Raw genomic sequence first — 57,671 nt, 5'->3', positions numbered from 1 at the left:
TTCAAAATATTCTCCTAAAATCGGAACACCCATTAAGTGGTCAATCGGTATATCAAAGAATCCTTGAATTTGCGGCGCATGCAGGTCAAGTGCAATCACACGAGTCGCACCGGCTGTTTCAAGCAGGTTAGCGAAAAGTTTAGCTGTGATTGGCTCACGGGATCTTGCTTTTCTGTCTTGACGCGCATAACCGTAATAAGGAATAACAATGTTAATCGTTTTTGCAGAAGCGCGTTTTAACGCATCTACCATAATCAGCAGTTCCATAATATGCTCGTTAACGGGGTCACTTGTAGACTGGATGATGTAACAATCACATCCGCGAATACTTTCTTCGATATTAATTTGGACTTCCCCGTCACTAAATCTTGTGACAGAACATTTCCCTAATTGAACTCCAACTATATCTGCGATTTCTTTTGCAAGCTCTGGATTCGAATTCAAAGAAAAAATCTTTAAATTCTTATCTCCGTATTGATTAGACATGGATAAACCTCCGAATTTAGGATTATTTTTTATGAATATTTTTCACATAATCGTCTTTATTTACTTGTCTCGCTCTGGCAATAGCAAGTGCTTTTCCAGGTACATCTTCCGTAACAGTTGAACCTGCCGCCACATAAGCGCCTTCTCCGACTGTGACAGGGGCAACCAAGTTGGAATTGCAGCCGATAAACGCGCCATCTTCAATTTTTGTCAAATACTTATTCTTTCCATCATAATTGACAGTAATTGAACCGCAGCCCAGGTTTACATCAGTGCCTACCTCAGCATCGCCGACATAGCTTAGATGAGATGCCTTGCTTCGGTCTCCGAATTGAGTCTTTTTAATTTCTACAAAATTCCCGATCTTCACTTCATTCCCGATGACAGAATCAGGTCTGATGTGAGCAAAAGGTCCTATGTTTACATCATTCCCCACTTTACTGTGATTGACTACCGATTGTTTAATAACCGTACGGCTGCCAATGGCACTATTCATAATCTCCGTATGAGGGCCAATAATCGTATCTTCTCCGATTTGCACCTCACCTTTAATCACAGTTCCAGGGTAAATCACAGTATCGCTTCCGATAACAGCGTCAGGAGAAATATACGTATTCATCGGGTCGATCAACGTCACGCCATTTTGCATATGCCGTTTATTAATGCGCTCTTTCATAAATTGTTCTGCCTGAGAAAGAGCAACTCTATCATTAACTCCGAGCGTTTCTTGGAAATTACCAGTCTGGTAAGCGGCAACAGTTTCGCCTTCATTTTTAAGAATCTCTATGACATCCGGCAAATAATACTCGCCTTGGGCATTATCATTAGACACCTGATCAATAGCCCGAAATAGCGCTTCATTGTCAAAACAATACGTACCGGTGTTGATCTCAGTTACAAGACGTTCTTCTTCAGAGGCGTCCTTATGCTCAACGATTTTTTGAACCGCTCCGTTTTCGCTGCGAATAATGCGGCCGTATCCGGTTGGATCTTCTGCAACCGCAGTTAAAATCGTAGCTTTCGCTTCTCTTTGTGTATGTTCTTTCAGCATCTGTTCCATCGTCTCTGCTGTCAAAAGCGGCGTATCTCCGCAAATGACAATTGTGACGCCTTTTTCGTCAGCAAGAAATGGCTGTGCCTGTTTTACAGCATGAGCAGTGCCAAGCTGTTCTGCTTGAAGCGCGTACTCGCTTTTATCACCAAGCTGCTTTTTCACTTCTTCCGCACCATGTCCGACAATCGTGACAAGCTTTGATAAAGATAATTTTAAGGCTTCGTCCACGACGTGCTCTACCATAGGCTTACCGCAAACTGGATGAAGGACTTTATAAAGCTTCGATTTCATTCTCGTTCCTTGTCCAGCCGCTAAAACAACTGCAAACCGCTTATCCATTTATTGGCCTCCAATATCCCTTTTATCCATAGAAAAATATATCCTAAATATCTTCTGATTTCAAGGAGACTTCATGAAGTGCAAGAATTTTCTATTGAGTGCAACTAAGTTTGAAAAATCAGAATTAAAAAAGGACCGCCGGCAAAAGGCTTATGTCAGCCCTTTCAGCAGTCCTTGCTTTTTGGTTATTTTTTAAGAAGCTCCAGCTTCTTCGAATTCTAATGCTTCAGTGTCACCCAGACGATGATACTCATTTAACACGGCATCTTGAATCTTTCCTCGCGTGCTTGAATTAATAGGATGAGCAATATCGCGGAACTCTCCATCAGGGGTGCGTTTACTCGGCATCGCAACGAAAAGACCATTGTTTCCATCAATCACACGAATATCATGTACAACAAATTCGTGATCCAGCGTGATGGATGCAATCGCTCTCATGCGACCATCGGTATTCACGCGGCGTAATCTTACGTCAGTAACTTCCACAGTAGTTCACCACCTTTTCCCTATATAAAAGCATTAGTGTATCAATTCCACGATTTTTTCTGAAATCCTGCTCGTTTTTAAAATATTTTTTGAAAAAATAGGATATAGTTACACAATTAGGTCATAAAGCTTTCATTTCGGGCATAAGGTAAATAAAAAAGTGATCCCGGGCTCTCCCAGAATCACTTTTCTTATTATTTCACCAGTGCAATAACTTCAATCTCGACTAACGCATCCTTCGGGAGTCTCGCGACTTCAACACAAGATCTCGCCGGTTTGTGAGTGTCAAAGTATTGTCCGTACACGTCGTTTACTTCCGCAAACTGTTCCATATCCGCGATAAATACAGTTGCTTTGACAACTGTTTCAAAAGAAGCACCCGCTTCTTCCAGAACCGCCTTTAAATTGCTGAATACTTGATGAGTCTGCTCCTTAATATCGCCGTTCACCATTTCGCCTGAAGGAGTCAAAGGGATTTGGCCTGAGCTGTAAAACATATTGTTGACGATAATCCCTTGTGAATAAGGCCCAATTGCCGCTGGGGCATGTTTTGTGTGGACTGCTTTTGTCATGATTCTGTCTCTCCATTCTTTAAAAGATTGTCTTTAAAAAAACGCAGAAAATTGCCATTCTGAATTTCAATGGACTTCTCTTTCATGTTGATGGTTGAAAGAGTAAGAAGTGACATATATTCGTCAACAAGACGTTCATCTACTCCTTCGGCTTCAACTAAGACGCCGATTCCCGCCACATTTGCGTTAAACTCATCCAACAGGTTAATCATACCATTAATGGTGCCGCCTGCTTTCATAAAGTCATCAATAATGAGTACGTTTGAACCCGTTTTCATGCTTCTTTTCGCAAGTGACATTGTTTGAATGCGGTTTGAGGAGCCTGAAACGTAATTAATGCTGACTGTGGAGCCCTCTGTTACCTTATTGTCTTTACGAACGATCACAACAGGCACATTCAAATAGCTTGCAGCTGCATACGCAAGAGGGATGCCTTTCGTGGCAACGGTCATGACAACATCAATTTCGCGTTCTGCAAACACGGAAGCAAACAGCTTCCCTACCTTGGAGAGTACAGATGGCTTTCCTAAGATATCCGTTAAATATACATAACCGCCCGGAAGGATACGCTCAGGATTTGCCAGCGACTGTCCAAGTGTCTGCACAAACTCTTCAGCTTCAGCCTGCTTCATTTTCGGAATATATTTAACGCCTCCGGCAGCTCCGGGAACAGTAAGCAAAGTACCAATCCCCTGCTGTTCAAAGGTTTGTTTAATAATTGTTAAATCTTCACTGATCGATGATTTTGCAGATTCATACCGCTCAGAGAAAAAGGTTAGCGGTATTAACTCGTGCGGATGGGTTAACAAATAATTTGTTAAGTCCACCAATCTGCCGCTGCGACGAAACTTCATGAACTTACCCCCAAAATCCGAATATTTTAAGATCAATATAACTTAACATACGGATTTAATCAAGAGCGTTCTGTTCGCCGATCATTCTCACCGCATAAACTTGATCGCAGAAGCCTCTTAACCCGTTATAAATTCTCTGCACCTTCGACTCATACTGAACCAGTCCAAATACTGTCGGGCCGCTCCCGCTCATTAACACGGCATCTGCACCAAAGCGTTTCATCTGGTTTTTAATCATCGCAACTTCAGGATGCATGTCGAGTGTAACAGATTCAAGCACATTGCCTAAACGGCTGCACATCTTCTGAAAACTCTTCTCTTCTATCGCCTCGATCATGCCTTGTACATCGGGATGCTCTATACCATCCAGTTTCAGCGCTCTGTACACTTCAGCAGTTGAAACACCGATTGTCGGCTTCGCTAAAATGACCCAGCAGTGCGGAGGCGTGCTTATATGTTTAATTTTCTCGCCGCGCCCTGTTGCTAATGCAGTTCCGCCATAGACACAAAATGAAACGTCAGAGCCAATTTCCGCTCCAAGCTCAGCAAGCGTTTCCGCGGACAGATTTAAATTCCACAGTCTGTTCAGCCCTCTGAGTGTCGCCGCCGCATCACTGCTTCCGCCGGCAAGACCGGCAGCCACCGGAATTACCTTCGTAATCATGATGGAAACTCCCTTTTTCACGTTGTATCTGTCCTTGATCAGCTTGGCAGCCTGATAAGCTAAGTTTCTTTGGTCATCAGGCACAAATCGGTTGTGGGAGGAAACCCTCACTTCATCCTCTGCAAGCTCCGTCAATTCAATTCGATCAGCTAAATCAATTGTCGTCATGATCATTTCGACTTCATGATAGCCATCCGGGCGTTTTCGGGTGACGTCAAGTGACAGATTGATCTTAGCTGGCGCTTTTTCTAAAATACGCATAGCTTTCACCTACTTCTCCATCTAAACATAAGTATGAACATTGTATCACATTTGAAGTACAGGATGAACATATCCATATTCAGCCCATTATGTATTTATATCCAAAATAAAAAAACCAGGGAACAGCACGTCCCCCGGGTCACATCCTTATCGGTTATTCTGATTCTGAGCCATTTGCTGTTCGGCGATTTCTATAGCGCGCTTTACCATGTTACCGGCATCGCGAGCCCGAATTTCGCCCCAGCCGCCATTTTTTACTGTGTCATAAAAACCAAGGTCTTTAGCAAGCTCATATTTAAACTCATCTGACATAACTCCACGACGTCTGCCCAAACGAAACAACCCCTTTTTTAGAAGTGATAGCCATTCGTGCACGTCACGATAATATGTGACTGTTTTATCTTTTGTTAAATCAGATGGAACTTTCGTTAAAATTATTGGAAACCAAAAAAGGGCAAAACAAAAAGCAGTAAACAAAAGGTTCACTGCCCGTTAAAATGCCACTGAGCTTGCGGCGTCATCATTAAATGTCAGCTCAACAGTCTCAGTCAAAATATCAGCATAACTGTATGAAACTCTTTCAAACGAGTTCTCGTCTTGATCTAGTTGTATCACAAAAACAGAAGGGTACGTCTCAGCTAAAATGCCCGAACGCTCAATCGTTTTTCGGCGGCCACCGTTTGCTTTTAACGTCAGCCTTTTACCTAAATTCCCATCAAGCGATCTTTTAATATCGGACAACGTCTTCGCCATTGCATCCACCTCACTACATTTATTGTACAACACGAGCCCATTTTTGTCAAATAAAATTTAAATTATATCAACGTTAATAAGACGTTGTCAATAAAATTATTTTGACAAAATTCTATGATTCCTCAATTATGTTCCGCAAGTTTCGGTAAATTATGTATCATTATGTAAAATAAAAAACCCGCATAGCTCTCCTATGCAGGTTTTCAACTGTTAATTGGACTTATAAGGCATACCAATTCTCAGAACTCCTCTTGTTTCAATACCTCCAAGCCCTTTCTCTCTTGTCAGCGTATTACGGAGCACTTCCCATACATTAATCCGTTCCATAAACGGCGTAAAGCTGATCTTCGCGACGATATATACCGGATCAAGCGCATGAATATTGACTCTTGACGGTGAACTTGCAAAATTCGCACCCGCTCTGATGAGTGATTCAAAATGGGATTGGCAGGCCCCCGCAAAAATAACAAGCTGATCTAAGTGAGGGATCTTTTTTCGGGCTGTTTGAACAGTTTCAACAAAGTGCTTAGAATGTCTGTACGCATTCAAATCATCAATGCCGCCCTTTTGCTTCGAATACGCATCATGCCCTGTGATCACCAGGATATCAGGTCGATATTTGTCGAGCAATTCTTCAATAGAAGCAGACATTTTCTTTTCATGGCAATGGATGCCATAGACCGGCACTCCAATTTTTTTATAGACATTCAGGCATTTTTTCAGATATGCTTCGTCACCATCCAGATGAAGCACTTTGCCCGGCATATGGAAATAATGCTCCTGATGCTGATATTGGCTTGTCGCATAGTACTCCTGCTTTTCTCTGAGCAGCTTATAATCTTGGCGGAGTAATTCGAGCGACTCATTCATTCTGCTCTCATCTTTCTTTTTCCGCATCATCTGCTCATCCTTTTTCACTGCCACCAGATCAGAAAAATCCGAATCAGCAATCAGCCTGACTTCATCTCCATGCAAAATGGCAATTGAATTTCCTTTGCTTGTTTGCTCTATTCCTATAATTCGAAACAAAACATCCATCTGATAGGATTTTCTGGCTACCATATCCCCTATTTGAAATTGCACGTTCCTCACTCCACACATAGACTAAGCCTCATCATGAAAGAAAGAGCCTTGAGAAAGCGCCTTTTTTCGCTGAGTCCAAGTTTTTCTTATCATTGAATGAAAGGTCCTTCTCTAGCCTATGTAGCGGCAGTCCATGTGGTGCGCAAAACAAAAAGCCCTTTTAGAAAAGGGCTTTATACAATCCGTTAGACAGCGCTGCGAACTCCTCAATAGACAGGGATTCACCTCGGCGCTTACCGTCAATATTTGTTTCTTCGAGCACTTGTTCAATCGTTGATTTTTGCGCCTTTCCTTCAGGCAGATTGTTAACTAAGTTATTGAGCAGCGTTTTACGGCGCTGTGCAAAGCTTGCCTTGATGAGCTGAAAGAAAAAGGATTCGTTTTCCACGTCCACTGCCGGGCCGTCTCGGAGAATCAGACGGATGACTGCGGAATCGACATTAGGCTGAGGAACAAATACGGTTTTCGGGACGATCATCACCGTTTTGGCTTCTGTATAAAACTGCACCGCGATTGAAAGCGAGCCGTACTCCTTAGATGAAGGATCAGCCGCCATGCGCTCAGCCACTTCTTTTTGCAGCATGACCACAATCCCTTTCAGCGGAAGATGTTCTTCAAGCAGTTTCATGATAATCGGTGTTGTTACGTAATAAGGAAGGTTGGCAACTACCATGATCTCATCACAATCTTGAAATTGTTCTTCAATGACCAATTTGACATCAGCCTTTAACACGTCATGATGAATGACAGTAACATTGTCGTAAGGTGACAGCGTATCCTTCAGAATCGGCAATAATCGCTGATCAATCTCAAATGCCACGACCTTTTTCGCCCGCTTGGCAAGCTGTTCGGTTAAAGCCCCGATTCCCGGGCCGATTTCAATGACACCTGTTTTCTCCGTCACTTCCGCGTGATCGACAATTCTGTTTAAAATGTTCGTATCAATTAAGAAATTCTGTCCTAAGCTCTTTTTAAAAGAAAAACCGTATTTCTTCAGTATCTCTTTCGTTCTAATCGGTGTCGCAATATCTTTATTCATTCTGTTCCTCCCGCATAACGGTATCGAGCGCACTCATAAAATCACTTTTTTTAATTTGAAACATTTGCAGCCGTTTTTGAAGCTGTTTGCCATTTGTATAGCCGATTTTCAACAGATCACCCAGTCGTTCCCGGCGGCGTTTGGCCGCAGGTCCGCCTATTAGTCCGGCATGAATCAAATCCTCAGCTGAAATGTCACTCGGCTGCGCTTCCATCTCCTCATGCACATTTTCTAAACATGCCCTAATGCTTTCAACCGATGCATGCTCCACACCAATTCCCCGCTTGTTTTTAGGTTTGGCAAGATGTTTTGGCAAAAATGCATGCTTACAGCCGGGTACAGCCTCTGAGATGGTTTTGCGAATCTTCTCTCCCGGAAAGTCCGGATCCGTTAAAATAATGACGCCTCTGGTCTTCTGGGCCAAACGGATTTGGTCAATCACATGATCATCGATGGCTGAACCATTTGTTTCAATTGTGTCTGCATCAACAGCCAATTTGATGCGGGTCGTATCGTCACGCCCCTCGACCACAATGATCTCTTTAATTTTCATTATTTCCTCCAAGACAAAATAAAAACTTTTGTATATTCATGAAACTTTTTCTTATGTCGAGCGTCTAATAAGCAGAAAATGCACTTTGTCTATTATAACGAAAAAAACAGAGGGCGCAAAACCCTCTGAATACATAAGTATATATTAATTTAAGATTTTAATTTTGACTGTTTTATTTCCCCATCGGTACGCCGATGATTTCTCTGGGAAAAAGACGTCTATCTTGTTCCCTTTAATCGCTGAACCGGTATCTGCAGCAATGGCATATCCATAGCCTTCCACGTGGACTTTGGAGCCTAGCGGAATGACATTTGGATCCACAGCGATGACTTTGGCATTCGGATTATTTTTTAAATTGACGCCTGTCGCTGTATGTCCTGAACAACCGCTGCAGCTTGCCGTATAAGCCGTAGATGATACAGTCATGACTTTGCCTGTTGATTCATTGCTGCGGGACACAACTGTTTTTGAATCACCTGAAGCACTGACCGTTTCAACTTTTGGACTGCTTTGCTTTGTGCCGACAGCAATCACTTTATCTTTGCTTTGTTCAGCTGTTTCTTCTTTTACAAGCTCTCTGGACACTTCTTTACCGTTTTCTTTAACGACTTCGAAATGTTTTTTTAGCTTGCCTTCTTTTCCTTTTTGGACGACCTTTTCTTTCCCTTTTTCAAGAGAAGCGTCTTCTTGCTTTTTCACATCGAACGCAATCTTCTCTTCAACTACATCGGTGACCTTTTCGATACGAGTAATTGTAATATCAGCCTTTCCTTTCGTCAGCTTTGCATCTAACGCAGGCTTGATTTTATCTTCGTCTTTTATGTTCATCTTTTGCTGTTTTAAAAAGTCAGCGACCGTAGTCGAAGTCGTCCAGATCTTCTTTTGTTTCCCTGCATCATTCACAGTAACCTGAAATGCGGGCTCTATGTTAATCTTCATGTCTTTCGAAATATCTGTATCTATTGCGGGATCAATTTGATCTTGTTCTTTCACATCAACATCTTGTTCGTCCAGTAATGCACCGACCGTTTTTGCTGTTGACCATAATGTCTTTTCTTCCCCGTTTATTGTAAGCTTCACAGGTTTTGCAGCCTCATACACAACGTCCATGTCTGCTGTTATCTTTGTCTGTTTAGCAGGTGTGATCTTGTCTTCGTCTCTTGTCTTTATATCAAGCGTCTCCAAAAGATCACCGACTGTATTTGCATGTGTGCGTATATGTTTCTTTTTGCCATTGATAGAAACTGAGACTGATTGTTTCGTCAGCTCATGAGCCGCGTACGCAGTCCCGCTTCCTGCCAAAAGCAAACAAGCAGCAACCAGAATGACTTTGCTTTTGCTAAGCTTTACGGAAAACAGCTTTTTCATTTTTTGTGTGATGAAAAACGCCTCCTTCTCCTCGGAGAGATTATATAGAGTATCTAAAAGGCTGTCAACCCTCCCTTCTCTTTCTCCCAAAAGCTCAGTGTCTTCTTCATTATCCTGAAATACACTGAGAAACGGAAGAAAGACTTGTCGACAAACCTATCCTATGAGGAGAAGAAAGCATGTAGAACTTTTATAGAAAAACGCTGTAAGGGACAAGCTCTTACAAAACCCGCTAGCGTTTTTTGTCAGTTTATACGGAAAAGTCTTTTCGCATTTTCAGTCGTGATTGACGCAATCTCTTCAAAGGTCATTTCTTTTAATTCGGCGATTTGTTCTGCCACATATTTCACATAGCTTGGCTCATTTCTTTTCCCGCGGAAAGGGTGCGGTGTGAGAAACGGGCAGTCCGTTTCAATCAGCAGCCGGTTATTGGGAATTTCCTTCACTACTTCCTTCGGTTTCTTCGCATTTTTAAATGTCACCGGTCCCCCAAATGATAAATAAAAATTCATTTTCATGCATTCTCTTGCCACTTCCGCACTTCCTGTAAAGCAGTGCATGATTCCGCCCACAGCTTCTGCGCCTTCCTCTTTCAAAATGGTCACGACATCCTCCGTTGCATCACGGTTATGAATGATAATAGGCAAATTGACCTCTTTCGCTAAGGCGATTTGTTTTCTAAACACCTCTTTTTGAATATCTTTAGGTGATTTATCCCAATGATAATCCAGTCCCATTTCCCCTATCGCTACCACTTTCTCATGAGCAGAAAGCTCTTTAATCCACGCTAAGTCTTCCTCTGTCATGTCAATAGCGTCAACAGGGTGCCAGCCAATGGCTGCATAAATAAAATCATATTCCTCAATCATTTCCATCGCACGGGTAATCGTCGGACGGTCAAAACCAACTACGACAATTCGTTCAACTTTTTCAGCTTTTGCCCGTTCAATAACCTCTTCAAGATCAGTATCATATTGTTCTGCATTTAAATGCGCGTGTGTGTCAAACAACATAAGTGAAAAACTCCTTTCTTGTCGAAATACAAAAGGTGTTCGACGAATTGTTACACGTGAAACACCTTTTGTTTTATCATTATTTAATTCTTGTGCCTTTTGGTAACGACTGATCGATAGACACGACCTTTAAAACGCCGTCTGCTTCTCCTGCAAGGATCATACCTTGAGAAAGCTCTCCTCTGAGTTTAACCGGTTTTAGATTTGTTACACAAACGAGTTTTTTTCCAACAAGCTCTTCAGGCGTATAATGCTTCGCAATGCCGGATACCACTTGGCGCTTTTCAAAACCAAGATCGAGCTGCAGCTTCAATAAACGGTCTGCTTTTTTCACTGGCTCTGCCTCAATGACCTCAGCTACGCGAAGCTCTACATCCATGAATTGATCAATCGTAATTTCAGGTAAACGATCGACCTCTTGCGGCTCTTCTTCTTTTGTTTCTTCTTTCGATGGTGCTGAACCTTGCATTTTCCCTTTGATGTAAGCAATTTCTTCTTCTGCCTCTAAACGAGGGAACAATGGATCACCTTTTTGTACTTTTGTATCTTTCAGCTGGCCGAAAGCTGTAATGCTGTCCCAAGCTTTTAAAGATTCATCAGTAATACCTAGCTGCTCGAACATTTTTTCAGGTGTTTTTGTTAAGAATGGCTGAAGCAGTACCGCTGAAATACGCAATGATTCAGCGAGGTGATACATAACTGATCGCAATTCTTCTTCTTTTGCCGGATCTTTCGCAAGCACCCATGGAGCTGTCTCATCAATGTATTTGTTTGTGCGGCTGATGAGCTGCCATAAAGTCGAAAGTGCTACCGAGAACTCCATATTTTCCATTGCTTTCTCATAAGCTTTCACTGTTTCTTCAGCAACAGAAGTGAGCGTTTGATCAAATTCCGTAACAGCACCTTTGTAAGAACCGATTTGACCGTCAAAATACTTATTAATCATCGCAACAGTACGATTCAATAGATTTCCTAAATCATTCGCTAAATCATAGTTAATCCGCTCAACAAATCCTTCCGGCGTGAATACACCGTCAGATCCGAACGGCACTTCGCGAAGCAGGTAATAGCGAAGCTCGTCTAAACCATAGCGCTCAATTAATGTAACCGGATCTACAACGTTTCCTTTTGATTTCGACATTTTTCCGTCTTTCATCAAAAGCCAGCCATGCGCGAATACTTGCTTTGGCAGCGGAAGATCCAGCGCCATCAGCATAATTGGCCAGTAAATAGTATGGAATCGTACAATCTCCTTACCGACTAAATGAACATCGGCAGGCCAATATTTTTGATAAAGCTCATCATTTTCTGTATCATAACCGAGTGCCGTTAAATAGTTAAATAGTGCGTCAATCCAAACATATACAACATGCTTTGGATTTTCCGGCACCTTCACGCCCCAATCAAAAGTGGTACGTGATACTGCCAAATCCTCAAGTCCAGGTTTGATAAAGTTATTAATCATTTCGTTTTTGCGTGATTCTGGCTGAATGAATGTCGGGTTTTCTTCATAGTATTTCAGAAGACGATCCGCGTATTTCCCCATGCGGAAGAAATAAGATTCCTCTTTGATCAATTCAACTGGGTGACCGCTGTCAGGGCTTTTTCCTCCGATGACCTCTCCCTTTTCATTCCGCTCAATATCAACGAGCTGAGTTTCCGTGTAGAACGTTTCATCAGGGATGCTGTACCAGCCTTCATACTCATCAAGATAGATGTCCCCGTTATCAAGAAGCTTTTGAAACACCTTTTCAATGACAACTTTATGCCGTTTTTCTGTCGTGCGGATAAAGTCGTCGTTTGAGATTTCAAGCTGCTTCCACAGTTTTTGAATATCTGCCGCTGCGCGATCCACATACTCCTGAGGTGTAATGTTTTCCTGTTCAGCTTTTTGCTGGATCTTTTGTCCATGCTCGTCCGTTCCCGTTAAATAGCGAACATCGAACCCTTTTAATCTTTTGTAACGTGCCATTGCATCTCCCGCGACTGTCGTATATGCATGGCCGATATGTAATTTTCCGCTCGGATAATAAATCGGTGTTGTAATGTAAAATGTATTGTTTTCTTGCGGCATCTTGAAACCTCCTAATCAGAATGTCAAAAAGCTCCCGCCCAAAGGACGAGAGCGGCGATAAGTGCAAATCATATATGAATATTATTTATATTTATCCTTTATCTATGATACCATCTTAGCCTTTAAGATCAAGAATATATACATACGCCCTGAAAAAGAATAATTAAAATTAAAAATCTTTAATGAAAATAAAAAAAGTCTGTTCGTGTCGAATTTTGTCGTATATAATCAAATGAAATAAAAAACTTTGGTTCGAAAGTCTTGATTTAAAAGGATTTTTAGTAGGATAATAGCTTTATTAAATATTTATAAAATGCTGTTATTTCGGTAGTTTCTAAGACATTACTGACTATAAGAACTAATTCTTACAATCAATAGTAAACAAAATGATTGACGATTATTGGAAACCTTGTTATGCTATGAAGGTAAGGATTTTGTCGAATAATGACGAAGAAAAATATAATTTAAACAAATAAGTATCTCTTGGGAGGAGAATGTTTATGAAATCTACTGGTATTGTACGTAAAGTTGATGAATTAGGACGTGTAGTTATTCCTATCGAACTGCGTCGTACTCTTGGAATCGCAGAAAAAGATGCTCTTGAAATCTATGTTGATGATGAAAAAATCATCCTTAAAAAATATAAACCAAACATGACTTGCCAAGTAACTGGTGAAGTTTCTGATGATAACCTTAAACTTGCAGGCGGTAAATTGGTTCTTAGTAAAGAAGGCGCTGAGCAAATCATCAGCGAAATCCAAAATCAGCTTCAAAACCTTAAATAATCATTTCTTGTACAAAAAACGTTCTTGTTATGACACAAGAACGTTTTTTTATTGCTTAATATGGTAAGCATCGTACACTTCACGCTTTGGTACATTGCGATCGACTGCTGCTTTTTTAATGGCTTCTTTAGACGTAGCGCCTTTCGAGATGTAATGCTCGACATGTTCTTTCAAAGTGAGGGTTTCCCACCATTGTTCTTCCTCATCTACCTCTTCATTATTACTTCCTTCTACGACAAGACAAAACTCGCCGCGTATCTGATCCTCGTTTGCCCAACCAATGACCTCAGATATGGTTCCTCGGATAAACTCTTCATATTTCTTAGTGAGTTCACGTGTTACAGCAATTTCCCGATCTCCTAATATCTCTGCCATCGCTGACAAGGTTTCCTTCAATCTGTGAGGCGCCTCATAAAAAATGATCGTTTCCCGCCGTTTTTTAAGGGCTTCAAGCTCCTTCTTCTTTTCTTTTTTCTGTCTGTTGAGAAAACCGTAAAAGAAAAAAGGCTGCGGTACAATACCTGAAGCAATAAGAGCTGTTAATGCAGCATTTGCTCCCGGCAACGGAACAACATAACCGCCTATATCCGTAAAATCCTTTACAATTTCCGCTCCGGGATCAGAAATCGTCGGCAGACCGGCATCACTGACAAGAGCAATGTTTTTTCCCGATTTCAGCCATTCAATAATTTTGTGCCCACTGCTTTCTTTATTGTGTTCGTGATAGCTGACGAGCGGTGTTTCAATTTCATATACATGACAAAGCTTTTTCGTTTGCCTCGTATCTTCCGCAGCAATCGCATCCACTGATTTCAGCGTGTCGATCGCCCGGAATGTCATGTCCTCTAGATTTCCGATTGGGGTTGGGACCAAGTAAAGAATTCCCATGTCCGACTTTCCATTAAAGCTCATTTGGCGCCTTAACATATACAGCCTCCTTGCTGTTCCGCTTTTCTTCTATATAAAGCTCTTTTTTCTTTCGAGTTAGTTTTTTGAAATAATATTCCGCCTGCATAGCTTCCCGCTTTGTTGAAAAGCTCTCGGCAAAAATTAATTCAACCGGACGTCTTACTTTTGTGTACTTTGCGCCCTTTCCATCATTGTGTGTTTTCACTCGTTTATGCAGATCGTTGGTATACCCGGCATACCAGCTATTGTCCTTACATTTCACGACGTAGAAGAAATGGTTATTTGTCTCCATATAAAATGGTCCTGATTTCTTTTGTATATTCATTTTGTTCATCATAAACGAATAAAGGAGGAAGAATTTTTAAATCCGGGCGCCCGCCTTTGATACCTTCAACCAAAATGGTATTGGCTTCTTTCCCTTGCTTCGGATAGACAAATTGTACACGTTTTGGCTCGATTTGATAAGCCTTCATCAGTTCAAAAATCTCTAGAAGCCTTCCCGGCCGGTGAACAAGAGCTGCTTTTCCCCCTTGCTTGAGCAGCTTGCTGCTGACTGAAATGACATCCTCCAGTGTGCAGTGGATTTCATGTCTTGCAATTCGGAGATGCTCATTCATGTTTTGTTCAGTTTGTTTCGGTGTTTTAAAATACGGCGGATTGCAGGTGACAACATCATATCGATTATGTCCAAGTTTCTCCGGCATGTTTTTCAGGTCATCATGTATGATCTGAATCTGATCCTGCAGCTTATTATACTCCACGCTGCGAACAGCCATATCATGCAGCCTTTCTTGTATTTCGACTCCCAGAATGTCTGCTTTTGATCTTGTACTGAGCAGCAGCGGCACAATACCATTGCCGGTGCATAAATCAACGATTTTCCCTTTTTGAATCGGAACGTACGCAAATTTGGACAGAAGCACAGCGTCCAACGAAAAAGCAAACACTGTTGGGCTTTGTATGATTTTCATGTCCTCTGCCAGCAAATAGTCTAATCTTTCATCATCATGTAATGAAACCATCTTCTTATCCTTTCAGTACCTTTGAAAAAGGCTCCCGTCTTATGCGGAAGCCTTTTCCCTATTTTTTATTTAAGAATGACAGACAGAAAAGACAATCCTCTTTTCGAACACTTCCATAGTGGACATTGCAGATATGAAATCCTTCTTGATACAGACGTGCCAGATTATCATATCCTTCCCCTATATCAGTTTGCTCTGTCTTCTGTGTTTTTGATTCTTTTTTATCAGCTTTGAACTTTTCAATCTGCTGCGTCGTATCGTCCAGCCGTTTGCGCAAATGCTTGTTTTCAAGCTGTAAATGATGATTTTCCTCAATCATCTCACCGATATGCTGCTTCAAATCCCCCAGCTGCCGGTACAGTGAACCAATTTGTTCTTCTAAGTTAATGACTGTATCAAATAACTCTTTTTTATCCAAGGTTCCACACCTCGTTAATCTGTGGTTTGTGCGGATACGACGCCCTCTTCCAAGAGCTCTTCCCAAGTATATTCTATCACTTTTTCACGGTTTATCAGTTCCACCTGAAGCACCCGTTCCAGAATATTTAGTCCGACGACCTTCGCGGGACCGTTTGCTGTCGTAATCATTTCTCCTATATCCGGAAGCTGTTCTTTTGCCGTCTCATACTCATCGTTCTCATATTTTAGACAGCACATCAATCGTCCGCAAAGACCCGAAATCTTCGTAGGATTTAAAGACAAGTTCTGATCCTTGGCCATTTTAATGGAAACGGGTTCAAAATCTCCAAGAAACGTTGAACAGCAAAGCATTCTTCCGCAAGGACCGATTCCTCCGAGCATTTTTGCCTCATCCCTCACTCCGATTTGGCGCAGCTCAATTCTTGTCTTAAAGATAGAAGCCAAATCCTTTACAAGCTCTCTAAAGTCGACTCGGCCGTCAGCAGTGAAGTAAAAAATGACTTTATTGCGATCAAACGTGAATTCAACATCGACCAGCTTCATATCCAAGCCATGCTCAATCACTTTCTTTTGGCAGATATCAAATGCTGATAGTGCTTCCTGTTTATTTTCTTCTACAATGAGAAGATCGCGCTCGTCAGCCACACGTATCACTTTTCGAAGGGGAAGCACCACATCATGCTCATCCACCTGTTTATTTGCAATCACGACCTGGCCGTACTCAACGCCTCTGACAGTTTCTACAATTACGCAGCTGTCATGTTCTATATGAAATCCATTCGGATCAAAATAATATATTTTACCCGCTTTCTTAAAGCGGACACCAATTACATTGTACAAGCTTATCCCTCCTGCAACATTAACACCAAGTGCTCCATTAATCCTTGTACATTCACATTGGAATGAAGCCGTTTCTTTGCTTCTAAAACAGCAAGTATCTGATTCGTAACGCTTTGTTGTGTTGATTGTAGCGCATGCTGTTTTATTGATTGGAATAAGTCTTGATAAATCAATTTATCTTCATTTCCTATTTGGATGGACAACACATCACGATATATCAATAAGAGCATATCAAGACCCATTTCTTGATGGGTTTTTTCTTTGAAAAAGGGCATCCATTGATCTTGAATAAAGAAAAAAGCATGTCCTTTCCGCTGGTGTAGGACTTCATACAATTTTATCACTTTCGCTCTAGACTCTGCAAACTCATCATTTCGACTTAATTCGACTGCTTCTGCTACATTATTGGTCATGTTGGCCAGAAGCCTTGCCATATGAGGCGAGACGTCCTGTTCGATCAGTCTATCTTTAATTGCTTTCGGCTGCAAAGGCTGAAAAGGAAGGGTTTGGCATCTTGAAATGATGGTATCCAATAACCTTTGGGGCTGCTCAGTGATGAGGACGGCCATTGTGTCTTTGTTCGGTTCTTCTAAAAATTTCAGCAGGCTGTTCGCCGCATTTGCTGTCATTTGATCTGCGTGCGAAATAATATACAGCTTTTTATGCGATTCAAGTCCTGTCTTAGAAAACTCTTCTTGGAGCGCTTGAATTTGCGCCTTTTTGATTGATAAGCCATCAGGCTGAACAAGATGGAGATCAGGATGGTTCCCTGACTCTATCCGTTTACAGTTTCGGCAGCTCTCACAAGGCTCCGCGCCATCCTCCAGACAAAAGAAGCTTTTTGCAAGAAGCAGCGCGGCATCAAGCTTGCCTGTTCCTTTTTTTCCCTCAAACAAATAAGCGTGTGATAGTCTGTCCTTCTCAATACTATTATATAAAAGCTTCATCACTCTGGGCTGAAGCTCGTTCATTTCCTTCCAGGATATTGCCATTGTATCACTCTCTATGTGTAAAGGTTAATTAATAAACCTTTTATTTCGCCAATACGCTCCAGCAAATCAATTGCCGGTTTTTCCTGATCCATCATCTCTTCCGTAAGCTGTATCAATTTGTCATCTATTTCTTTCACAAGTCCCAGCGTTCTGCTGTTCCCGTAAAGGTCAAAGCTTTTCGATGTTTCATGTGAAAGGCCGCTGTCCACAGCTTCTTTGACAAAACGTTTCACAAGTCCTTTAAATCTCGCTAAGTCTTTAAAATTCCGAGATTTCGTTAGCCTTTTTCCGAATGCCTCTATATCAGATAATAGCCTGGTAAGCTGATCAAGCTTCATTTTGCTGCTTTGGTTTTCCATTGATGTTTTAAACGATGCCGTGATCTCAGATGTTTTCACAGAGGGAATCTGCTTATTATCTATAAATGTACGTATATCTTTATTAATTTTCACAGTTTCAGATCCTTAAAATTGATGAAATTCATCGACTGGAAGGACAAATACTGTCGCTCCGCCAACTTCAACTTCGACTGGATAAGGGACATAGGAATCAGCATTTCCGCCCATTGGAGATACAGGGGCAATCATCTGATCACGTTTCTGCCCGTTTTCTTTAATGAGACTCAACGCTTTATTGACGCGTATATCCTCGACACCGATCATAAACGTTGTATTGCCTGATTTAAGAAATCCTCCTGTCGTCGCAAGCTTTGTGACTCTGAAGTTGTGATCCGTTAAGGTTTTCAAAAGTCTGTTGCTGTCCTGATCTTGTACAACTGCCACTATCAATTTCATCTGTGAAGGCCTCCTTTAGATTGGAAACAACGTGATCTCGTTTACATTATTATATCAACTATTGGGAAACAGGTCACAATTGAATTTTTTTCAACGCTTCATCGATCACCTTTAGAACATCCTGAACGACGAGGTCTTTGGATTGCCCGGCATCAACTGAATGAAATCTTTCTGGAAATCGCTTCATCAGCTCTTGATAACCTTCTTGTACTTTTGTATGAAAGTCCAGTTTTTCTAAATCGAGCCTGTTTTTCTCCCGTGAGCCGTTTGCGTAAATACGCTTCAGTCCTTCTTCCGGATCAATTGAAAAATAAACCGTTACATGGGGCATCATATCTCCAATGGCAAATTCATTAATGGACAGAACCTCATCAATTCCAAGTCCTCTTGCATATCCTTGATACGCAAGAGAACTGTCTATGAATCTGTCGCAAAGAACGATAAACCCCTGTTCTAAAGCAGGTTTTACTTTTTCAACTAAATGCTGGCGTCTTGCAGCCGCATATAAGAGAGCTTCTGTTTTTGGGTCCATTAATGTATTGTTCTCATTCAGAATAACCTCTCGAATTTGTTCTGCAATATCTATTCCGCCTGGCTCTCGAGTTGCCATAACCTGAAGGCCTTCTGCTGTCAGTATGTTTTTGATCTCCTGCAGAACAGTCGTTTTTCCTGCACCTTCAGGACCTTCGAATGTAATAAATAAACCGCTCATGATTTCTCCTCTTCTATATAAACAAGTAGTTGTTTCTCTTTGATTTTCATATTCCCTTGAACATGCGTTTTCATGCTGATCAAGCGGCTGAGTTTTTGCACACTTTCTTTTGTTATTCTTTCTCCCGCCATAATCATCGGGATACCCGGAGGATAAGGGATGATATCTTCTGCATTCAGCCGGCCGGCTGCTTCCTCAAAGCTCACATATTCTTTCTTAAACGAATGTAAGACCTTTTTTGGATAAGGCAAGACAGTAACAGGCTGCACACCCCATTCTGCAGAAACAAACGTCTGATCCGGAGGCGTTTTCTCAATCTCTTCATCGATGCTTCTAATGGTTTCAGCATTTATTCTCCGTTTTCCTCCTAATGGGAGAACGAGCAGTACTTGATTTTCATCAGCAAGCTCAGTGAATATGTTGGCACGCTCTAATATGCTTTGCAGCGTATAGCCAGAATGCCCGCGTTTTGAACGAATTGTGAGCTTCAGCGGGTCCGTGATGATCAGTGGATTAGCAGGGTTAACAGCTTCTGCATTTGTAAGTGAATCAAACGTTTGTTTAAGTGTTTGTATCCGCTGCAGAATGTCAGAAAGCTTTTGTTCTTCTATAATATGCTGTACATAAGCGCGGGCAATATCTAACGAAGCCATAATCGGATAAGACGGGCTGCTGCTTTGTAATCGGTTTAAATACTCTGCCACCCGATCCCTGTTAATCCTGCAGCTGGTGTTGAGATGCAAATAAGAACCCATCGTCATGGCAGGCAACGTTTTGTGGGCCGACTGAACAACAATATCTGCCCCCATTTTTAAAGCTGAGACCGGAAAAGGCTCACCTAAAATAAAATGTGCGCCATGCGCTTCATCGACCAAAACAGGAATCCCGTAATGATGGGCTTCAGTAATGATCTCAGTCAAATCAGCACTATGTCCGTAATATGTCGGATTGGTCAGTACCAAGCCTTTCGCATCTGGATATGCTTCCAGGGCCTCTTTAATTGTTCCAAGCGGAACATGCGTAGGCACATGCATCGCTGAATCAACGTCAGGTGCAAGATAAACCGGCTCAGCACCGGCCAAATCAACAGCATGAAATACAGATTTATGACAGTTTCTTTGAACCAGAATTGTATCACCAGGTTCACAAACAGATAAAATCATCGCTAAGTTTCCGACAGTCGTACCATTTACCAGAAAAAAACTTTCCGCCGATCCATATAATTGACTGACAAGCTCCTGAGCTTCCTTAATCACCCCGGAAGGATGATGGAGATCATCCAGTCCTGCCAGTTCAGTTACATCAATGGTGAGAAGCGGATCGAATATTGACTTAGCGTCATCAAAAAAGACATCTCCATTGTGATGTCCCGGAACATGAAATGAATGAGAATTTCTTCTCGCATGTTGAATTAATGCTTTATATAAAGGTGTGTTCATGAAAACAATCCTTTGAATGTGTCTTCTTACACCTTATTATATCGTGCCTCTGACAGAACTTAAAGCCAGACTTACTGGTAACTATCTTTCCTTTATTGTAAGCAGCTTTTGCTTCAGGTCGCCTTCCATCATCATGAGCTCTTCTTCTGCCTGACGGCGTTTGATTCGTCCTTCTTCTTGTATAGTCAGTGTTTCTTCAAGCGTGCTTATTAAGCTTTCCTGCACCTTCTTCAAGGTATCTATATCAACAAGGCCTCTTTCATTTGCCCGTGCAGTTTCAATTGTATTGGTTTTTAAAAGCTCCGCATTTTTCAGCAAAAGCTCATTGGTTGTATCAGATACTTTCTGTTGTGCATCCACTGCATTGCGCTGCCTTAAAAGCGTCAGCGCAATGGCAACTTGATTTTTCCATAACGGAATCGCTGTCACAATGGATGACTGAATCTTTTCAGCTAACGCTTGGTTTGTATTTTGAATCAGCCTGATTTGCGGTGCACTTTGAATTGTAATTTGCCTGCTCAGCAACAAATCATGCACCCTTTTATCTAACCGGTCAGCAAATTGAATTAAATCATTCACCTCTTGAACGGCCATTTGGTTATGATCACTCGATTCAGCCTGTTGCTTCAGTTCAGGAATTGTTTTCGTTTTTAATTCCTCCAGCTTCAGTTCTCCTGCAGCAATATAAACATTCAGCGCGGCAAAATATTCTTTATTTTTTTCATATAACTGCTCTAACAGCTTGTTGTCACTGATTAAAGCATTTTTAGAGTGCTCCAGCTTCAAGCTGATTCTGTCTATCTGCACACTGGTCTTTTGGTATTTAGACAGCACCTCTTGAAGAGAACTTGATACTCTTCCAAACATGCGTGCCAAAATACCCTTTTTCTTAGATTGGAGATCATCAGGATTTACTTGCTCCAGCTTTTTCATCAGCTCTCCAAGTATTTCGCCAATCTCCCCGACATCCTTCTTTTGAACATGATTAATCATATCATGAGAAAAGTTCAGCAGTTTAGATTGAGCTTGTGAACCGTATAAGACAATGCTTTGCATATTTTTATGATCAATCTGTCCAGCAAGCTGAATTGCTTTTTCCTTGTTTTCCTCAGGAAGAACATCAACAAGCCGTACTTGCTCTTTCTCTGCTTTTACAGCCTCCGAACCTGGTATCTCTATGTTACCACCAAAAGGATCTGCCAATAATTCATCTATATGAAGGTCGCTTTGGTCTCGGTTCATCGCTCTTACCCTCTTCCCTTATTTCTTTAATGAATGTTTTGCTGCGTCTAATTCAAACTGCAACTCGTCAATTTCATCATCCATTGCCTGAGTTAAATCTTCCTCTAAACGCTTGGTCAATTCAGTAAGAGTGATGCGTGTCTCACTTAACGACATCGACAGTTCTTTGCTTTTTTTTGGGTGAGATGATAGAAAAGCATACTTCTCTGTCAATTCAACAACCGAATCGAGAGTTTGATAAAAAAATCGTTCTGCCTGATAAAACCGCTTTGGCTCTTTTTTGGTGAGGAGATAAATCCTTCTCACAATCCTTAGCATTTCTGCATTTTGCTTAAACATTTGAATGCTTTTAGCCTGAAACAAGGCTTTCCTAAGACGGATCATTTTCTGCCTTGCTTCCTCTAAGTTTTTCTTAATGTAAGCATACTCTCTTCCTGTCAATTCATGCTTTTTAAGAAATAACCGTCTTGCATTCCAGATGCCAGCTATATATACGGCTGCTCCAGAAGCAAGCCCATAAACAATAGATAAAAAAAGCGACTGGTTTAAACCAAAAAAGCTCAATATTCCAATGAAAACAAAAGTCGCACTGCTAGTTAAACTCCACATCAAAAAGTGAAAAAATCTCTGCATGAGATAATCGACTCCTGTGTCTATACTCAGTTTTAATATTATTATCTACTACGTTCAATCCTTAAACAAGTTTCATCTTCTTTTTATTATTAAGAGTACAAAAAAAGACCTTTTCAGGTCTATGAATATAATGGCGGTGTATGAATGCTCTTTAGTTTTTTTACATAAAACGCATAGTCAGGATCAGAAGTTGATGTAGAAATTACTTTTCTCTCACAATCTAAGCATATGAATTTCGTATAAAGATGAATGCCTCTATTCTTCTCTAGATCACAAATCACACATGTATGATTAAGTTTAACTGTTTCGTCCATCTTCTCCACCTCCGTACAATTAGCCTCCCCTTAAAACGGATATTGTATACACTATTTAGATCTTTTCGAAACTTGAAATCAGTATATGGGCTGTATAAGCCCTCGGTGTTTGTATTTGTTTGATTTTCTCGATCTTGAGTAAACAAAAAACCCAGCTCAATGAGCTGGGTTTAAGCTTGCTTGGCGGCGTCCTACTCTCACAGGGGGAAACCCCCGACTACCATCGGCGCTGAAGAGCTTAACTTCCGTGTTCGGTATGGGAACGGGTGTGACCTCTTCGCTATCGCCACCAAACAAATTGAGAGTGTTCTCTCAAAACTAGATAACAGGTGTGACATCATTCAAAATATGGTTAAGTCCTCGATCGATTAGTATCTGTCAGCTCCATGTGTCGCCACACTTCCACCTCAGACCTATCAACCTGATCATCTTTCAGGGATCTTACTTCCTTGCGGAATGGGAAATCTCATCTTGAGGGGGGCTTCATGCTTAGATGCTTTCAGCACTTATCCCGTCCGCACATAGCTACCCAGCGATGCCCTTGGCAGAACAACTGGTACACCAGCGGTGCGTCCATCCCGGTCCTCTCGTACTAAGGACAGCTCCTCTCAAATTTCCTGCGCCCGCGACGGATAGGGACCGAACTGTCTCACGACGTTCTGAACCCAGCTCGCGTACCGCTTTAATGGGCGAACAGCCCAACCCTTGGGACCGACTACAGCCCCAGGATGCGATGAGCCGACATCGAGGTGCCAAACCTCCCCGTCGATGTGGACTCTTGGGGAGATAAGCCTGTTATCCCCGGGGTAGCTTTTATCCGTTGAGCGATGGTACCTTCCATGCGGAACCACCGGATCACTAAGCCCGACTTTCGTCCCTGCTCGACTTGTAGGTCTCGCAGTCAAGCTCCCTTGTGCCTTTACACTCTGCGAATGATTTCCAACCATTCTGAGGGAACCTTTGGGCGCCTCCGTTACCTTTTAGGAGGCGACCGCCCCAGTCAAACTGCCCACCTGACACTGTCTCCCCGCCCGATAAGGGCGGCGGGTTAGAAGGTCAATACAGCCAGGGTAGTATCCCACCGATGCCTCCACCGAAGCTGGCGCTCCGGTTTCCAAGGCTCCTACCTATCCTGTACAAGCTGTACCAACATTCAATATCAGGCTGCAGTAAAGCTCCACGGGGTCTTTCCGTCCTGTCGCGGGTAACCTGCATCTTCACAGGTACTATAATTTCACCGAGTCTCTCGTTGAGACAGTGCCCAGATCGTTGCGCCTTTCGTGCGGGTCGGAACTTACCCGACAAGGAATTTCGCTACCTTAGGACCGTTATAGTTACGGTACGCCGTTTACTGGGGCTTCAATTCGCACCTTCGCTTACGCTAAGCGCTCCTCTTAACCTTCCAGCACCGGGCAGGCGTCAGCCCCTATACTTCGCCTTACGGCTTCGCAGAGACCTGTGTTTTTGCTAAACAGTCGCCTGGGCCTATTCACTGCGGCTCTCTCGGGCTTGCACCCTAACAGAGCACCCCTTCTCCCGAAGTTACGGGGTCATTTTGCCGAGTTCCTTAACGAGAGTTCTCTCGATCACCTTAGGATTCTCTCCTCGCCTACCTGTGTCGGTTTGCGGTACGGGCACCTCTCACCTCGCTAGAGGCTTTTCTTGGCAGTGTGGAATCAGGAACTTCGCTACTATATTTCGCTCGCCATCACAGCTCAGCCTTATGGGAAACGGATTTGCCTATTTCCCAGCCTAACTGCTTGGACGCGGATATCCAATACCGCGCTTACCCTATCCTCCTGCGTCCCCCCATTGCTCAAATGGTGAGGAGGTGGTACAGGAATATCAACCTGTTGTCCATCGCCTACGCCTTTCGGCCTCGGCTTAGGTCCCGACTAACCCTGAGCGGACGAGCCTTCCTCAGGAAACCTTAGGCATTCGGTGGAGGGGATTCTCACCCCTCTTTCGCTACTCATACCGGCATTCTCACTTCTAAGCGCTCCACCAGTCCTTCCGGTCTGGCTTCACAGCCCTTAGAACGCTCTCCTACCACTGTTCGAAGAACAGTCCGCAGCTTCGGTGATACGTTTAGCCCCGGTACATTTTCGGCGCAGAGTCACTCGACCAGTGAGCTATTACGCACTCTTTAAATGGTGGCTGCTTCTAAGCCAACATCCTGGTTGTCTAAGCAACTCCACATCCTTTTCCACTTAACGTATACTTTGGGACCTTAGCTGGCGGTCTGGGCTGTTTCCCTTTCGACTACGGATCTTATCACTCGCAGTCTGACTCCCAAGGATAAGTCATTGGCATTCGGAGTTTGACTGAATTCGGTAACCCGGTAGGGGCCCCTAGTCCAATCAGTGCTCTACCTCCAAGACTCTTACCTTGAGGCTAGCCCTAAAGCTATTTCGGAGAGAACCAGCTATCTCCAGGTTCGATTGGCATTTCACCCCTACCCACACCTCATCCCCGCACTTTTCAACGTGCGTGGGTTCGGGCCTCCATTCAGTGTTACCTGAACTTCACCCTGGACATGGGTAGATCACCTGGTTTCGGGTCTACGACCACGTACTCATGCGCCCTATTCAGACTCGCTTTCGCTGCGGCTCCGCATCTTCTGCTTAACCTTGCACGGGATCGTAACTCGCCGGTTCATTCTACAAAAGGCACGCCATCACCCGTTAACGGGCTCTGACTACTTGTAGGCACACGGTTTCAGGATCTCTTTCACTCCCCTTCCGGGGTGCTTTTCACCTTTCCCTCACGGTACTGGTTCACTATCGGTCACTAGGGAGTATTTAGCCTTGGGAGATGGTCCTCCCGGATTCCGACGGAATTTCACGTGTTCCGCCGTACTCAGGATCCACTCAGGAGAGAACGAAGTTTTGACTACAGGGCTGTTACCTCCTATGGCGGCCTTTCCAGACCTCTTCATCTACCTCGTTCCTTTGTAACTCCGTACAGAGTGTCCTACAACCCCAAGAGGCAAGCCTCTTGGTTTGGGCTAATCCCGTTTCGCTCGCCGCTACTCAGGGAATCGCATTTGCTTTCTCTTCCTCCGGGTACTTAGATGTTTCAGTTCCCCGGGTCTGCCTTCTCATATCCTATGAATTCAGATATGGATACCACTCCATTACGAGTGGTGGGTTTCCCCATTCGGAAATCTCCGGATCAAAGCTTGCTTACAGCTCCCCGAAGCATATCGGTGTTCGTCCCGTCCTTCATCGGCTCCTAGTGCCAAGGCATCCACCGTGCGCCCTTTCTAACTTAACCGTTAAAAAGAATCACTATGTGATATCTTGTGTTACTAATTGAATGTGATGTCTACTGTTATCTAGTTTTCAAAGAACACGTTGGTGGAGCCTAGCGGGATCGAACCGCTGACCTCCTGCGTGCAAAGCAGGCGCTCTCCCAGCTGAGCTAAGGCCCCGTTATATAAGATGGTGGGCCTGAGTGGACTCGAACCACCGACCTCACGCTTATCAGGCGTGCGCTCTAACCAGCTGAGCTACAGGCCCATCTTAACTTATTCAAGGAACAAAGTTCCTTCAAAACTAAACAAGACAGGGAACGTTCTGCTTATAAGACCCAAGGTCTTATATTCCGTATAATATCCTTAGAAAGGAGGTGATCCAGCCGCACCTTCCGATACGGCTACCTTGTTACGACTTCACCCCAATCATCTGTCCCACCTTCGGCGGCTGGCTCCTAAAAGGTTACCTCACCGACTTCGGGTGTTACAAACTCTCGTGGTGTGACGGGCGGTGTGTACAAGGCCCGGGAACGTATTCACCGCGGCATGCTGATCCGCGATTACTAGCGATTCCAGCTTCACGCAGTCGAGTTGCAGACTGCGATCCGAACTGAGAACAGATTTGTGGGATTGGCTTAACCTCGCGGTTTCGCTGCCCTTTGTTCTGTCCATTGTAGCACGTGTGTAGCCCAGGTCATAAGGGGCATGATGATTTGACGTCATCCCCACCTTCCTCCGGTTTGTCACCGGCAGTCACCTTAGAGTGCCCAACTGAATGCTGGCAACTAAGATCAAGGGTTGCGCTCGTTGCGGGACTTAACCCAACATCTCACGACACGAGCTGACGACAACCATGCACCACCTGTCACTCTGCCCCCGAAGGGGACGTCCTATCTCTAGGATTGTCAGAGGATGTCAAGACCTGGTAAGGTTCTTCGCGTTGCTTCGAATTAAACCACATGCTCCACCGCTTGTGCGGGCCCCCGTCAATTCCTTTGAGTTTCAGTCTTGCGACCGTACTCCCCAGGCGGAGTGCTTAATGCGTTAGCTGCAGCACTAAGGGGCGGAAACCCCCTAACACTTAGCACTCATCGTTTACGGCGTGGACTACCAGGGTATCTAATCCTGTTCGCTCCCCACGCTTTCGCTCCTCAGCGTCAGTTACAGACCAGAGAGTCGCCTTCGCCACTGGTGTTCCTCCACATCTCTACGCATTTCACCGCTACACGTGGAATTCCACTCTCCTCTTCTGCACTCAAGTTCCCCAGTTTCCAATGACCCTCCCCGGTTGAGCCGGGGGCTTTCACATCAGACTTAAGAAACCGCCTGCGAGCCCTTTACGCCCAATAATTCCGGACAACGCTTGCCACCTACGTATTACCGCGGCTGCTGGCACGTAGTTAGCCGTGGCTTTCTGGTTAGGTACCGTCAAGGTACCGCCCTATTCGAACGGTACTTGTTCTTCCCTAACAACAGAGCTTTACGATCCGAAAACCTTCATCACTCACGCGGCGTTGCTCCGTCAGACTTTCGTCCATTGCGGAAGATTCCCTACTGCTGCCTCCCGTAGGAGTCTGGTAGTGTCTCAGTCCCAGTGTGGCCGATCACCCTCTCAGGTCGGCTACGCATCGTTGCCTTGGTGAGCCATTACCTCACCAACTAGCTAATGCGCCGCGGGTCCATCTGTAAGTGGTAGCCGAAGCCACCTTTTATGTTTGAACCATGCGGTTCAAACAACCATCCGGTATTAGCCCCGGTTTCCCGGAGTTATCCCAGTCTTACAGGCAGGTTACCCACGTGTTACTCACCCGTCCGCCGCTAACATCAGGGAGCAAGCTCCCATCTGTCCGCTCGACTTGCATGTATTAGGCACGCCGCCAGCGTTCGTCCTGAGCCAGGATCAAACTCTCCGATAAAGTAGTTTGACTGACTACGCACATTGCTGTGCGATTTATAAAAATGAATTAACAGGTACGTTTTGTCTTGTTTAGTTTTCAAAGAACTTTGTTTACCGCTCGTTTAAGCGACTTTATTATCATAACATTTACCGCCGCTACTGTCAACAACTTTTTAGCATTTTCTTTTCAAAAAAGCTGTTCGTCATCAGCGACGTATATTAGAATAACACCTTCAGTTGTCTAAGTCAATACATAATATCAATTAAATGATAAATTGCTTAATGACGACTAACGCAGCTATTCCGGGTATTCCTAAAATTCCGCTGATAGCTGTTGTAACCAGATTAATCGGCACATGAATGCCAAGACTGCCGCCAAACATATTTACACAAACCAGCAGCAAAGCACCTGCCACAAATTTAACAGCTGTGATGCCAATCCACTTTAAAGGCTTCGCAGCTGAACCTGATAAAAAAAGAAGAATAACCAGTCCTAAAATAATCCCAATAATAAAAATAGGCTCCATGAATCTTCTCATCTCCTTCGCTTGTTCTAGTACAAGCTTATGAGAAGATCCAGGAGTTTAGACCACTTACTTCCACCGGCTGATTTTTAAATTTCGCTGCTTCGCTTCCCTTAAGTAAAAAAAATACTTCGCTTCAGCTACTTTCAGTTCGTATAACACTTCAGCAGACGGTTCTAAGCTTTTTTCAACCAGCTTTTTTTGCCTGTTCCACTCTTCCTTTTGCTTAAAAAGCTGCTCGGTTAGTTTTTCATCAAACTCTCTTCTTAATGTTTTCTTGCGAAGAAAACCCATGGATCGCTTTTTCCTCCTTACAATTCACGTCTTCCTTCAAGTGCTTTAGAAAGAGTGACCTCATCAGCATATTCCAAATCACCGCCGACGGGCAGTCCGTGGGCAATACGGGAGAGCTTAATACCAGACGGCTTGAGGAGCCTTGATATATACATCGCCGTTGCTTCCCCTTCTATATTAGGGTTTGTCGCGAGGATCACTTCTGTCACTTGATCATCCTGTAATCGTTTTAACAATTCTGGTATTTTAATATCCTCCGGTCCGATGCCGTCCATTGGAGAAATAGCGCCGTGAAGAACGTGATACTGTCCGTTGTATTCCTTCATTTTCTCCATAGCGATAACATCCTTAGGGTCTTGCACAACACAGATAACTGACTTATCCCTGCGCGTATCTTCACATATATAGCAAGGGTCCTGATCTGTAATATGCCCGCAAACTGAACAATATGTCAGATTGCGTTTCGCATTTACTAATGCTTTCGCAAAATCTAATACTACATCTTCTTTCATACCTAGAACAAAAAAAGCCAGACGAACCGCTGTTTTCGGTCCGATCCCTGGCAATTTCATAAAGCTGTCAATCAGCTTTGATATTGGTTCAGGATATTGCATGTTCTTTTATCCCCCTAGAATAAACCTGGCATGTTCATTCCCTTTGTAAATTGACCCATTGTTTCGTTTGTGATTTCGTCAACTTTTTTCAAAGCTTCATTCGTTGCAGCAAGCACTAAATCTTGAAGCATATCAATATCTTCAGGATCAACGACTTCTTCTTTGATGATAACATCCAGGATTTCTTTTTGGCCGTTTGCTTTTACTGTTACCATACCGCCGCCTGCAGTTCCTTCAACAACCTTTTCTGCAAGCTCTTCTTGAGCCTTCGCCATGTCCTTTTGCATTTTTTGCATTTGTTTCATCATTTTTTGCATATTACCCATTCCGCCACGCATAGCATTCACTCTCTTTCATTTTGTTAGTCTTTTATTTCAATTAGATCCGCTCCAACAAGCTTTTTCGCTTCGGCAATAAGCGGGTCTTCTTCAGCCGGTTCATTTGATCCTTCATTTTCCTGCTGATGATCTTCTAAAAATTCTTCTCTTATTTTACCCCATTGTGCTTCTGGAACGCCAATCAAATCCATTCTTTTTCCGAGCATCGATTCTAAAATCTGCTCTAGATTAGTCCGGACTCCGTTGTTATCCTCAGCGACCATTTTACAATGAATTTCATATTTGAATTTCAGAACAAATGCCGCCGATCCGGCAGCCACAGGTTCACTGTCATTCAGCAAAGCGGCATGTGATACTTTGTTTTGCTGTTTGAGATGAGCAAGAAGCTTGCCCCAACTGTTTCTGAGCAGATCAAGATCCGGTCTTGTGGCTTCCTTCAAAATCTCATGAATTCTGCCTACTGGCGCTTTGTAATTGGATTTCCCGCCCTTTGGCACACGCGGCGCTTCTTTTTTCGGGCTTTCCGCAGCTGCTTTTATGCCCGTTGTTTTGAGCCGCTCTACTTCCTGTTCGAGCTGCTGGATTTTTTTCATCAGCATATCCACTTCCGGGAGATCAGCAGCAGATTGATGTGAGGTTTGGCAAATCTTCACAACGGCCACTTCGAAAAAGATACGCGGATGATTTGTCCATTTCATTTCCTGATGGCTCTTGTTCAGAATATCAATCATTTCATATAGGGCCTGAGCCGGAATTTGTTCACTTAGTTCCCGGAACGTTTCATCGACTTTTACTTTCTCAAGCACTCCCTCTAAGCCAGGGGCTGTTTTGTACAGCAGCATGTCCCTGAAATAGAAAATCATATCTTCTATCAGCTTAGCTGGATCTTTTCCTTGCTGAAGCAATTCATTTAATGTTTCCAGTGCGTCAGAAACGTTTTTATCATGCAGGGATTTTGCAAGCTTCCCGATATATAATTGAGAAACAGCACCCGTAATTAAAAGCGCATCTTCGACTTTCAGGATATCGCCGCTGAATGATATGGCCTGATCAAGGAGGCTCAGGGCATCCCTCATCCCTCCGTCTGCAGCACTCGCGATGATATCCAGCGATCCTTCCTCCACTTGCAGCTGTTCAGCATCAACAATTTTATTCATGCGCCCTACAATCGCTTGGGAGGTAATTCGTTTAAAGTCAAAACGCTGACATCTAGAGATAATGGTTAAAGGAATTTTGTGCGGTTCAGTTGTTGCTAATATGAAGATACAATGCTCAGGCGGCTCTTCTAATGTTTTTAGTAATGCATTAAAAGCGCCGATAGAAAGCATATGCACCTCATCTATGATATATACCTTATATGTGACGGCCGATGGGGCAAACTTCACTTTATCGCGAATGTCACGAATCTCATCAACACCGTTATTAGAAGCGGCGTCAATTTCTATGACATCGGATATTGACCCGTTTGTTATCCCTTTACAGGCCGCACATTCGTTGCATGGCTCATCAACAGGAGCATGTTCACAGTTGACAGCCTTGGCAAATATTTTGGCTGCACTGGTTTTTCCGGTTCCTCTTGGCCCGGAAAACAGATAGGCGTGAGAAAACTTTTTTTGCAAAAGGGCATTTTGCAGCGTTTTTGTAATGTGTTCTTGTCCGACCACATCTTCAAAGCGCTGAGGCCTGAATACTCGATATAAAGCTTGGTAACTCACGGGTTTGCCCTCCTCCGTTATTCATCATTCCCATTATACATGAACCTTGTTTCGATTCCAAAAGCTCTTTTTACATAACAAAAAACTCACCTAATGTTAGGTGAGTCTGAAAATTTGATGATTGATTTACCGTGCACCTTCTGTCGATTCGCTACCCTAAGCGTTACTTAAGCAGTTAGCTCGGCCCAGGCAACCCTGCGGCACATGAGAGGTTTCACTTAATGCTGCTTCCTTCCGGACCTGACATGGTTCATGAATTCCCATTGCGCAGGACCCAAACGTCAACACCACTTACTTAAGGCAGGCCTTAAAGTAAACGAACCTCGAGAAGGGATTCGGCCCTGCTAGAGCGGATTGCAGGTACAGGGCACCGCTACCTCCCCGCTTAGCACGGCAAAATAAATATCAAATTTTATGTTGCATCTATTACGATGCACACTTAAGTATATCTGTTTCCCCTAAAAATTGCAACCGTACTATTCAGACAAGTTTTTCCTGGCGGCTTTCTTCTTTTTTCTTAGTTCTCTGAAAAACGCACTGAGCATTCCGCCGCATTCTTCCTCAAGTACACCGCTCACCACTTCAGCCTGATGATTAAAGCGTTCCTCCTGAAGAAGGTTCATTAGCGTGCCTGAACAGCCGCCTTTCGGATCAAATGCGCCAAAAACCACTTTTTCCACTCGAGAAAGTACGACTGCACCAGCACACATTGGACAAGGCTCAAGCGTCACATAAAGAGTCGCACCTTCCAGCCGCCATGTTCTGAGTGCCTTACACGCTTCATCAATTACAAGCATTTCTGCATGGGCAATAGATCGCTGTTCAGTCTCTCTTAAATTATGTGCACGCGCTATAATTTCATCATTAACGACAAGCACCGCACCTATTGGCACTTCACCTTTCTCTTCAGCCTTTTTCGCTTCTTTAATTGCTTCTTTCATATAAAGTTCATCTTGTGTCATAAGGATAAGCTCTCTTTTCAAAGTTTTTTCATTGCCTAAAAAGGCTACATATTAACTATAACTGAAACGGAAAGGAGACTGTCGATTGTCCAAAGCAGATACAGCCCTTCTCATTGTAGACATGATCAATAATTTTGAATTCGATATGGGAGAAGCCCTCGCTAAAAAAACAGAAAAAATCGTTCCTCATATTTTATCATTAAAGGAGCACGCGAGACAAAATGAATGGCCGATTATTTACATCAATGATCATTATGGACTTTGGCAAGCTGACATTAAAAACATTCAGCAAGAATGCACAAATGAAAGAAGCAAGGATATCATCACAAAGATAGCTCCGGAAGATGCTGATTATTTTTTAATCAAACCAAAACATTCCGCTTTCTACGAAACTGCACTTCACACCCTTCTTACTGAGTTGCAGGTGAGACATATTATCTTAACAGGTATAGCCGGCAATATATGTGTGCTGTTTACCGCTAATGACGCTTATATGAGGGAATACAGCATCACGATTCCTAAGGACTGTATAGCGTCAAACAGTGACGAAGATAACGAATTCGCCTTAACTATGATGGAGAATGTTCTTTTCGCAGAAATTACGACGGAAGAACAAATTACAGAAAAATAAACATGATCAGCGCTTTTCTTTCATACATTGATAGCGATATGAAAGGAGGCGTTTTTCATTCAAATTTATGTGGTAAAACAAGGCGACACTCTTTCTGCTATCGCTTCACAATACAGAACAACCGTAAGTGAGATCACTGAAACGAATGAAATACCGAATCCCGACAGCCTTGTTGTCGGACAAACCATTGTCATTCCAATAGCTGGCCAGTTCTATGATGTGAAGCGAGGTGATACCCTGACATCTATCGCCCGGCAGTTCAATACAACGGCAGCCGAGCTCGCAAGGGTTAACCGCATCCAGTTAAATACCGTGCTTCAGATTGGTTTCCGTTTATACATCCCACCAGCTCCTAAACGAGACATCGAATCAAATGCTTATTTGGAGCCCCGAGGAAATCAAGTCAGCGAAAATCTCCAGCAGGCGGCCAGAGAAGCGTCACCCTACTTAACGTACCTTGGCGCATTCAGCTTCCAGGCACAGCGGAACGGAACCTTAGTCGCACCGCCTTTAACGAATTTAAGGAGCATTACAGAAAGTCAAAATACAACATTGATGATGATTATCACGAACCTAGAAAACCAAGCATTCAGCGATGAACTTGGCCGGATCCTTTTGAACGACGAAACTGTAAAAAGACGGCTTCTAAATGAAATAGTCGAGAATGCCAGACGATATGGCTTCCGTGACATTCATTTCGACTTTGAATATTTGCGGCCCCAGGATAGAGAGGCTTATAATCAATTCCTCCGCGAAGCAAGGGATCTTTTTCATCGAGAGGGCTTAGAAATTTCTACGGCTCTTGCTCCTAAAACAAGTGCAACACAGCAGGGCAGATGGTATGAAGCTCATGATTACAGGGCACATGGCCAAATTGTCGACTTTGTTGTTCTCATGACATATGAATGGGGCTATAGCGGCGGGCCGCCTCAAGCGGTTTCTCCAATTGGACCTGTCCGTGATGTCATAGAATATGCTTTGACTGAAATGCCTGCGAACAAAATTGTCATGGGCCAGAATTTATATGGATATGACTGGACGCTGCCATATACAGCAGGGGGAACTCCGGCAAGAGCTGTAAGCCCTCAGCAAGCCATTGTCATAGCTGATCAGAACAATGCTTCCATTCAGTATGACCAAACCGCTCAAGCTCCTTTCTTCCGCTATACTGATGCAGAAAACAGAAGGCACGAGGTATGGTTCGAGGATGCCCGCTCAATTCAAGCAAAATTCAATCTGATTAAAGAGCTGAATTTAAGAGGCATCAGCTATTGGAAGCTGGGTCTTTCCTTTCCACAAAACTGGCTGCTGCTGTCTGATCAATTTAATGTTGTCAAAAAGACGTTTCGATAATTTGGAAACGTCTTTTTTTCATGGGGGCACCCAAGGGTTGTGATACAATATGAAGGTCGGTAACTGACGCACGTTTTTCAGATATAAGGAGGATTCCGATGAATACAGCCCCTTTTATTGCAATAGAAGGTCCTATCGGGGCAGGAAAAACAACTCTCGCAACGATGCTCTCACAAGAATTCGGATTCCCTATGATCAATGAGATTGTAGAGGATAACCCGTACCTTGATAAGTTTTATGACAATATAGAGGAATGGAGCTTCCAGCTCGAGATGTTTTTTCTTTGTCACAGATACAAACAGCTTGAAGACACCAGTGATCACTTTTTAAAAAAGGGACAGCCTGTAATAGCTGATTATCATATTTATAAAAATGTGATTTTTGCGGAACGCACCTTGTCTCCACATCAGCTGGAAAAATACAAAAAGATATATCACCTGCTAACGGATGATCTGCCAAAGCCGAATTTCATCATTTACATAAAGGCCAGTCTGCCTACATTGCTACACCGCATTGAAAAACGCGGGCGCCCCTTTGAGAAAAAAATTGAAACTAGCTATTTGGAGCAGCTGATTTCAGATTATGAAGTCGCCATCAAGCAGCTGCAGGAAGCAGACCCTGAACTTACAGTGTTAACCGTAGATGGTGATTCAAAGGATTTCGTTTTGAATAAGAGCGACTTTGAACGCATTGCCGCCCATGTAAAGGAGCTTATCGTATGAAGGAACATCATATCCCTAAGAATTCAATTATTACAGTAGCAGGAACAGTAGGTGTTGGAAAATCGACTTTAACAAAAACTTTAGCTAAACGGCTTGGATTTAAAACATCGTTGGAGGAAGTCGATCATAATCCATATTTGGAAAAGTTCTATCATGATTTTGAACGTTGGAGCTTTCATCTTCAAATTTACTTCTTAGCTGAACGCTTCAAAGAACAGAAAACAATTTTTGAAGCCGGCGGAGGTTTTGTACAGGATCGTTCGATTTATGAAGATACAGGAATTTTCGCAAAAATGCATGCTGATAAAGGGACAATGTCAAAGGTTGATTATAAGACTTACACAAGCCTTTTCGAAGCAATGGTAATGACACCGTATTTCCCGCACCCAGATGTGTTGATCTATTTAGAAGGAGATCTGGAGAACATTTTAAACCGGATTGAACAACGCGGCCGTGAGATGGAGCTTCAGACAAGCAGGTCTTATTGGGAAGAAATGCATACACGCTACGAGAACTGGATAAGCGGTTTTAATGCCTGCCCTGTTTTAAAACTTCGCATTGAAGATTATGATCTTCTGAACGACGAAAACTCGATTGAAAATATTGTAGATCAAATTGCTTCAGTTATTCATGATAATCAAAAAAAGTGAATCTCAGTCGAGATTCACTTTTTCTTTAAAATAAAAAATCCGCCGCACCGAATGCAACGGACAAAACAATCTCCAATATATGCTTGTGTTTCATTAGAATTAAAATCAATATGGCGGAGGAAGAGGGATTCGAACCCCCGCGGGCTTTGACACCCCTGTCGGTTTTCAAGACCGATCCCTTCAGCCGGACTTGGGTATTCCTCCGTATCGACAAGACTTACTATATCACGTATGTCCTCGTGTGGTCAAGCATTTTTAAAAACTTTTTTTGTTTTTATGAAAATGCCGTGTTTACATAAGCAAAAAGGCGCACCTTGTCAGGCACGCCTTTCCATAATTTACGGTTTCATTACTTCTCTATTCCCCATATAAGGACGGAGCACTTTCGGAATCACAACGCTTCCGTCTTCCTGCTGATAATTTTCTAAGATAGCGGCAACTGTTCTTCCAACCGCCAGTCCTGAACCGTTCAGTGTGTGTACATGCTCAGGCTTGCCTTTAGCTTCACGTCTGAAACGAATATTCGCACGTCTCGCCTGGAACGCTTCGAAGTTGCTGCAAGAAGAGATTTCTCGATATGTGTCTTGGCTTGGAATCCAAACTTCGATATCGTATTTTTTCGCAGCCGTAAAGCCTAAGTCACCCGTACACATGCTCATGACACGGTATGGAAGCTCAAGCAGCTGAAGAACCCGTTCTGCTTGGTTTGTAAGCTTCTCTAATTCTTCATAAGAATCTTCAGGCTTCACAAACTTTACAAGCTCAACTTTATTAAATTGGTGCTGACGAATTAATCCGCGTGTGTCACGTCCTGCTGAACCAGCTTCAGAACGGAAGCAAGCACTGAATGCCGCATAGTTGATCGGCAGGCTGTCACCTGAAAGGATTTCATCGCGATGCATGTTTGTAATCGGCACTTCCGCCGTTGGAATTAAGAAATAATCTTCTTCTCTGATTTTAAATGCATCCTCTTCAAATTTAGGAAGCTGCCCCGTTCCCGTCATGCTTGCGCGGTTTACCATATATGGCGGGATCACTTCAGTGTAGTTATACTCATCCACATGCAGATCAAGCATAAAGTTATAAAGCGCACGCTCCAGACGAGCACCTAAGCCTTTATAGAACACGAAACGGCTTCCTGTTACTTTGGCAGCACGTTCAAAATCCAGAATACCCAGCTCATCCGCAATATCCCAGTGCGGCTTCGGCTCATAAGCAAATGAAGGCTTTTCACCCCATTTACGCACTTCTACGTTGTCGTCTTCTGTTTCACCGACAGGTACAGACTCATGCGGAATATTCGGGATTGAGAGAAGGATTGTATCAAGCTCAGCTTCCACTGTTCGCAATTCTTCATCAAGCTTTTTAATTTCCTCGCCGACTTCACGCATTTCTTTAATAATGTGATCCGCTTCTTTTTTCTCACGCTTCAGCACAGCAACCTGCTGAGAAACTTCATTTCGTTTTCCTTTTAACTCTTCAACCTTGCCGATAAGCTCTCTTCGTCTATCATCCAGCGCCTCAAACTTATCAAAATCAGTTAAGTCTTCGCCTTTGTGTACAAGCTTTGCTTTAATTTCTTGAAAATTTGCTCTCAGCATTTTCGTATCAAGCATGCGAAACACTCCTTTTTTTATTGATTTGTCGAAAATAAAAAGAGCCCTCATCCCCATAAAGGGACGAGAGCTCTCGCGTTGCCACCCTGATTGAAAACAAATCAAAGACTCGTTTTCCACTTTCAAACATAACGGTTATCCCGTAAATGCCTACTTGTTTCAGCATTTCGCTCAAGGATGGATTCAGACAGCATCTTTCACCGATTCGCACCAACCATCGGCTCTCTTAGAAAGAGAGGCTCCCTACTAGTTCCTATCAACGCTTTTCGATCTTTATTTGTGCTTATAATGTACTATAAGTTTCCACAGCTTTCAACTGTTTTATACAAGTGCCTTCTGCTTATATTCCTCAACCATTTCAACAAACAGCTGTGTCACTCGGTGATCTTCTGTCAGCTCCGGATGGAATGAGCAGCCAAGGAATTGCCCCTGTTTCGCGGCTACAATACGACCATTATGCTCCGATAGAACTTCAACATTTTCACCAGCTTCTAAAATATGCGGAGCACGGATGAATACCCCTGTAAAAGGCTCGTCCAAGCCTTTAATTGTTAAATCAGCTTCAAAGCTGTCAACCTGCCGGCCAAATGAATTACGTTCTACAACCACATTCAGAAGACCTAAATGAGGATTATCTGAACCGGCAATTTCTTTTGCTAATATAATTAATCCGGCACATGTTCCAAACATCGGTTTGCCCTGAGCAGCGAATTCACGAAGCGGCTCCATGAATTGATACGTATCGATCAAACGGCGCATCGTCGTGCTCTCACCGCCCGGCAAAATCAACCCGTCAACTTCGTTCAGCTGCTCCGGACGTTTTACGACAAGACCAGCCGCGCCGCATGCTTCAATCGCATGGATGTGCTCTCTAACTGCTCCTTGAAGTCCTAGTACACCTATTGTTAACATGTCAGCAGCGCTCCTATGTTCTTACCAGCCGCGTTCTTGCATACGCTGTTCTGGAAGTAAGTTTGAGATTTCAATCCCTTTCATTGCAGTACCAAGCTCTTTTGACAACTCAGCGATCAATTTGTAATCAGTAAAGTGAGTTGTTGCTTCCACAATTGCTTTCGCAAATTTAGCAGGGTTGTCTGATTTGAAAATACCAGAACCAACAAATACTCCGTCAGCACCGAGCTGCATCATGAGAGCAGCATCAGCTGGAGTTGCTACGCCGCCAGCGGCAAAGTTAACGACAGGAAGCTTGCCGTCTTTTTTAATTTGAAGAAGAAGCTCGTAAGGAGCACCTAGATTTTTCGCTTCTGTCATTAGTTCATCCTCACTCATCGCAACTACTTTGCGCACTTGAGCGTTAACTTTACGCATATGGCGAACAGCCTCAACAATATTACCTGTTCCAGGCTCACCTTTTGTGCGAAGCATAGAAGCACCTTCCGCAATACGGCGTGTTGCTTCACCAAGATCACGGCAGCCACATACAAAAGGAACTGTGTATTCATTTTTATTTAAATGAAATTCTTCGTCAGCCGGCGTCAGAACTTCACTTTCATCAATATAGTCAACACCCATAGCTTCAAGCACACGCGCTTCAACAATATGTCCGATACGCGCTTTTGCCATTACCGGGATAGATACTGCATTCATTACTTCTTCCACGATTGTAGGGTCAGCCATACGGGCAACTCCTCCAGCCGCGCGAATATCTGCTGGCACACGTTCTAGCGCCATTACAGCGACAGCTCCAGCTTCTTCAGCGATTTTCGCTTGTTCCGCATTGATGACGTCCATGATGACGCCGCCTTTTTGCATTTCTGCCATTCCGCGTTTTACACGTTCAGTACCTGTTTGAGCCATTTCTTGGTCCCCCTAATCAAGGTATAGTTATATGATTTCTAATCCTTATTGTATCCTAGAAATCCAATAATTCATATGGATATATACTATTTTATTCGGTTTTTAGCGCTTTGAAAATCATTTTTTATTAAAAATTGGGTTTTTTCAGTATATTACGCGAAAGAGCCCTAACATCCATCAGAGCTCTTTCAATTGATTAAAACCAGCCGGTTACCGTATCAACAATGCTTCCCCAAATTCCGGCAAAAAATCCGCCGATACTGCGCATTGTCAAAACAAACCAGTTTGCTTTTTCTACATTTTCTTTTGTAACAAGGTCTACGCCAGCCAGATCGCTGTTAAGGAATCCGTAATCCTTTTCATCACCTGTGTATTCCGCAGTCAGCTTCCCAACCTTGGTTCCTTTTTTCACAGGAGCAGTTAAGTTGTCTTTATTCAGTGTGACCTTCGCTTTGTAATTCTTTTCTTCACCATTTTTGACAGGAAGAGAGAACGCCTTGTTTGTCACAATGCCTACTTCTTTCTCTTTACCCTTATCAACTGAAATTGTTTTATGGCCTTTTACTTGATCGCCTTCAGCATAAATTTCTTTCATGGAGAAATTGTCGAAAGCATAATCAAACATTTTCTTCGTTTCATCGAAACGGCCTGTATGAAGGTTGCCCTTTGCGTTTAAAACAACAGTGATGACACGCATACCGTTGCGTTCAGCTGTTCCTGTAAAGCATGAACCCGCAGAGTCAGTAGAACCTGTTTTCAGTCCGTCTACAGTCGCTTTTTTATACTCGCTGACAAGCCCCTTCAGCATAAAGTTCCAGTTCGGCATATCCATTTCATCATCGGTGCCTTCTCTGAATTTCGTTTTGGCGATACTGGAAGTCTCCAGAATCTCAGGGTAGTCAGTAATTAAGTGATCCGCAAGAATCGCCATATCCTTTGCAGAAACTTCACTCTCTTCATTTACGCTTGTCCCCTCAGGCTGATGCCCGTGAAGATCTTTGTTTTCAAGACCTGTTGCGTTAACAAATTTGTAATCTGTTAACCCTAGTTCTTTTGCTTTTGCATTCATTTTTTCAACAAACTTAGTTTCAGAACCGGCAACGATTTCTGCAATCGCAATAGCAGCAGCATTTGCAGAATAAATTGCTGTAGCTTGATATAATTCTTTTACTGTGTATTTCCCGTCTTTCCGAAGAGGAACGTTTGATAAGCTGTTATCTTGGGAAATTTCATACACATAGTCATCAGGCGTATAGGTTTGGTCCCATTTCACTTTACCTTGATCAATTGCTTCTAATAACAGATACTCTGTCATCATTTTTGTCATACTCGCAATTGGCAGTCTCTTATCTGCATTTTTACTGTAAAGAATTTTACCTGAAGAAGCTTCGATCATAATAGCAGCAGATGCATTGATATCAATTGGATCGCTGGCTGCTTTTGCTTTTGACATTGGAGCCAGACACGTGACAGCTAGAGTTAACACAACCAATGACATCAGTAGCTGTTTACATTTCTTGATGTTCAATCGTACGACCTCCGTATTTCATTTTCTTCATCTATAATTAAGCCGTTAAGGACATTTTCAATGCACAACAGTATAAATTTTATCATAATCAGTATAAAAAAAATAGACAGAGTCAGAGACCCTGTCAAATGTTTTTAATTTGTAACAATTTATTATGAAATTGTATAGTTAGGTGATTCTTTTGTAATCTGTACGTCATGCGGATGGCTTTCGCGAAGTCCTGCGCCAGTCATGCGAATGAACTGAGCTTCTTCTCTTAGCGCACGCAGATCTTTGGACCCGCAATACCCCATACCAGAACGAAGACCTCCGACTAGCTGATAAACGGTTTCTTCAACTGGTCCTTTGTAAGGTGTGCGTCCTTCAATTCCTTCAGGAACAAATTTTTTGTTTTCTTCTTGGAAGTAACGGTCTTTACTTCCTTTTTCCATTGCAGCAACTGATCCCATGCCGCGGTATACCTTAAATCTTCTGCCTTGGTAGATTTCAGTTTCACCAGGGCTTTCTGATGTGCCTGCAAGCAAGCTTCCGAGCATAACAGCATGTCCGCCGGCTGCCAATGCTTTAGTGATATCGCCAGAGAATTTAATCCCACCGTCGGCTATGATTGTTTTGCCGTGTTTTCTTGCTTCAGTCGCACAATCATAAATTGCTGTAATTTGTGGAACACCGACGCCGGCTACAACACGTGTAGTACAAATTGAGCCAGGTCCTATTCCAACTTTGACAACGTCTGCTCCAGCTTCGATAAGCGCTCTTGTCGCTTCAGCTGTTGCCACGTTTCCAGCAATAATGTTTAATTCGGGATACGTTTCACGGATTTTTGTGACTGTGTTTAAAACGCCTTGAGAGTGTCCGTGAGCTGTATCGATAACAATCACATCAACATTGGCTTCAACAAGCTTTTTGACGCGAGTCATTGTATCGCCAGTTACACCAACTGCCGCGCCAACGATCAGGCGGCCGTGAATGTCTTTAGATGAGTTCGGAAACTCAATGACTTTTTCAATGTCTTTAATTGTGATAAGACCTTTTAATTTATTCTGGTCGTCTACGAGAGGAAGCTTTTCAATTTTATGTTTCTGCAAAATCTTTTCAGCTTCATCCAGAGTAGTTCCTACAGATGCAGTAACTAGCTCTTCTTTCGTCATGACATCGCTGATTTTCATTGAGTAGTCAGAAATAAAACGAAGGTCACGGTTTGTAATAATTCCAACAAGCTTCTGGTCTTCTTCGTTATTTACAATCGGAACACCGGAAATTCTGTATTTCCCCATCAAATGCTCCGCATCAAATACTTGGTGATCAGGAGTTAAAAAGAAGGGATTTGTGATAACGCCGCGCTCAGAACGCTTTACTTTATCAACTTGTTCAGCCTGCTGTTCAATGGACATATTTTTGTGAATGATGCCCAAGCCGCCCTGTCTTGCCATTGCAATTGCCATTGCTGATTCTGTTACAGTGTCCATACCTGCGCTGATGACAGGAATATTTAGCTTTAACGTTTTTGTAAGTTCTACAGATAAATCCACATCACGCGGAAGTACCTCAGACTTTGCTGGTACAAGCAGCACATCGTCGAACGTTAAGCCTTCTTTTGAAAATTTACTTTCCCACATTAGTAAATCCCCCTCTTTTCGGCAAAATATTATATGTAGATTATCAACTAGCCAAGAGCATGTCAAGGAAGCGGGAAAGAGTTGAAATATTTAGATAACGGAAAGGATCAAGAAATATACATGACATATCATGAGTGGAAAGACTTAGCGCTATTTTACTCCGTTGAATCAACCCAGAAATTTCTAGAAAAGGTTTATACCTTAAACGGTATTGACGATGCGAAAAAAAACTCTTTTAAAAACAGTGAACGGTTTATTTATTTCTTAAAGCATGCCGAATCGTTTTATAAACAAGCCGCATATTCTCCCTTAGAAATCAAACCGATTCTTTTATTTTATGGAATGGCACAGCTTATCAAAGCATGCTTAATTACACGTGATCCTCATTATCCAAGCCATACATCAGTACTGGCACATGGCGTAACAACAAGAAAACGAAAGAAACAAAATTATTGTTTTAGCGATGATGAAGTGAAAATACAACGAAATGGCCTATGCATCCATTTTATGAAACATTTATTCGGACAATCGGATATAGTAGATGAACGGTATACCATGAAAAAATTATTAATGGCCATTCCAGAACTTAGCGATATTTTCTACTTTCATCAGAAAGAACGATTTATGACAAAAGTTGAGAAGGATAAGAACGAAATTTTTGTACCGGAGGAAGTAGTAATCAATTACAAAATGTCTGATTCAAGGTTTGCTGAATACATGTCCCATCATTATCAATGGTCTTTTACAAAAAAAAATGAACACGGGCTGCTGTTCGAAATTTCACCACAAGACAAGGAGCCATGGACATCGACCAGCTTATTGTTTGACATGGAAAAGAACCAATATTATATCCCTTCTCAAAGGGAGCAATTTCTGAGGCTTCCCGAAATGACAATTCATTATTTGATTTTGTACAACGTTGGGATGATTGCAAGGTATGAAACAGAATGGTGGTATGAGTTATTAACACAGCATATAAGTGATGACTACGTGTTAATTCAGCAGTTTTTATTAGTAACAGAAAAGAAATTCCCTAAATACGCTTCACAGTTTCTTCTTCATTTTTAACAAACAAAAAACCCAGCTCAATGAGCTGGGTTTAAACTTGCTTGGCGGCGTCCTACTCTCACAGGGGGAAACCCCCGACTACCATCGGCGCTGAAGAGCTTAACTTCCGTGTTCGGTATGGGAACGGGTGTGACCTCTTCGCTATCGCCACCAAACAAATTGAGAGTGTTCTCTCAAAACTAGATAACAGGTGTGACATCATTCAAAATATGGTTAAGTCCTCGATCGATTAGTATCTGTCAGCTCCATGTGTCGCCACACTTCCACCTCAGACCTATCAACCTGATCATCTTTCAGGGATCTTACTTCCTTGCGGAATGGGAAATCTCATCTTGAGGGGGGCTTCATGCTTAGATGCTTTCAGCACTTATCCCGTCCGCACATAGCTACCCAGCGATGCCCTTGGCAGAACAACTGGTACACCAGCGGTGCGTCCATCCCGGTCCTCTCGTACTAAGGACAGCTCCTCTCAAATTTCCTGCGCCCGCGACGGATAGGGACCGAACTGTCTCACGACGTTCTGAACCCAGCTCGCGTACCGCTTTAATGGGCGAACAGCCCAACCCTTGGGACCGACTACAGCCCCAGGATGCGATGAGCCGACATCGAGGTGCCAAACCTCCCCGTCGATGTGGACTCTTGGGGGAGATAAGCCTGTTATCCCCGGGGTAGCTTTTATCCGTTGAGCGATGTACCTTCCATGCGGAACCACCGGATCACTAAGCCCGACTTTCGTCCCTGCTCGACTTGTAGGTCTCGCAGTCAAGCTCCCTTGTGCCTTTACACTCTGCGAATGATTTCCAACCATTCTGAGGGAACCTTTGGGCGCCTCCGTTACCTTTTAGGAGGCGACCGCCCCAGTCAAACTGCCCACCTGACACTGTCTCCCCGCCCGATAAGGGCGGCGGGTTAGAAGGTCAATACAGCCAGGGTAGTATCCCACCGATGCCTCCACCGAAGCTGGCGCTCCGGTTTCCAAGGCTCCTACCTATCCTGTACAAGCTGTACCAACATTCAATATCAGGCTGCAGTAAAGCTCCACGGGGTCTTTCCGTCCTGTCGCGGGTAACCTGCATCTTCACAGGTACTATAATTTCACCGAGTCTCTCGTTGAGACAGTGCCCAGATCGTTGCGCCTTTCGTGCGGGTCGGAACTTACCCGACAAGGAATTTCGCTACCTTAGGACCGTTATAGTTACGTACGCCGTTTACTGGGGCTTCAATTCGCACCTTCGCTTACGCTAAGCGCTCCTCTTAACCTTCCAGCACCGGGCAGGCGTCAGCCCCTATACTTCGCCTTACGGCTTCGCAGAGACCTGTGTTTTTGCTAAACAGTCGCCTGGCATATTCACTGCGGCTCTCTCGGGCTTGCACCCTAACAGAGCACCCCTTCTCCCGAAGTTACGGGGTCATTTTGCCGAGTTCCTTAACGAGAGTTCTCTCGATCACCTTAGGATTCTCTCCTCGCCTACCTGTGTCGGTTTGCGGTACGGGCACCTCTCACCTCGCTAGAGGCTTTTCTTGGCAGTGTGGAATCAGGAACTTCGCTACTATATTTCGCTCGCCATCACAGCTCAGCCTTATGGGAAACGGATTTGCCTATTTCCCAGCCTAACTGCTTGGACGCGGATATCCAATACCGCGCTTACCCTATCCTCCTGCGTCCCCCCATTGCTCAAATGGTGAGGAGGTGGTACAGGAATATCAACCTGTTGTCCATCGCCTACGCCTTTCGTACTCGGCTTAGGTCCCGACTAACCCTGAGCGGACGAGCCTTCCTCAGGAAACCTTAGGCATTCGGTGGAGGGGATTCTCACCCCTCTTTCGCTACTCATACCGGCATTCTCACTTCTAAGCGCTCCACCAGTCCTTCCGGTCTGGCTTCACAGCCCTTAGAACGCTCTCCTACCACTGTTCGAAGAACAGTCCGCAGCTTCGGTGATACGTTTAGCCCCGGTACATTTTCGGCGCAGAGTCACTCGACCAGTGAGCTATTACGCACTCTTTAAATGGTGGCTGCTTCTAAGCCAACATCCTGGTTGTCTAAGCAACTCCACATCCTTTTCCACTTAACGTATACTTTGGGACCTTAGCTGGCGGTCTGGGCTGTTTCCCTTTCGACTACGGATCTTATCACTCGCAGTCTGACTCCCAAGGATAAGTCATTGGCATTCGGAGTTTGACTGAATTCGGTAACCCGGTAGGGTCCCTAGTCCAATCAGTGCTCTACCTCCAAGACTCTTACCTTGAGGCTAGCCCTAAAGCTATTTCGGAGAGAACCAGCTATCTCCAGGTTCGATTGGCATTTCACCCCTACCCACACCTCATCCCCGCACTTTTCAACGTGCGTGGGTTCGGCCTCCATTCAGTGTTACCTGAACTTCACCCTGGACATGGGTAGATCACCTGGTTTCGGGTCTACGACCACGTACTCATGCGCCCTATTCAGACTCGCTTTCGCTGCGGCTCCGCATCTTCTGCTTAACCTTGCACGGGATCGTAACTCGCCGGTTCATTCTACAAAAGGCACGCCATCACCCGTTAACGGGCTCTGACTACTTGTAGGCACACGGTTTCAGGATCTCTTTCACTCCCCTTCCGGGGTGCTTTTCACCTTTCCCTCACGGTACTGGTTCACTATCGGTCACTAGGGAGTATTTAGCCTTGGGAGATGGTCCTCCCGGATTCCGACGGAATTTCACGTGTTCCGCCGTACTCAGGATCCACTCAGGAGAGAACGAAGTTTTGACTACAGGGCTGTTACCTCCTATGGCGGCCTTTCCAGACCTCTTCATCTACCTCGTTCCTTTGTAACTCCGTACAGAGTGTCCTACAACCCCAAGAGGCAAGCCTCTTGGTTTGGGCTAATCCCGTTTCGCTCGCCGCTACTCAGGGAATCGCATTTGCTTTCTCTTCCTCCGGGTACTTAGATGTTTCAGTTCCCCGGGTCTGCCTTCTCATATCCTATGAATTCAGATATGGATACCACTCCATTACGAGTGGTGGGTTTCCCCATTCGGAAATCTCCGGATCAAAGCTTGCTTACAGCTCCCCGAAGCATATCGGTGTTCGTCCCGTCCTTCATCGGCTCCTAGTGCCAAGGCATCCACCGTGCGCCCTTTCTAACTTAACCGTTAAAAAGAATCACTATGTGATATCTTGTGTTACTAATTGAATGTGATGTCTACTGTTATCTAGTTTTCAAAGAACACGTTGGTGGAGCCTAGCGGGATCGAACCGCTGACCTCCTGCGTGCAAAGCAGGCGCTCTCCCAGCTGAGCTAAGGCCCCGTTATATAAGATGGTGGGCCTGAGTGGACTCGAACCACCGACCTCACGCTTATCAGGCGTGCGCTCTAACCAGCTGAGCTACAGGCCCATCTTAACTTATTCAAGGAACAAAGTTCCTTCAAAACTAAACAAGACAGGGAACGTTCTGTTTATAAGACCCAAGGTCTTATATTCCGTATAATATCCTTAGAAAGGAGGTGATCCAGCCGCACCTTCCGATACGGCTACCTTGTTACGACTTCACCCCAATCATCTGTCCCACCTTCGGCGGCTGGCTCCTAAAAGGTTACCTCACCGACTTCGGGTGTTACAAACTCTCGTGGTGTGACGGGCGGTGTGTACAAGCTCGGGAACGTATTCACCGCGGCATGCTGATCCGCGATTACTAGCGATTCCAGCTTCACGCAGTCGAGTTGCAGACTGCGATCCGAACTGAGAACAGATTTGTGGGATTGGCTTAACCTCGCGGTTTCGCTGCCCTTTGTTCTGTCCATTGTAGCACGTGTGTAGCCCAGGTCATAAGGGGCATGATGATTTGACGTCATCCCCACCTTCCTCCGGTTTGTCACCGGCAGTCACCTTAGAGTGCCCAACTGAATGCTGGCAACTAAGATCAAGGGTTGCGCTCGTTGCGGGACTTAACCCAACATCTCACGACACGAGCTGACGACAACCATGCACCACCTGTCACTCTGCCCCCGAAGGGGACGTCCTATCTCTAGGATTGTCAGAGGATGTCAAGACCTGGTAAGGTTCTTCGCGTTGCTTCGAATTAAACCACATGCTCCACCGCTTGTGCGTACCGTCAATTCCTTTGAGTTTCAGTCTTGCGACCGTACTCCCCAGGCGGAGTGCTTAATGCGTTAGCTGCAGCACTAAGGGGCGGAAACCCCCTAACACTTAGCACTCATCGTTTACGGCGTGGACTACCAGGGTATCTAATCCTGTTCGCTCCCCACGCTTTCGCTCCTCAGCGTCAGTTACAGACCAGAGAGTCGCCTTCGCCACTGGTGTTCCTCCACATCTCTACGCATTTCACCGCTACACGTGGAATTCCACTCTCCTCTTCTGCACTCAAGTTCCCCAGTTTCCAATGACCCTCCCCGGTTGAGCCGGGGGCTTTCACATCAGACTTAAGAAACCGCCTGCGAGCCCTTTACGCCCAATAATTCCGGACAACGCTTGCCACCTACGTATTACCGCGGCTGCTGGCACGTAGTTAGCCGTGGCTTTCTGGTTAGGTACCGTCAAGGTACCGCCCTATTCGAACGGTACTTGTTCTTCCCTAACAACAGAGCTTTACGATCCGAAAACCTTCATCACTCACGCGGCGTTGCTCCGTCAGACTTTCGTCCATTGCGGAAGATTCCCTACTGCTGCCTCCCGTAGGAGTCTGGGCCGTGTCTCAGTCCCAGTGTGGCCGATCACCCTCTCAGGTCGGCTACGCATCGTTGCCTTGGTGAGCCGTTACCTCACCAACTAGCTAATGCGCCGCGGGTCCATCTGTAAGTGGTAGCCGAAGCCACCTTTTATGTTTGAACCATGCGGTTCAAACAACCATCCGGTATTAGCCCCGGTTTCCCGGAGTTATCCCAGTCTTACAGGCAGGTTACCCACGTGTTACTCACCCGTCCGCCGCTAACATCAGGGAGCAAGCTCCCATCTGTCCGCTCGACTTGCATGTATTAGGCACGCCGCCAGCGTTCGTCCTGAGCCAGGATCAAACTCTCCGATAAAGTAGTTTGACTGACTACGCACATTGCTGTGCGATTTATAAAAATGAATTAACAGGTACGTTTTGTCTTGTTTAGTTTTCAAAGAACTTTGTGTACTTCTCTCGAAGCGACTACTTAATAGTAACATTTTTAGTTAACTAGGTCAATACTTTTTTGAAAAAGTTTTTACTAGTCATAATGGTCATGCTTGTGTCTTTAAAAAGACAACAGAAATGATTATACCATAATTTTTATGACTGTAAAGGGTTATGACAAAAAAAGCACAGCTATTTCAGCTGCGCTTTTTTTCACACTTCTTCTTGTTCTTCTTCATTCTCATCTTCTTCGTTTTTCTCTACTAAAGCTACTGTAGCAACATGCTCTTCTTCTGCCATTCTGATGAGACGCACACCTTGAGTGACACGTCCGGTGATGGAGATATCATTGATGTCCATTCTGATGAGTACGCCGCTAGCTGTAATAATCATTAGATCCTCTTCACCTTTAGTAGCTTTCACTGCTACTAGTTGGCCGTTGTTCTCGGTGATTTTCGCTGTTTTGAGTCCTTTTCCGCCCCGGCTTTGGGTTCTGTACTCTTCAGCAGGAGTTCGTTTTCCGTACCCTTTTTCAGTTACGATAAGGACGTGTGATTCTTCCTCTAAAATCTCCATGCCGACAACAACGTCGTCATCCGTCAGGGTGATGCCTTTTACGCCTGCCGCAGTTCTTCCCATCTCTCGGACATCTGTTTCAGGGAAACGGATCAGTAAACCGTTTTTCGTTCCAATGATGATTTGTTTTGTGCCGTCAGTCAGACGTACACCCATCAGTTCATCATCTTCACGAAGACTCAGAGCAATTAGACCATTGTTGCGGATATTAGCGAATTGAGATAGCGATGTTCGTTTTGAAACCCCATGCTTTGTAGTGAAGAAAAGGTAAAGCTCCGCATTGAATTCCGTGACTGGAATAATCGCGTTGATCCACTCACCCTTTTCTACCTCCAGCAGGTTAATAATCGGGATTCCTTTTGCCGTTCTGCCGTATTCAGGGATTTCATACCCTTTTGCACGATACACTTTCCCCTTGTTCGAGAAGAAGAGAATCGTGTCATGAGTTGACGTAGAGATCAAATGTTCAACGAAATCATCTTCGTTTGTTCCCATACCTTGTACACCTTTTCCGCCCCGTTTTTGACTGCGGTAAGTTGATGCAGGAAGACGTTTGACGTATCCGTTGTGCGTCAGAGTAACTACGATATTTTCTCTCTCGATGAGATCTTCATCTTCAATTGTCTCCAGTCCAGAAGTGACGATCTCAGTACGTCTTTCATCGTTAAAACGCTCTTTGATTTCCGTGAGTTCTTCACGAATGATCTCAAGAACTTTATATTCATTTGCCAAGATGTCTTTTAGCTCTGCAATTAATTTAACAAGAGATTGGTATTCTTCTTCGATCTTTTCACGTTCCAGTCCCGTTAAACGCTGGAGCCTCATGTCAAGGATCGCTTGTGCTTGCTTCTCTGTCAGTGAGAATTGTTCAATTAAACCTGTTCTCGCAATTTCAGCCGTTTGAGAATTACGGATAAGGGAGATAACTGCATCGAGATGATCCAGTGCAACTCTCAATCCTTCCAAGATATGAGCTCTCGCTTCTGCTTTACGCAATTCATAAGCAGTACGGCGTCTAATGACAACTTTTTGATGGTCAAGGTAATGCTCCAGGCATTGCTTAAGAGTTAAAACTTTCGGCTGGCCATCAACAAGTGCAAGCAGGTTGATGCCAAAAGATGTTTGTAGAGCAGTTTGTTTGTACAGATTGTTTAAGATGACATTTGCATTGGCATCGCGTCTGATTTCAATGACAATTCTCATACCTGTACGATCTGACTCATCACGCAGATCTGTGATACCCTCTATCTTTTTGTCCCTTACGAGATCAGCAATTTTCTCAATTAATTTCGCCTTATTTACTTGGTAAGGTAACTCTGTAACGATAATTCTTTCTTTACCCGAAGATGTTTGTTCGATCTCAGCTTTTGCCCGGATCGTGATAGAGCCTCGGCCTGATTCGTATGCTTTCCGGATACCGCTGCGTCCCAAGATTTGACCCGCGGTCGGGAAATCAGGCCCTGGAATGACTTCCATAAGCTCTGGAATTGTAATGTCCGGATTCTCACTAACAGCAAGTACACCGTCAATGATTTCTCCCAGCTGGTGCGGAGGAATGTTTGTTGCCATACCTACCGCAATGCCGGCAGCACCGTTCACGAGCAGATTCGGGAACCTTGAAGGCATAACGACAGGTTCTCTTTCTGACCCGTCATAGTTATCCTGGTAATCGATTGTGTCTTTTGTGATGTCGCGAAGAATCTCCATTGAGATTTTAGACATTCGTGCTTCTGTATAACGCATGGCCGCCGCTGAGTCTCCGTCAACAGAACCGAAGTTTCCGTGACCGTCAACGAGCATATAACGGTAGTTGAAATCCTGAGCCATTCTGACCATGGATTCATATACCGCTGAATCACCGTGCGGGTGGTATTTCCCGATAACTTCTCCAACGATACGCGCGGATTTTTTATAAGGCTTGTCACTTGTCATGCCTAAATCATTCATTGCATACAAAATCCGTCTATGAACCGGTTTTAAACCGTCTCGAACATCCGGAAGAGCACGGGACACGATAACGCTCATTGCATAATCCAAGAAGGACGTACGCATTTCCTGACTGATATTTATTTCACGAACTTGTGGTGTGTTTTGTTCACTCATTAAAAAACCTCCCTGAAGTATCACATGAAATATGTGGGAGTAGATTGTCCATTATGACCTTCAATACGATTTCACTATTCTCCATTATATCAATAAACTTATGATTATACACATTAAATTGCTAGAATATATAGGTATTGCAGGCATTGCTGCATCTGATCTTGTTCAGAAAAAAGCCTTATTTCTTATTGGAAATAAGGCTTTTTATGGATTAGATGTCAAGATTTTTAACGTATCTCGCATTCGCTTCTATGAAGTTTCGGCGCGGTTCTACCTTGTCGCCCATAAGCATTTCAAAAGTCTCGTCCGCATCCATTGCATCTTCAAGAGTTACCTGAAGAAGTGTTCTGGAACTAGGATCCATGGTTGTCTCCCATAGCTGGGTGGCATTCATTTCACCAAGACCTTTGTAACGCTGCAGTCCAGGCTTAGGCGTTTGAGGAAGAGTTTTTAACAGCTCTTCAAGCTCCTTGTCATTGTACGCATATTCAACGCGTTTCCCCTGTTGAACCTTGTAGAGCGGCGGCTGCGCAATGTACACGTAGCCATTTTCGATAATTTGGCGCATATATCTGTAAAAGAACGTTAACAGCAGTGTTCTGATGTGCGCGCCGTCAACATCGGCATCTGTCATAATGACAACTTTGTGGTAACGGGCTTTCTCAAGGTTGAAGTCTTCCCCAATACCTGTGCCGAGCGCTGTGATCATAGAGCGAACTTCGTTGTTAGAAAGGATTTTATCCAGTCTGGCCTTTTCAACGTTTAGGATTTTACCTCTAAGCGGCAAAATGGCTTGGAAATGTCTGTCGCGTCCTTGTTTAGCAGATCCTCCGGCAGAGTCACCCTCTACGATATATAACTCGGAGATGCTCGGATCTTTTGAAGAGCAGTCCGCTAACTTACCGGGCAAGTTGGAAATTTCCAAAGCACTCTTACGGCGTGTTAGTTCACGGGCTTTTTTCGCAGCCATTCTTGCTCTTGCCGCCATTAAGCCTTTATCGACAATTTTTTTGGCTGCATCTGGATTTTCCAGCATAAATGTTTCCATCGCCGTAGAAAATAACGTATCGGTGATCGTCCGTGCTTCTGAGTTGCCCAGCTTTGTTTTTGTTTGGCCCTCAAACTGCGGATCAGGGTGTTTGATTGAAATAATCGCTGTCAGCCCTTCCCTTACGTCATCTCCGCTTAGGTTTGGATCATTTTCTTTAATAAGCCCTTTTTTTCTGGCGTAATCGTTGATAACACGAGTCAGGCCCGTTTTGAAGCCAGCTTCATGGGTACCGCCTTCGTACGTGTTAATGTTGTTTGTAAACGAGTAAATGTTGCTTGTGTAGCTGTCATTGTATTGCAAAGCCACTTCAACCGTAATGCCGTCCTTTTCGCCTTCAATGTAAATCGGCTCTTCATGGACAACCTCTTTAGAGCGGTTTAAATACTCTACATAACTTTTAATTCCGCCTTCGTAATGGTATTCATTTTTGCGCTCTTGTCCTTCACGTTTATCTTCAATCGTGATGTTTACGCCCTTTGTTAAAAAGGCTAATTCACGCACGCGGTTGGCAAGCAGATCGTAATCATACTCGGTTGTTTCTGAGAAAATTTCAGGGTCCGGGACAAAATGTGTCGTCGTTCCTGTATGATCCGTTTCGCCAATGATTTCAAGGTCTGTAACCGGAACTCCGCGTTTATAGGTTTGGCGGTGAATTTTACCGTCACGGTGAACCGTCACATCAAGCTCTGTTGATAGTGCGTTTACGACCGACGCACCTACACCGTGTAATCCTCCGGATACTTTATAGCCGCTTCCGTCAAATTTTCCTCCGGCATGAAGCACCGTCATAATGACTTCTACCGCAGGACGGCCCATTTTTTCATGAATACCGACTGGAATACCGCGGCCATTATCTACAACCGTGATACTGTTGTCTTTTTCGATTTGGATATTGATATCCGTACAATAACCGGCAAGGGCTTCGTCAATACTATTGTCGACAATTTCCCATACCAAGTGGTGAAGGCCTTTGCTGTTTGTCGAACCGATATACATCCCCGGTCTTTTACGAACAGCTTCCAATCCTTCTAGTACCTGTATCTGATTTTCATCATAACTGTTTTGCTGCTGTTCCATAGCCACGTCATTCACCTACACTTTTCTAAACGATATATTCGTGATAAAAAATTTCTAAGAATCTATTTCAAACATAAATTGCGCACGTTTTTTTAATGTGCTGGAAGATAAGGGAGAGTAATATATATTCTGAACCGTGACTACGATAGATTTGGGCGTGCCGTTTACGGAAGGCACCACCTTGTGTTTCTGTTTTTTTAGAAAATCTTCAACAATAGGCGACATGTTGGCTTTAAAGTCAAAAATGCCGACAATATCTCGTGTTGAAACCACAAAGTCATCACCTAAATGAATATACAATTGCTCACCTCATTTCTTCACTTCACTAACGCACCATTTTGCACACGGAACATTCCTGCATGACGTAAGGTTTCGTGATCAATGCCATCAACGCTTGTCGTTGTGACAAACGTTTGTACACGGCCTTGGATCGTATGAAGCAAGTGTGACTGGCGATAATCATCCAGTTCACTCAGTACATCATCCAATAGTAAAATGGGATATTCTCCGATTTCTTCATGGATCAGGTCAATCTCCGCCAGCTTAAGGGACAACGCCGTCGTTCGCTGCTGTCCTTGAGAACCATACGTCTGCACATCGCGTCCGTTCACATAGAAAAGAACATCATCGCGATGAGGCCCTGACAGCGTCACACCACGCTCAATTTCTTTTTCTCTTAATTTAGAAAACGCTTCTTGATAGCTATCTCCTATTTTCGACAAATCTAGGGGATCTGATACATCAAGAGCTGTATGGTATTTCAGCGTCAGTTCTTCAAGCCCTCTTGAGATGCCTGCATGGATGGGCTGCGCCCATTTCTCGAGCTGTGCTGTAAACTGCAGGCGTTTTACGACGACTTTTGCTGCAACTTCTACAAGCTGATCGGTCAGAACATCGAGCATCGTCCGGTCAGTTTGTTTTCTTGTTTGCAGCTGTTTCAAAAAATGATTCCGCTGGGAAAGGATTTTCTGGTAAAGAGAAAGATCATGAAGGTAGACGGGAGAAACCTGTCCGATTTCCATGTCAAGAAACCGCCTTCTCACTTGAGGGCTTCCCTTTACAAGATTTAAATCTTCCGGCGCGAACATAATGGTGTTGAGGGCCCCGACATACTGGCTGAGCTTTTGCTGTTCAATATGATTGACCTTGCCCTTTTTACCCTTTTTGGAGATGACGAGCTGCATCGGGATCGCCCCGTTTTGCTTCATCACTCTTCCCTCTATTTTAGCATAGTCTTTGTCCCACCGTATAAGTTCTTTGTCATTTGATGTCCGGTGCGATTTCGCCATGGACAAGACATAGATCGCCTCCATGAGGTTTGTCTTCCCCTGGGCGTTTTCTCCGATGATCACATTTACTTTATTTTCAAATTGAAGTTCAGCATGGTCGTAGTTGCGGTAAGATGTCAGTTCTAAGTTCTGGATATACAATCAGTGTCACCCGCTTTAATTGACGACTTGAAATGAACCAAATCCTTCAATCTCTACCACATCTCCAACATACAGCTTTCTGCCCCGGCGGTTGTCCGGCTCATCGTTCACAAGCACTTCATGCTCGCTTAAAAACCACTTCGCCATACCGCCAGACTGAATCACATCGGCTAATTTTAAGAATTGTCCGAGTGTAATCATCTCTGTATCAATTGAAATCGGATTTGCCATTATATCGACCTCTTTCAAATATCACTAATATCTAATTGTACTAAAAAAAAACGAATTAGGGAAAGGGAAAACTTGTCGGAGCAGATACCGAATAGAAAAGCTGCCGACGAGTCGGCAGCAGTGTATCGGATTAATAGGTTCTGACAGGAAGGATAAGCTGTACAATCGTTTCATCATTCGGCGTGCGAATTAAGAAAGGTCTCATTGCGCCTGTAAAGCTTACGCGTATTTCTGCTCCTTCAAGCACCTTTAGTGCATCCAGCATATATTTTGGACTAAAAGAGATATTTAATTCCTCACCTTCAATTTGATCCGCAGCAATTGCTTCCACAACTTTACCGATTTCCGGTGAGTTGGAAGAAATTTCAATGGATTCAGCCGGTTTTGCAGACAGTTTTACAACGTTGTTGCGTCCCTCTCTAGCTAAAAGAGATGCACGATCAATGGCCTGAAGGAATTCTTTTGTGTTCACAATGATTTCTGTTTTGCTGTCTTGCGGAATCAGGCTGGTTGTGTCTGGATAATTCCCGTCCAGAAGCCGTGAGAAGAACAAGACGTTTTTCGCTTTAAACAGAACTTGGGTTTCTGTGATGACGATATCTACAAGTTCCTGGTTGTCATCTAAAATCTTGCTAAGTTCAGTTAAACTTTTTCCCGGAATCACGACGTTATAAGATCTGTCTTCTGGAATATCAAGTTTCGCCTTTCTTAATGCAAGACGGTGGCTATCCGTTGCAGTGCATAATAATTCACTTTGCTCCACTTTCCAGTTTACACCTGTCAAGATAGGGCGTGTTTCTGAGGTGGACACTGCAAATACTGTTTGTCTGATTAGATTTTTTAACAAATCAGTTGGGATCTGAATCGCATGATGCTCTTCAATCTGCGGCAAGTGCGGATACTCATCAGCATCCAGTCCGTTTAGATTAAATTCAGCTTTACCAGAACGGATAATCGTCAAATACTGATTTTGGACTTCGATTTCTACAGTTGCCATCGGCAATTTTTTTACAATTTCACTAAAAAAGCGAGCCTGTAAAACGATGCTTCCGGGCTGTTCAATAGTGACGATTTCTTTATCTCCTTCTTCTTTTGGAATGAAGGATTCAATAGAAATATCTGAGTCACTCCCTGTAAAGGATACTCCATCATCTGATGCAACAATTTTAATACCAGTCAGAATGGGAATCGTGGTTCTGGATGAAACTGCTTTTAATACATCTTGGACACTTTCAACAAGACGATCTTTTTGAATCGTGAATTTCATTTTTATCCTCCTAACGGATAATGTATTAATATATATATATATTTATAAAAAATAGTAGAAGTAATAGTAGGGCCTGTGGATTTGTGGATAAGTTGTGAAAAAGACAGGAAACACAGCCTATCCACATGTGGACAGACTGTGTATGACTTCCGAAAAGTTATTCACACTTTCCCCGATTCCCCGGTCCTGCTATTTAAGCTGTTCTTTAATTTCTTTTACATGCTGCTGAAGCTGTTCATCATCTGCCAGCAGTTTTGAAATTTTTTCATGCGCATGAATAACGGTCGTATGATCACGTCCTCCAAACTCTTCACCGATTTTAGGAAGAGAGGAATCAGTCATTTCCCTTGATAAGTACATGGCGATTTGACGCGGAAAAGCTACTGACTTTGTCCGTTTTTTTGCTTTGAAATCCTCGAGTTTAATATTAAATTGCTGGCCTACTACCCTCTGAATTTCCTTTATCGTAATGACTTTCGGTTTTGAGGAAGGAATAATATCTTTCAACGCCTCAGCGGCCAGATCAGCATTAATATCTTTATTAATTAAAGATGAATAAGCGACAACTCTGATTAATGCTCCTTCGAGTTCCCGAATATTGCTGTCGATTTGATTCGCGATGTAAAGCATAACCTCGTTCGGAATATCGAGGCCTTCTGCTTTGGCTTTTTTTCTTAAAATTGCAATTCTCGTTTCTAGATCAGGCGGTGTGATATCTGTAATAAGTCCCCATTCAAAACGTGAGCGCAATCTGTCCTCAAGTGTCGGAATTTCCTTTGGCGGTCGGTCACTTGAAATGACGATTTGTTTGCTTTCTTCGTGCAATGTGTTAAATGTATGGAAAAATTCTTCCTGGGTTTGTTCTTTCCCCGCTAAAAATTGAATATCATCTATCAAAAGCACATCAACATTTCGATAGCGATTGCGGAAGTCGACGGCTTTATTATCTCGGATAGAGTTGATGAATTCGTTTGTAAATTTCTCAGAAGACAGATAAACCACTTTGGCAGAAGGATTATGATCTATTACATAATGGCCGATCGCATGCATTAAGTGCGTTTTCCCTAAGCCGACGCCCCCATAGATAAATAAAGGGTTGTAAGCTTTCGCGGGCGCTTCCGCTACTGCGAGGGAAGCAGCATGTGCAAATCGGTTTCCAGATCCGATGACAAAAGTATCAAAAGTATATTTTGGATTGAGCATATTTTGAGGAAAATCAGATGTATCTTCTTTGACCGCTTTTTTGACTTGCGGTTTCGGCATAAAGTCCTCAACATCTTGATTTTGAGGAATGACAAACTTAATGCTCAATTCTTCCCCGGTTAATTCATATATAGTATCTGCAATCAGATGCAAGTATCTGGACTCCAGCCAGTCTCTGGCAAATTCATTGGGAGCCGTGATTGTTAATGTATCGCCTTGCAGTGAGTGGGCTTTGGTTGACTTCATCCAAGTCTCAAAACTCGGTTTGCTCAACTTTTTTTCGATTTGAGCAAGGGCTTGGTTCCACAGGTCTAATATATTTTCCAT

General features: G+C 43.7%; 51 protein-coding genes, 5 tRNA genes, 6 rRNA genes, 1 other RNA gene and 1 other annotated feature (1 of these 64 running past the window's edge). Of the genes, 6 read left to right on the top strand and 57 right to left on the bottom strand.

Annotated elements, in window-relative coordinates; genetic code table 11:
• From KXZ66_RS00315 to metG, 14 genes are all read right to left on the bottom strand, one after another.
• Positions 1 to 486 carry the 5' portion of a ribose-phosphate diphosphokinase gene (locus KXZ66_RS00315; RefSeq protein ID WP_003218353.1) on the bottom strand. The gene continues 468 nt to the left of window position 1, outside the view, so only the first 486 of its 954 coding nucleotides appear in the window; the start codon lies at positions 484 to 486; the stop codon falls past the left edge of the window.
• Between the two features lie 22 nt (positions 487 to 508).
• Complete coding sequence (gene glmU / locus KXZ66_RS00310) at positions 509 to 1,879, bottom strand: bifunctional UDP-N-acetylglucosamine diphosphorylase/glucosamine-1-phosphate N-acetyltransferase GlmU (RefSeq protein WP_015382564.1); 1,371 nt, start codon at positions 1,877 to 1,879, stop codon at positions 509 to 511.
• A gap of 192 nt (positions 1,880 to 2,071) precedes the next feature.
• The gene (spoVG, locus tag KXZ66_RS00305; RefSeq protein ID WP_003218346.1) at positions 2,072 to 2,365 is read right to left on the bottom strand and encodes a septation regulator SpoVG; all 294 of its coding nucleotides are present in this window, start codon (positions 2,363 to 2,365) and stop codon (positions 2,072 to 2,074) included.
• Positions 2,366 to 2,559: 194 nt separating this feature from the next.
• Positions 2,560 to 2,937, bottom strand: a complete 378-nt coding sequence (ridA, locus tag KXZ66_RS00300) for a 2-iminobutanoate/2-iminopropanoate deaminase (protein ID WP_128441282.1) — start codon at positions 2,935 to 2,937, stop codon at positions 2,560 to 2,562.
• Positions 2,934 to 3,791 carry a pur operon repressor gene (purR, locus tag KXZ66_RS00295; RefSeq protein ID WP_003218342.1) on the bottom strand — a complete coding sequence of 286 codons (858 nt, stop codon included), beginning with the start codon at positions 3,789 to 3,791 and terminating at the stop codon, positions 2,934 to 2,936. Before purR ends, ridA begins: the two co-directional genes overlap by 4 nt.
• Before the next feature lie 55 nt (positions 3,792 to 3,846).
• The gene (ispE, locus tag KXZ66_RS00290; RefSeq protein WP_003226742.1) at positions 3,847 to 4,716 is read right to left on the bottom strand and encodes a 4-(cytidine 5'-diphospho)-2-C-methyl-D-erythritol kinase; all 870 of its coding nucleotides are present in this window, start codon (positions 4,714 to 4,716) and stop codon (positions 3,847 to 3,849) included.
• A 147-nt stretch (positions 4,717 to 4,863) separates the two neighbouring features.
• The gene (locus tag KXZ66_RS00285; protein WP_003218333.1) at positions 4,864 to 5,049 is read right to left on the bottom strand and encodes a small, acid-soluble spore protein, alpha/beta type; all 186 of its coding nucleotides are present in this window, start codon (positions 5,047 to 5,049) and stop codon (positions 4,864 to 4,866) included.
• Between the two features lie 159 nt (positions 5,050 to 5,208).
• Positions 5,209 to 5,469, bottom strand: coding sequence for a biofilm formation stimulator Veg (gene veg / locus KXZ66_RS00280; RefSeq protein ID WP_003218330.1), 261 nt, complete (start codon positions 5,467 to 5,469; stop codon positions 5,209 to 5,211).
• A gap of 210 nt (positions 5,470 to 5,679) precedes the next feature.
• Positions 5,680 to 6,552 (bottom strand): sporulation-specific protease PrtG, encoded by an 873-nt coding sequence (prtG, locus tag KXZ66_RS00275; RefSeq protein WP_014475574.1) that lies wholly within the window; start codon positions 6,550 to 6,552, stop codon positions 5,680 to 5,682.
• A gap of 160 nt (positions 6,553 to 6,712) precedes the next feature.
• Entirely contained in the window at positions 6,713 to 7,591 is an 879-nt protein-coding gene (gene rsmA, locus KXZ66_RS00270) for a 16S rRNA (adenine(1518)-N(6)/adenine(1519)-N(6))-dimethyltransferase RsmA (protein WP_128441280.1), read from the bottom strand.
• Positions 7,584 to 8,144, bottom strand: a complete 561-nt coding sequence (rnmV, locus tag KXZ66_RS00265) for a ribonuclease M5 (RefSeq protein WP_128441278.1) — start codon at positions 8,142 to 8,144, stop codon at positions 7,584 to 7,586. The genes rsmA and rnmV overlap by 8 nt, the downstream gene beginning before the upstream one ends.
• Before the next feature lie 144 nt (positions 8,145 to 8,288).
• Positions 8,289 to 9,602: a ubiquitin-like domain-containing protein gene (locus KXZ66_RS00260; protein ID WP_015715099.1), complete on the bottom strand. Its 1,314-nt coding sequence runs from the start codon at positions 9,600 to 9,602 to the stop codon at positions 8,289 to 8,291.
• 155 nt (positions 9,603 to 9,757) lie between these two features.
• Entirely contained in the window at positions 9,758 to 10,525 is a 768-nt protein-coding gene (locus KXZ66_RS00255; RefSeq protein ID WP_038827637.1) for a TatD family hydrolase, read from the bottom strand.
• A gap of 79 nt (positions 10,526 to 10,604) precedes the next feature.
• Entirely contained in the window at positions 10,605 to 12,599 is a 1,995-nt protein-coding gene (gene metG, locus KXZ66_RS00250) for a methionine--tRNA ligase (protein WP_021479730.1), read from the bottom strand.
• 494 nt (positions 12,600 to 13,093) lie between these two features.
• Here metG and abrB point away from each other — a divergent pair, with 494 nt between their 5' ends.
• Positions 13,094 to 13,384: a transition state genes transcriptional regulator AbrB gene (gene abrB, locus KXZ66_RS00245; RefSeq protein ID WP_003226760.1), complete on the top strand. Its 291-nt coding sequence runs from the start codon at positions 13,094 to 13,096 to the stop codon at positions 13,382 to 13,384.
• 48 nt (positions 13,385 to 13,432) lie between these two features.
• On the opposite strand, the gene rsmI is transcribed toward abrB, so the two are convergent.
• The 25 genes from rsmI to tadA all read right to left on the bottom strand — a co-directional run bounded on the left by rsmI (position 13,433) and on the right by tadA (position 32,301).
• Positions 13,433 to 14,311 (bottom strand): 16S rRNA (cytidine(1402)-2'-O)-methyltransferase, encoded by an 879-nt coding sequence (gene rsmI / locus KXZ66_RS00240; RefSeq protein ID WP_151870505.1) that lies wholly within the window; start codon positions 14,309 to 14,311, stop codon positions 13,433 to 13,435.
• On the bottom strand, positions 14,286 to 14,585 hold the full coding sequence (locus KXZ66_RS00235; protein ID WP_003242983.1) for a GIY-YIG nuclease family protein: 300 nt from the start codon (positions 14,583 to 14,585) through the stop codon (positions 14,286 to 14,288). Before KXZ66_RS00235 ends, rsmI begins: the two co-directional genes overlap by 26 nt.
• A complete protein-coding gene (locus tag KXZ66_RS00230) occupies positions 14,572 to 15,315 on the bottom strand; it encodes a tRNA1(Val) (adenine(37)-N6)-methyltransferase (RefSeq protein WP_021479732.1) in 744 nt (247 codons plus the stop codon). The genes KXZ66_RS00235 and KXZ66_RS00230 overlap by 14 nt, the downstream gene beginning before the upstream one ends.
• A 58-nt stretch (positions 15,316 to 15,373) precedes the next feature.
• Complete coding sequence (gene yabA / locus KXZ66_RS00225) at positions 15,374 to 15,733, bottom strand: replication initiation-control protein YabA (RefSeq protein ID WP_003218308.1); 360 nt, start codon at positions 15,731 to 15,733, stop codon at positions 15,374 to 15,376.
• A 14-nt stretch (positions 15,734 to 15,747) separates the two neighbouring features.
• A complete protein-coding gene (gene ricT / locus KXZ66_RS00220) occupies positions 15,748 to 16,575 on the bottom strand; it encodes a competence/sporulation regulator complex protein RicT (protein ID WP_003226767.1) in 828 nt (275 codons plus the stop codon).
• A gap of 2 nt (positions 16,576 to 16,577) precedes the next feature.
• Positions 16,578 to 17,567, bottom strand: coding sequence for a DNA polymerase III subunit delta' (holB, locus tag KXZ66_RS00215; RefSeq protein WP_049140371.1), 990 nt, complete (start codon positions 17,565 to 17,567; stop codon positions 16,578 to 16,580).
• Positions 17,568 to 17,578: 11 nt separating this feature from the next.
• Positions 17,579 to 18,019: a YaaR family protein gene (locus KXZ66_RS00210; protein ID WP_009966249.1), complete on the bottom strand. Its 441-nt coding sequence runs from the start codon at positions 18,017 to 18,019 to the stop codon at positions 17,579 to 17,581.
• Positions 18,020 to 18,031: 12 nt separating this feature from the next.
• A complete protein-coding gene (gene darA, locus KXZ66_RS00205) occupies positions 18,032 to 18,361 on the bottom strand; it encodes a cyclic di-AMP receptor DarA (RefSeq protein WP_003242755.1) in 330 nt (109 codons plus the stop codon).
• Between the two features lie 73 nt (positions 18,362 to 18,434).
• The gene (gene tmk / locus KXZ66_RS00200; protein ID WP_015253015.1) at positions 18,435 to 19,073 is read right to left on the bottom strand and encodes a dTMP kinase; all 639 of its coding nucleotides are present in this window, start codon (positions 19,071 to 19,073) and stop codon (positions 18,435 to 18,437) included.
• On the bottom strand, positions 19,070 to 20,512 hold the full coding sequence (locus tag KXZ66_RS00195) for an aminotransferase class I/II-fold pyridoxal phosphate-dependent enzyme (RefSeq protein ID WP_077671694.1): 1,443 nt from the start codon (positions 20,510 to 20,512) through the stop codon (positions 19,070 to 19,072). The genes tmk and KXZ66_RS00195 overlap by 4 nt, the downstream gene beginning before the upstream one ends.
• A gap of 81 nt (positions 20,513 to 20,593) precedes the next feature.
• Positions 20,594 to 21,754, bottom strand: coding sequence for a toxic anion resistance protein (locus KXZ66_RS00190; RefSeq protein WP_064672102.1), 1,161 nt, complete (start codon positions 21,752 to 21,754; stop codon positions 20,594 to 20,596).
• A gap of 18 nt (positions 21,755 to 21,772) precedes the next feature.
• Positions 21,773 to 22,387: a 5-bromo-4-chloroindolyl phosphate hydrolysis family protein gene (locus KXZ66_RS00185; protein ID WP_041850261.1), complete on the bottom strand. Its 615-nt coding sequence runs from the start codon at positions 22,385 to 22,387 to the stop codon at positions 21,773 to 21,775.
• 119 nt (positions 22,388 to 22,506) lie between these two features.
• Entirely contained in the window at positions 22,507 to 22,701 is a 195-nt protein-coding gene (csfB, locus tag KXZ66_RS00180) for an anti-sigma-G factor (RefSeq protein WP_021479735.1), read from the bottom strand.
• 178 nt (positions 22,702 to 22,879) lie between these two features.
• Positions 22,880 to 22,995 (bottom strand): 5S ribosomal RNA (gene rrf, locus KXZ66_RS00175).
• Between the two features lie 54 nt (positions 22,996 to 23,049).
• A 23S ribosomal RNA gene (locus KXZ66_RS00170) occupies positions 23,050 to 25,977 on the bottom strand.
• 81 nt (positions 25,978 to 26,058) lie between these two features.
• Positions 26,059 to 26,134, bottom strand: a tRNA-Ala gene (locus tag KXZ66_RS00165).
• A gap of 11 nt (positions 26,135 to 26,145) precedes the next feature.
• Positions 26,146 to 26,222, bottom strand: a tRNA-Ile gene (locus tag KXZ66_RS00160).
• A 102-nt stretch (positions 26,223 to 26,324) separates the two neighbouring features.
• Positions 26,325 to 27,873 (bottom strand): 16S ribosomal RNA (locus KXZ66_RS00155).
• Together the 16S, 23S and 5S rRNA genes with 2 tRNA genes alongside form the textbook arrangement of a ribosomal RNA operon.
• A 244-nt stretch (positions 27,874 to 28,117) precedes the next feature.
• Positions 28,118 to 28,381 (bottom strand): sigma-K factor-processing regulator BofA, encoded by a 264-nt coding sequence (bofA, locus tag KXZ66_RS00150; RefSeq protein WP_003225421.1) that lies wholly within the window; start codon positions 28,379 to 28,381, stop codon positions 28,118 to 28,120.
• Between the two features lie 66 nt (positions 28,382 to 28,447).
• Positions 28,448 to 28,672 (bottom strand): YaaL family protein, encoded by a 225-nt coding sequence (locus KXZ66_RS00145; RefSeq protein WP_003242387.1) that lies wholly within the window; start codon positions 28,670 to 28,672, stop codon positions 28,448 to 28,450.
• Between the two features lie 17 nt (positions 28,673 to 28,689).
• A complete protein-coding gene (gene recR, locus KXZ66_RS00140) occupies positions 28,690 to 29,286 on the bottom strand; it encodes a recombination protein RecR (protein ID WP_003225425.1) in 597 nt (198 codons plus the stop codon).
• Between the two features lie 14 nt (positions 29,287 to 29,300).
• Positions 29,301 to 29,624: a YbaB/EbfC family nucleoid-associated protein gene (locus tag KXZ66_RS00135; RefSeq protein WP_003225427.1), complete on the bottom strand. Its 324-nt coding sequence runs from the start codon at positions 29,622 to 29,624 to the stop codon at positions 29,301 to 29,303.
• A gap of 23 nt (positions 29,625 to 29,647) precedes the next feature.
• A complete protein-coding gene (gene dnaX, locus KXZ66_RS00130; protein WP_069322309.1) occupies positions 29,648 to 31,339 on the bottom strand; it encodes a DNA polymerase III subunit gamma/tau in 1,692 nt (563 codons plus the stop codon).
• 129 nt (positions 31,340 to 31,468) lie between these two features.
• Positions 31,469 to 31,733: signal recognition particle sRNA large type (ffs, locus tag KXZ66_RS00125), an RNA gene on the bottom strand.
• Positions 31,734 to 31,815: 82 nt separating this feature from the next.
• Positions 31,816 to 32,301, bottom strand: coding sequence for a tRNA adenosine(34) deaminase TadA (tadA, locus tag KXZ66_RS00120; RefSeq protein WP_032725773.1), 486 nt, complete (start codon positions 32,299 to 32,301; stop codon positions 31,816 to 31,818).
• A gap of 85 nt (positions 32,302 to 32,386) precedes the next feature.
• On the opposite strand from tadA, the gene KXZ66_RS00115 reads away from it, so the two are divergent.
• The 4 genes from KXZ66_RS00115 to dck all read left to right on the top strand — a co-directional run bounded on the left by KXZ66_RS00115 (position 32,387) and on the right by dck (position 35,657).
• Complete coding sequence (locus KXZ66_RS00115) at positions 32,387 to 32,932, top strand: cysteine hydrolase family protein (protein ID WP_032725772.1); 546 nt, start codon at positions 32,387 to 32,389, stop codon at positions 32,930 to 32,932.
• Positions 32,933 to 33,001: 69 nt separating this feature from the next.
• Positions 33,002 to 34,285: a glycoside hydrolase family 18 protein gene (locus KXZ66_RS00110; RefSeq protein ID WP_120027693.1), complete on the top strand. Its 1,284-nt coding sequence runs from the start codon at positions 33,002 to 33,004 to the stop codon at positions 34,283 to 34,285.
• Between the two features lie 98 nt (positions 34,286 to 34,383).
• Positions 34,384 to 35,007: a deoxyguanosine kinase gene (dgk, locus tag KXZ66_RS00105; protein ID WP_003226790.1), complete on the top strand. Its 624-nt coding sequence runs from the start codon at positions 34,384 to 34,386 to the stop codon at positions 35,005 to 35,007.
• Positions 35,004 to 35,657, top strand: coding sequence for a deoxyadenosine/deoxycytidine kinase (gene dck / locus KXZ66_RS00100; RefSeq protein WP_003226792.1), 654 nt, complete (start codon positions 35,004 to 35,006; stop codon positions 35,655 to 35,657). Before dgk ends, dck begins: the two co-directional genes overlap by 4 nt.
• 111 nt (positions 35,658 to 35,768) lie before the next feature.
• Here dck and KXZ66_RS00095 read toward each other — a convergent pair.
• The 6 genes from KXZ66_RS00095 to guaB form a co-directional block, all read right to left on the bottom strand.
• Positions 35,769 to 35,861: transfer RNA gene (locus KXZ66_RS00095), tRNA-Ser, on the bottom strand.
• Between the two features lie 134 nt (positions 35,862 to 35,995).
• Positions 35,996 to 37,273, bottom strand: a complete 1,278-nt coding sequence (serS, locus tag KXZ66_RS00090; RefSeq protein WP_021479916.1) for a serine--tRNA ligase — start codon at positions 37,271 to 37,273, stop codon at positions 35,996 to 35,998.
• 56 nt (positions 37,274 to 37,329) lie between these two features.
• Positions 37,330 to 37,542: a binding site (T-box leader), on the bottom strand.
• Positions 37,543 to 37,594: 52 nt separating this feature from the next.
• The gene (gene pdxT / locus KXZ66_RS00085) at positions 37,595 to 38,185 is read right to left on the bottom strand and encodes a pyridoxal 5'-phosphate synthase glutaminase subunit PdxT (RefSeq protein WP_003226797.1); all 591 of its coding nucleotides are present in this window, start codon (positions 38,183 to 38,185) and stop codon (positions 37,595 to 37,597) included.
• A 21-nt stretch (positions 38,186 to 38,206) separates the two neighbouring features.
• The gene (gene pdxS, locus KXZ66_RS00080; RefSeq protein ID WP_003247145.1) at positions 38,207 to 39,091 is read right to left on the bottom strand and encodes a pyridoxal 5'-phosphate synthase lyase subunit PdxS; all 885 of its coding nucleotides are present in this window, start codon (positions 39,089 to 39,091) and stop codon (positions 38,207 to 38,209) included.
• A gap of 196 nt (positions 39,092 to 39,287) precedes the next feature.
• Entirely contained in the window at positions 39,288 to 40,619 is a 1,332-nt protein-coding gene (dacA, locus tag KXZ66_RS00075; protein WP_015482683.1) for a D-alanyl-D-alanine carboxypeptidase, read from the bottom strand.
• A gap of 152 nt (positions 40,620 to 40,771) precedes the next feature.
• Positions 40,772 to 42,238 (bottom strand): IMP dehydrogenase, encoded by a 1,467-nt coding sequence (guaB, locus tag KXZ66_RS00070; RefSeq protein ID WP_003226803.1) that lies wholly within the window; start codon positions 42,236 to 42,238, stop codon positions 40,772 to 40,774.
• 120 nt (positions 42,239 to 42,358) lie between these two features.
• On the opposite strand from guaB, the gene KXZ66_RS00065 reads away from it, so the two are divergent.
• Positions 42,359 to 43,306: a YaaC family protein gene (locus KXZ66_RS00065; RefSeq protein ID WP_031315178.1), complete on the top strand. Its 948-nt coding sequence runs from the start codon at positions 42,359 to 42,361 to the stop codon at positions 43,304 to 43,306.
• A 39-nt stretch (positions 43,307 to 43,345) separates the two neighbouring features.
• Here KXZ66_RS00065 and rrf (KXZ66_RS00060) read toward each other — a convergent pair.
• The 12 genes from rrf (KXZ66_RS00060) to dnaA all read right to left on the bottom strand — a co-directional run bounded on the left by rrf (KXZ66_RS00060) (position 43,346) and on the right by dnaA (position 57,671).
• Positions 43,346 to 43,461, bottom strand: a 5S ribosomal RNA gene (rrf, locus tag KXZ66_RS00060).
• Between the two features lie 54 nt (positions 43,462 to 43,515).
• A 23S ribosomal RNA gene (locus KXZ66_RS00055) occupies positions 43,516 to 46,439 on the bottom strand.
• 81 nt (positions 46,440 to 46,520) lie between these two features.
• Positions 46,521 to 46,596: transfer RNA gene (locus KXZ66_RS00050), tRNA-Ala, on the bottom strand.
• 11 nt (positions 46,597 to 46,607) lie between these two features.
• Positions 46,608 to 46,684: transfer RNA gene (locus tag KXZ66_RS00045), tRNA-Ile, on the bottom strand.
• Positions 46,685 to 46,786: 102 nt separating this feature from the next.
• Positions 46,787 to 48,332 (bottom strand): 16S ribosomal RNA (locus KXZ66_RS00040).
• A 287-nt stretch (positions 48,333 to 48,619) separates the two neighbouring features.
• The gene (gene gyrA, locus KXZ66_RS00035; protein ID WP_003244540.1) at positions 48,620 to 51,085 is read right to left on the bottom strand and encodes a DNA topoisomerase (ATP-hydrolyzing) subunit A; all 2,466 of its coding nucleotides are present in this window, start codon (positions 51,083 to 51,085) and stop codon (positions 48,620 to 48,622) included.
• Between the two features lie 211 nt (positions 51,086 to 51,296).
• A complete protein-coding gene (gyrB, locus tag KXZ66_RS00030) occupies positions 51,297 to 53,213 on the bottom strand; it encodes a DNA topoisomerase (ATP-hydrolyzing) subunit B (protein ID WP_003226808.1) in 1,917 nt (638 codons plus the stop codon).
• 54 nt (positions 53,214 to 53,267) lie between these two features.
• Entirely contained in the window at positions 53,268 to 53,513 is a 246-nt protein-coding gene (gene remB, locus KXZ66_RS00025) for an extracellular matrix regulator RemB (RefSeq protein WP_032724947.1), read from the bottom strand.
• 17 nt (positions 53,514 to 53,530) lie between these two features.
• On the bottom strand, positions 53,531 to 54,643 hold the full coding sequence (recF, locus tag KXZ66_RS00020; RefSeq protein WP_219144752.1) for a DNA replication/repair protein RecF: 1,113 nt from the start codon (positions 54,641 to 54,643) through the stop codon (positions 53,531 to 53,533).
• A gap of 15 nt (positions 54,644 to 54,658) precedes the next feature.
• Complete coding sequence (gene rlbA, locus KXZ66_RS00015; protein WP_003226810.1) at positions 54,659 to 54,874, bottom strand: ribosome maturation protein RlbA; 216 nt, start codon at positions 54,872 to 54,874, stop codon at positions 54,659 to 54,661.
• Positions 54,875 to 55,004: 130 nt separating this feature from the next.
• On the bottom strand, positions 55,005 to 56,141 hold the full coding sequence (dnaN, locus tag KXZ66_RS00010; protein ID WP_003226811.1) for a DNA polymerase III subunit beta: 1,137 nt from the start codon (positions 56,139 to 56,141) through the stop codon (positions 55,005 to 55,007).
• 189 nt (positions 56,142 to 56,330) lie between these two features.
• A complete protein-coding gene (gene dnaA, locus KXZ66_RS00005) occupies positions 56,331 to 57,671 on the bottom strand; it encodes a chromosomal replication initiator protein DnaA (protein WP_003242674.1) in 1,341 nt (446 codons plus the stop codon).

The organism is Bacillus sp. LJBS17 (assembly GCF_019334685.1).
GTDB lineage: Bacteria > Bacillota > Bacilli > Bacillales > Bacillaceae > Bacillus > Bacillus subtilis.
Note: the sequence above shows the minus strand (reverse complement) of the source record. Positions and strands in the feature narration are given on the sequence as shown.

What these genes read in the sequence shown, in the direction of transcription:
- glmU (WP_015382564.1), bottom strand. Translation starts at nt 1,879, where the DNA reads ATGGATAAGCGGTTTGCAGTTGTTTTAGCGGCTGGACAAGGAACGAGA.
- ridA (WP_128441282.1), bottom strand. Translation starts at nt 2,937, where the DNA reads ATGACAAAAGCAGTCCACACAAAACATGCCCCAGCGGCAATTGGGCCT.
- purR (WP_003218342.1), bottom strand. Translation starts at nt 3,791, where the DNA reads ATGAAGTTTCGTCGCAGCGGCAGATTGGTGGACTTAACAAATTATTTG.
- ispE (WP_003226742.1), bottom strand. Translation starts at nt 4,716, where the DNA reads ATGCGTATTTTAGAAAAAGCGCCAGCTAAGATCAATCTGTCACTTGAC.
- veg (WP_003218330.1), bottom strand. Translation starts at nt 5,469, where the DNA reads ATGGCGAAGACGTTGTCCGATATTAAAAGATCGCTTGATGGGAATTTA.
- rsmA (WP_128441280.1), bottom strand. Translation starts at nt 7,591, where the DNA reads ATGAATAAAGATATTGCGACACCGATTAGAACGAAAGAGATACTGAAG.
- rnmV (WP_128441278.1), bottom strand. Translation starts at nt 8,144, where the DNA reads ATGAAAATTAAAGAGATCATTGTGGTCGAGGGGCGTGACGATACGACC.
- KXZ66_RS00255 (WP_038827637.1), bottom strand. Translation starts at nt 10,525, where the DNA reads ATGTTGTTTGACACACACGCGCATTTAAATGCAGAACAATATGATACT.
- metG (WP_021479730.1), bottom strand. Translation starts at nt 12,599, where the DNA reads ATGCCGCAAGAAAACAATACATTTTACATTACAACACCGATTTATTAT.
- abrB (WP_003226760.1), top strand. Translation starts at nt 13,094, where the DNA reads ATGTTTATGAAATCTACTGGTATTGTACGTAAAGTTGATGAATTAGGA.
- rsmI (WP_151870505.1), bottom strand. Translation starts at nt 14,311, where the DNA reads ATGTTAAGGCGCCAAATGAGCTTTAATGGAAAGTCGGACATGGGAATT.
- KXZ66_RS00235 (WP_003242983.1), bottom strand. Translation starts at nt 14,585, where the DNA reads ATGGAGACAAATAACCATTTCTTCTACGTCGTGAAATGTAAGGACAAT.
- KXZ66_RS00230 (WP_021479732.1), bottom strand. Translation starts at nt 15,315, where the DNA reads ATGGTTTCATTACATGATGATGAAAGATTAGACTATTTGCTGGCAGAG.
- holB (WP_049140371.1), bottom strand. Translation starts at nt 17,567, where the DNA reads ATGGCAATATCCTGGAAGGAAATGAACGAGCTTCAGCCCAGAGTGATG.
- darA (WP_003242755.1), bottom strand. Translation starts at nt 18,361, where the DNA reads ATGAAATTGATAGTGGCAGTTGTACAAGATCAGGACAGCAACAGACTT.
- tmk (WP_015253015.1), bottom strand. Translation starts at nt 19,073, where the DNA reads ATGAGCGGTTTATTTATTACATTCGAAGGTCCTGAAGGTGCAGGAAAA.
- KXZ66_RS00195 (WP_077671694.1), bottom strand. Translation starts at nt 20,512, where the DNA reads ATGAACACACCTTTATATAAAGCATTAATTCAACATGCGAGAAGAAAT.
- KXZ66_RS00190 (WP_064672102.1), bottom strand. Translation starts at nt 21,754, where the DNA reads ATGAACCGAGACCAAAGCGACCTTCATATAGATGAATTATTGGCAGAT.
- KXZ66_RS00185 (WP_041850261.1), bottom strand. Translation starts at nt 22,387, where the DNA reads ATGCAGAGATTTTTTCACTTTTTGATGTGGAGTTTAACTAGCAGTGCG.
- csfB (WP_021479735.1), bottom strand. Translation starts at nt 22,701, where the DNA reads ATGGACGAAACAGTTAAACTTAATCATACATGTGTGATTTGTGATCTA.
- bofA (WP_003225421.1), bottom strand. Translation starts at nt 28,381, where the DNA reads ATGGAGCCTATTTTTATTATTGGGATTATTTTAGGACTGGTTATTCTT.
- KXZ66_RS00145 (WP_003242387.1), bottom strand. Translation starts at nt 28,672, where the DNA reads ATGGGTTTTCTTCGCAAGAAAACATTAAGAAGAGAGTTTGATGAAAAA.
- recR (WP_003225425.1), bottom strand. Translation starts at nt 29,286, where the DNA reads ATGCAATATCCTGAACCAATATCAAAGCTGATTGACAGCTTTATGAAA.
- KXZ66_RS00135 (WP_003225427.1), bottom strand. Translation starts at nt 29,624, where the DNA reads ATGCGTGGCGGAATGGGTAATATGCAAAAAATGATGAAACAAATGCAA.
- tadA (WP_032725773.1), bottom strand. Translation starts at nt 32,301, where the DNA reads ATGACACAAGATGAACTTTATATGAAAGAAGCAATTAAAGAAGCGAAA.
- dgk (WP_003226790.1), top strand. Translation starts at nt 34,384, where the DNA reads ATGAATACAGCCCCTTTTATTGCAATAGAAGGTCCTATCGGGGCAGGA.
- dck (WP_003226792.1), top strand. Translation starts at nt 35,004, where the DNA reads ATGAAGGAACATCATATCCCTAAGAATTCAATTATTACAGTAGCAGGA.
- serS (WP_021479916.1), bottom strand. Translation starts at nt 37,273, where the DNA reads ATGCTTGATACGAAAATGCTGAGAGCAAATTTTCAAGAAATTAAAGCA.
- pdxT (WP_003226797.1), bottom strand. Translation starts at nt 38,185, where the DNA reads ATGTTAACAATAGGTGTACTAGGACTTCAAGGAGCAGTTAGAGAGCAC.
- pdxS (WP_003247145.1), bottom strand. Translation starts at nt 39,091, where the DNA reads ATGGCTCAAACAGGTACTGAACGTGTAAAACGCGGAATGGCAGAAATG.
- guaB (WP_003226803.1), bottom strand. Translation starts at nt 42,238, where the DNA reads ATGTGGGAAAGTAAATTTTCAAAAGAAGGCTTAACGTTCGACGATGTG.
- KXZ66_RS00065 (WP_031315178.1), top strand. Translation starts at nt 42,359, where the DNA reads ATGACATATCATGAGTGGAAAGACTTAGCGCTATTTTACTCCGTTGAA.
- gyrA (WP_003244540.1), bottom strand. Translation starts at nt 51,085, where the DNA reads ATGAGTGAACAAAACACACCACAAGTTCGTGAAATAAATATCAGTCAG.
- gyrB (WP_003226808.1), bottom strand. Translation starts at nt 53,213, where the DNA reads ATGGAACAGCAGCAAAACAGTTATGATGAAAATCAGATACAGGTACTA.
- rlbA (WP_003226810.1), bottom strand. Translation starts at nt 54,874, where the DNA reads ATGGCAAATCCGATTTCAATTGATACAGAGATGATTACACTCGGACAA.
- dnaN (WP_003226811.1), bottom strand. Translation starts at nt 56,141, where the DNA reads ATGAAATTCACGATTCAAAAAGATCGTCTTGTTGAAAGTGTCCAAGAT.
- dnaA (WP_003242674.1), bottom strand. Translation starts at nt 57,671, where the DNA reads ATGGAAAATATATTAGACCTGTGGAACCAAGCCCTTGCTCAAATCGAA.